At 67.8% G+C, this 57,671-nt stretch carries 53 protein-coding genes, 1 tRNA gene and 1 pseudogene (1 of these 55 running past the window's edge); 36 read left to right on the top strand and 19 right to left on the bottom strand.

Annotation, left to right across the window (positions count from 1 at the left end; all coding sequences use genetic code 11):
- Nucleotides 1-734, bottom strand: the 5' portion of a protein-coding gene (locus J3476_RS06530) for an SDR family oxidoreductase (protein WP_207065686.1). The gene continues 28 nt to the left of window position 1, outside the view; only the first 734 of its 762 coding nucleotides appear in the window; it begins with the start codon at nucleotides 732-734; the stop codon falls past the left edge of the window.
- Nucleotides 735-951: 217 nt separating this feature from the next.
- On the opposite strand from J3476_RS06530, the gene J3476_RS06525 reads away from it, so the two are divergent.
- The 4 genes and pseudogenes from J3476_RS06525 (at nucleotide 952) to J3476_RS06515 (ending at nucleotide 3,021) form a co-directional block, all read left to right on the top strand.
- Nucleotides 952-1,335, top strand: coding sequence for a phage holin family protein (locus J3476_RS06525; RefSeq protein ID WP_207065685.1), 384 nt, complete (start codon nucleotides 952-954; stop codon nucleotides 1,333-1,335).
- A 4-nt stretch (nucleotides 1,336-1,339) separates the two neighbouring features.
- Nucleotides 1,340-1,582, top strand: a pseudogene (locus tag J3476_RS27845) (DNA-formamidopyrimidine glycosylase family protein); the annotation flags it as partial.
- A 165-nt stretch (nucleotides 1,583-1,747) separates the two neighbouring features.
- Nucleotides 1,748-2,221, top strand: coding sequence for a zinc finger domain-containing protein (locus J3476_RS27840; RefSeq protein ID WP_286182677.1), 474 nt, complete (start codon nucleotides 1,748-1,750; stop codon nucleotides 2,219-2,221).
- Nucleotides 2,222-2,268: 47 nt separating this feature from the next.
- A complete protein-coding gene (locus J3476_RS06515) occupies nucleotides 2,269-3,021 on the top strand; it encodes an SDR family oxidoreductase (RefSeq protein ID WP_207065683.1) in 753 nt (250 codons plus the stop codon).
- A 219-nt stretch (nucleotides 3,022-3,240) separates the two neighbouring features.
- Here the strand turns inward: J3476_RS06515 and pgi are convergent, their stop codons facing one another.
- Nucleotides 3,241-4,890: a glucose-6-phosphate isomerase gene (pgi, locus tag J3476_RS06510; RefSeq protein WP_207065682.1), complete on the bottom strand. Its 1,650-nt coding sequence runs from the start codon at nucleotides 4,888-4,890 to the stop codon at nucleotides 3,241-3,243.
- 50 nt (nucleotides 4,891-4,940) lie between these two features.
- Here pgi and J3476_RS06505 point away from each other — a divergent pair, with 50 nt between their 5' ends.
- Both J3476_RS06505 and J3476_RS06500 read left to right on the top strand, forming a co-directional pair.
- Nucleotides 4,941-6,389, top strand: a complete 1,449-nt coding sequence (locus J3476_RS06505) for an NAD-dependent succinate-semialdehyde dehydrogenase (protein WP_207065681.1) — start codon at nucleotides 4,941-4,943, stop codon at nucleotides 6,387-6,389.
- 343 nt (nucleotides 6,390-6,732) lie between these two features.
- On the top strand, nucleotides 6,733-8,739 hold the full coding sequence (locus tag J3476_RS06500; RefSeq protein WP_207065699.1) for an acyltransferase family protein: 2,007 nt from the start codon (nucleotides 6,733-6,735) through the stop codon (nucleotides 8,737-8,739).
- 66 nt (nucleotides 8,740-8,805) lie between these two features.
- Here J3476_RS06500 and J3476_RS06495 read toward each other — a convergent pair whose 3' ends face one another.
- Nucleotides 8,806-9,147 (bottom strand): chorismate mutase, encoded by a 342-nt coding sequence (locus tag J3476_RS06495; protein WP_179967542.1) that lies wholly within the window; start codon nucleotides 9,145-9,147, stop codon nucleotides 8,806-8,808.
- A gap of 233 nt (nucleotides 9,148-9,380) precedes the next feature.
- Between J3476_RS06495 and pcrA the strand changes: the two genes are divergently transcribed.
- A complete protein-coding gene (gene pcrA / locus J3476_RS06490; RefSeq protein WP_207065680.1) occupies nucleotides 9,381-11,720 on the top strand; it encodes a DNA helicase PcrA in 2,340 nt (779 codons plus the stop codon).
- Between the two features lie 7 nt (nucleotides 11,721-11,727).
- Here pcrA and J3476_RS06485 read toward each other — a convergent pair whose 3' ends face one another.
- Nucleotides 11,728-12,435, bottom strand: coding sequence for a hypothetical protein (locus J3476_RS06485; RefSeq protein WP_207065679.1), 708 nt, complete (start codon nucleotides 12,433-12,435; stop codon nucleotides 11,728-11,730).
- Entirely contained in the window at nucleotides 12,436-13,485 is a 1,050-nt protein-coding gene (locus tag J3476_RS06480) for a M23 family metallopeptidase (protein ID WP_207065678.1), read from the bottom strand.
- 278 nt (nucleotides 13,486-13,763) lie between these two features.
- Here J3476_RS06480 and sucC point away from each other — a divergent pair, with 278 nt between their 5' ends.
- The 3 genes from sucC to J3476_RS06465 all read left to right on the top strand — a co-directional run bounded on the left by sucC (nucleotide 13,764) and on the right by J3476_RS06465 (nucleotide 17,801).
- Entirely contained in the window at nucleotides 13,764-14,927 is a 1,164-nt protein-coding gene (sucC, locus tag J3476_RS06475; protein ID WP_207065677.1) for an ADP-forming succinate--CoA ligase subunit beta, read from the top strand.
- 12 nt (nucleotides 14,928-14,939) lie between these two features.
- On the top strand, nucleotides 14,940-15,842 hold the full coding sequence (sucD, locus tag J3476_RS06470) for a succinate--CoA ligase subunit alpha (RefSeq protein ID WP_207065676.1): 903 nt from the start codon (nucleotides 14,940-14,942) through the stop codon (nucleotides 15,840-15,842).
- A gap of 429 nt (nucleotides 15,843-16,271) precedes the next feature.
- On the top strand, nucleotides 16,272-17,801 hold the full coding sequence (locus J3476_RS06465; protein WP_207065675.1) for an acetyl-CoA acetyltransferase: 1,530 nt from the start codon (nucleotides 16,272-16,274) through the stop codon (nucleotides 17,799-17,801).
- Between the two features lie 9 nt (nucleotides 17,802-17,810).
- Here J3476_RS06465 and J3476_RS06460 read toward each other — a convergent pair whose 3' ends face one another.
- Nucleotides 17,811-18,326 carry a hypothetical protein gene (locus J3476_RS06460; RefSeq protein WP_207065674.1) on the bottom strand — a complete coding sequence of 172 codons (516 nt, stop codon included), beginning with the start codon at nucleotides 18,324-18,326 and terminating at the stop codon, nucleotides 17,811-17,813.
- A gap of 59 nt (nucleotides 18,327-18,385) precedes the next feature.
- Complete coding sequence (locus tag J3476_RS06455; RefSeq protein ID WP_207065673.1) at nucleotides 18,386-19,234, bottom strand: LLM class F420-dependent oxidoreductase; 849 nt, start codon at nucleotides 19,232-19,234, stop codon at nucleotides 18,386-18,388.
- Between the two features lie 268 nt (nucleotides 19,235-19,502).
- Between J3476_RS06455 and J3476_RS06450 the strand changes: the two genes are divergently transcribed.
- From J3476_RS06450 to J3476_RS06420, 6 genes are all read left to right on the top strand, one after another.
- Entirely contained in the window at nucleotides 19,503-20,375 is an 873-nt protein-coding gene (locus J3476_RS06450) for a DUF5336 domain-containing protein (RefSeq protein ID WP_207065672.1), read from the top strand.
- A 60-nt stretch (nucleotides 20,376-20,435) separates the two neighbouring features.
- Nucleotides 20,436-22,181: a DUF6350 family protein gene (locus J3476_RS06445; protein WP_373889035.1), complete on the top strand. Its 1,746-nt coding sequence runs from the start codon at nucleotides 20,436-20,438 to the stop codon at nucleotides 22,179-22,181.
- A 21-nt stretch (nucleotides 22,182-22,202) separates the two neighbouring features.
- Entirely contained in the window at nucleotides 22,203-22,832 is a 630-nt protein-coding gene (gene purN / locus J3476_RS06435; protein WP_207065671.1) for a phosphoribosylglycinamide formyltransferase, read from the top strand.
- On the top strand, nucleotides 22,829-24,415 hold the full coding sequence (gene purH, locus J3476_RS06430) for a bifunctional phosphoribosylaminoimidazolecarboxamide formyltransferase/IMP cyclohydrolase (protein WP_207065670.1): 1,587 nt from the start codon (nucleotides 22,829-22,831) through the stop codon (nucleotides 24,413-24,415). The genes purN and purH overlap by 4 nt, the downstream gene beginning before the upstream one ends.
- A 177-nt stretch (nucleotides 24,416-24,592) precedes the next feature.
- Nucleotides 24,593-25,984, top strand: a complete 1,392-nt coding sequence (locus J3476_RS06425) for a sigma 54-interacting transcriptional regulator (protein ID WP_207065669.1) — start codon at nucleotides 24,593-24,595, stop codon at nucleotides 25,982-25,984.
- A 50-nt stretch (nucleotides 25,985-26,034) separates the two neighbouring features.
- The gene (locus J3476_RS06420) at nucleotides 26,035-28,023 is read left to right on the top strand and encodes a VWA domain-containing protein (protein ID WP_322486619.1); all 1,989 of its coding nucleotides are present in this window, start codon (nucleotides 26,035-26,037) and stop codon (nucleotides 28,021-28,023) included.
- On the opposite strand, the gene J3476_RS06415 is transcribed toward J3476_RS06420, so the two are convergent.
- From J3476_RS06415 to J3476_RS06385, 7 genes are all read right to left on the bottom strand, one after another.
- Nucleotides 28,020-28,598: a DUF1707 domain-containing protein gene (locus J3476_RS06415; protein WP_207065667.1), complete on the bottom strand. Its 579-nt coding sequence runs from the start codon at nucleotides 28,596-28,598 to the stop codon at nucleotides 28,020-28,022. The two genes, J3476_RS06420 and J3476_RS06415, sit on opposite strands and share 4 nt — an antisense overlap.
- 101 nt (nucleotides 28,599-28,699) lie before the next feature.
- Nucleotides 28,700-29,470 (bottom strand): enoyl-CoA hydratase family protein, encoded by a 771-nt coding sequence (locus J3476_RS06410; protein ID WP_207065666.1) that lies wholly within the window; start codon nucleotides 29,468-29,470, stop codon nucleotides 28,700-28,702.
- A gap of 13 nt (nucleotides 29,471-29,483) precedes the next feature.
- The gene (locus J3476_RS06405; RefSeq protein ID WP_207065665.1) at nucleotides 29,484-30,644 is read right to left on the bottom strand and encodes an acyl-CoA dehydrogenase family protein; all 1,161 of its coding nucleotides are present in this window, start codon (nucleotides 30,642-30,644) and stop codon (nucleotides 29,484-29,486) included.
- On the bottom strand, nucleotides 30,641-32,617 hold the full coding sequence (locus tag J3476_RS06400) for a biotin carboxylase N-terminal domain-containing protein (protein WP_207065664.1): 1,977 nt from the start codon (nucleotides 32,615-32,617) through the stop codon (nucleotides 30,641-30,643). The genes J3476_RS06405 and J3476_RS06400 overlap by 4 nt, the downstream gene beginning before the upstream one ends.
- A 70-nt stretch (nucleotides 32,618-32,687) precedes the next feature.
- Complete coding sequence (locus J3476_RS06395; RefSeq protein ID WP_207065663.1) at nucleotides 32,688-34,301, bottom strand: carboxyl transferase domain-containing protein; 1,614 nt, start codon at nucleotides 34,299-34,301, stop codon at nucleotides 32,688-32,690.
- Entirely contained in the window at nucleotides 34,298-35,446 is a 1,149-nt protein-coding gene (locus J3476_RS06390) for an acyl-CoA dehydrogenase family protein (RefSeq protein ID WP_207065662.1), read from the bottom strand. Before J3476_RS06390 ends, J3476_RS06395 begins: the two co-directional genes overlap by 4 nt.
- The gene (locus J3476_RS06385; protein ID WP_207065661.1) at nucleotides 35,443-37,161 is read right to left on the bottom strand and encodes an acyclic terpene utilization AtuA family protein; all 1,719 of its coding nucleotides are present in this window, start codon (nucleotides 37,159-37,161) and stop codon (nucleotides 35,443-35,445) included. Before J3476_RS06385 ends, J3476_RS06390 begins: the two co-directional genes overlap by 4 nt.
- A 383-nt stretch (nucleotides 37,162-37,544) precedes the next feature.
- On the opposite strand from J3476_RS06385, the gene J3476_RS06380 reads away from it, so the two are divergent.
- The 11 genes from J3476_RS06380 to J3476_RS06330 all read left to right on the top strand — a co-directional run bounded on the left by J3476_RS06380 (nucleotide 37,545) and on the right by J3476_RS06330 (nucleotide 45,893).
- Nucleotides 37,545-37,814 carry a hypothetical protein gene (locus J3476_RS06380; RefSeq protein WP_207065660.1) on the top strand — a complete coding sequence of 90 codons (270 nt, stop codon included), beginning with the start codon at nucleotides 37,545-37,547 and terminating at the stop codon, nucleotides 37,812-37,814.
- 53 nt (nucleotides 37,815-37,867) lie between these two features.
- Complete coding sequence (locus J3476_RS06375) at nucleotides 37,868-38,218, top strand: heme-binding protein (protein ID WP_207065659.1); 351 nt, start codon at nucleotides 37,868-37,870, stop codon at nucleotides 38,216-38,218.
- A 182-nt stretch (nucleotides 38,219-38,400) separates the two neighbouring features.
- A complete protein-coding gene (gene rpmF / locus J3476_RS06370; RefSeq protein ID WP_152518510.1) occupies nucleotides 38,401-38,574 on the top strand; it encodes a 50S ribosomal protein L32 in 174 nt (57 codons plus the stop codon).
- A 53-nt stretch (nucleotides 38,575-38,627) separates the two neighbouring features.
- Nucleotides 38,628-39,314, top strand: a complete 687-nt coding sequence (locus J3476_RS06365) for a response regulator transcription factor (RefSeq protein WP_207065658.1) — start codon at nucleotides 38,628-38,630, stop codon at nucleotides 39,312-39,314.
- A 14-nt stretch (nucleotides 39,315-39,328) separates the two neighbouring features.
- On the top strand, nucleotides 39,329-40,777 hold the full coding sequence (locus tag J3476_RS06360; protein ID WP_207065697.1) for a HAMP domain-containing sensor histidine kinase: 1,449 nt from the start codon (nucleotides 39,329-39,331) through the stop codon (nucleotides 40,775-40,777).
- 161 nt (nucleotides 40,778-40,938) lie between these two features.
- A complete protein-coding gene (locus tag J3476_RS06355) occupies nucleotides 40,939-42,309 on the top strand; it encodes a S1C family serine protease (protein ID WP_207065657.1) in 1,371 nt (456 codons plus the stop codon).
- A 77-nt stretch (nucleotides 42,310-42,386) separates the two neighbouring features.
- Nucleotides 42,387-42,884: a molybdenum cofactor biosynthesis protein B gene (locus J3476_RS06350; RefSeq protein WP_163678671.1), complete on the top strand. Its 498-nt coding sequence runs from the start codon at nucleotides 42,387-42,389 to the stop codon at nucleotides 42,882-42,884.
- A 162-nt stretch (nucleotides 42,885-43,046) separates the two neighbouring features.
- On the top strand, nucleotides 43,047-43,205 hold the full coding sequence (locus J3476_RS06345; RefSeq protein WP_207065656.1) for a hypothetical protein: 159 nt from the start codon (nucleotides 43,047-43,049) through the stop codon (nucleotides 43,203-43,205).
- Between the two features lie 390 nt (nucleotides 43,206-43,595).
- Nucleotides 43,596-44,240 carry an MspA family porin gene (locus tag J3476_RS06340; RefSeq protein WP_207065655.1) on the top strand — a complete coding sequence of 215 codons (645 nt, stop codon included), beginning with the start codon at nucleotides 43,596-43,598 and terminating at the stop codon, nucleotides 44,238-44,240.
- 280 nt (nucleotides 44,241-44,520) lie between these two features.
- A complete protein-coding gene (locus tag J3476_RS06335) occupies nucleotides 44,521-45,171 on the top strand; it encodes an MspA family porin (protein ID WP_207065654.1) in 651 nt (216 codons plus the stop codon).
- Nucleotides 45,172-45,263: 92 nt separating this feature from the next.
- Nucleotides 45,264-45,893: an MspA family porin gene (locus tag J3476_RS06330; protein ID WP_207065653.1), complete on the top strand. Its 630-nt coding sequence runs from the start codon at nucleotides 45,264-45,266 to the stop codon at nucleotides 45,891-45,893.
- A gap of 16 nt (nucleotides 45,894-45,909) precedes the next feature.
- Here the strand turns inward: J3476_RS06330 and mscL are convergent, their stop codons facing one another.
- Nucleotides 45,910-46,362 carry a large-conductance mechanosensitive channel protein MscL gene (gene mscL / locus J3476_RS06325; RefSeq protein ID WP_286182665.1) on the bottom strand — a complete coding sequence of 151 codons (453 nt, stop codon included), beginning with the start codon at nucleotides 46,360-46,362 and terminating at the stop codon, nucleotides 45,910-45,912.
- 377 nt (nucleotides 46,363-46,739) lie between these two features.
- Here mscL and J3476_RS06320 point away from each other — a divergent pair, with 377 nt between their 5' ends.
- Entirely contained in the window at nucleotides 46,740-47,093 is a 354-nt protein-coding gene (locus J3476_RS06320; protein ID WP_207065652.1) for a hypothetical protein, read from the top strand.
- A gap of 230 nt (nucleotides 47,094-47,323) precedes the next feature.
- On the opposite strand, the gene J3476_RS06315 is transcribed toward J3476_RS06320, so the two are convergent.
- The 3 genes from J3476_RS06315 to J3476_RS06305 form a co-directional block, all read right to left on the bottom strand.
- Complete coding sequence (locus J3476_RS06315) at nucleotides 47,324-47,977, bottom strand: SAF domain-containing protein (protein ID WP_207065651.1); 654 nt, start codon at nucleotides 47,975-47,977, stop codon at nucleotides 47,324-47,326.
- Nucleotides 47,978-48,044: 67 nt separating this feature from the next.
- Nucleotides 48,045-48,398: an FmdB family zinc ribbon protein gene (locus tag J3476_RS06310; RefSeq protein WP_207065650.1), complete on the bottom strand. Its 354-nt coding sequence runs from the start codon at nucleotides 48,396-48,398 to the stop codon at nucleotides 48,045-48,047.
- Between the two features lie 42 nt (nucleotides 48,399-48,440).
- Nucleotides 48,441-49,055 (bottom strand): 5-formyltetrahydrofolate cyclo-ligase, encoded by a 615-nt coding sequence (locus J3476_RS06305; RefSeq protein WP_207065649.1) that lies wholly within the window; start codon nucleotides 49,053-49,055, stop codon nucleotides 48,441-48,443.
- 65 nt (nucleotides 49,056-49,120) lie between these two features.
- On the opposite strand from J3476_RS06305, the gene J3476_RS06300 reads away from it, so the two are divergent.
- The 8 genes from J3476_RS06300 (at nucleotide 49,121) to J3476_RS06265 (ending at nucleotide 56,473) form a co-directional block, all read left to right on the top strand.
- Nucleotides 49,121-50,044, top strand: a complete 924-nt coding sequence (locus J3476_RS06300; protein WP_207065648.1) for a UTP--glucose-1-phosphate uridylyltransferase — start codon at nucleotides 49,121-49,123, stop codon at nucleotides 50,042-50,044.
- A gap of 77 nt (nucleotides 50,045-50,121) precedes the next feature.
- A complete protein-coding gene (glp, locus tag J3476_RS06295; RefSeq protein WP_207065647.1) occupies nucleotides 50,122-51,399 on the top strand; it encodes a gephyrin-like molybdotransferase Glp in 1,278 nt (425 codons plus the stop codon).
- Nucleotides 51,400-51,420: 21 nt separating this feature from the next.
- Entirely contained in the window at nucleotides 51,421-52,074 is a 654-nt protein-coding gene (locus J3476_RS06290) for a GNAT family N-acetyltransferase (RefSeq protein ID WP_152518499.1), read from the top strand.
- A 143-nt stretch (nucleotides 52,075-52,217) separates the two neighbouring features.
- Nucleotides 52,218-53,321, top strand: coding sequence for a gephyrin-like molybdotransferase receptor GlpR (glpR, locus tag J3476_RS06285; protein ID WP_207065646.1), 1,104 nt, complete (start codon nucleotides 52,218-52,220; stop codon nucleotides 53,319-53,321).
- A 52-nt stretch (nucleotides 53,322-53,373) separates the two neighbouring features.
- Nucleotides 53,374-53,446, top strand: a tRNA-Ala gene (locus J3476_RS06280).
- A 99-nt stretch (nucleotides 53,447-53,545) separates the two neighbouring features.
- Nucleotides 53,546-54,187: a uracil-DNA glycosylase family protein gene (locus J3476_RS06275; RefSeq protein ID WP_307726971.1), complete on the top strand. Its 642-nt coding sequence runs from the start codon at nucleotides 53,546-53,548 to the stop codon at nucleotides 54,185-54,187.
- Nucleotides 54,188-54,255: 68 nt separating this feature from the next.
- A complete protein-coding gene (locus J3476_RS06270; protein WP_207065645.1) occupies nucleotides 54,256-54,843 on the top strand; it encodes a hypothetical protein in 588 nt (195 codons plus the stop codon).
- A 799-nt stretch (nucleotides 54,844-55,642) separates the two neighbouring features.
- Complete coding sequence (locus tag J3476_RS06265; RefSeq protein WP_207065644.1) at nucleotides 55,643-56,473, top strand: hypothetical protein; 831 nt, start codon at nucleotides 55,643-55,645, stop codon at nucleotides 56,471-56,473.
- Nucleotides 56,474-56,804: 331 nt separating this feature from the next.
- On the opposite strand, the gene J3476_RS06260 is transcribed toward J3476_RS06265, so the two are convergent.
- Nucleotides 56,805-57,671 (bottom strand): Ig-like domain-containing protein (locus J3476_RS06260; RefSeq protein WP_207065643.1); only part of this gene is annotated, 867 nt, incomplete at its 5' end.

The following is a 57,671-nucleotide window of genomic DNA, read 5'->3' as shown; positions in this document are numbered from 1 at the left end:
ACGATCGTCTGACCGGTGACGTACCCTCCGGCCGGCGACGCCAGCCACACCAGGGTGGCCGCCAGCTCGGCCGGGTCGCCGGTGCGCCCGAGGACGGACCGTTCGATGACGCTTTCCAGGTAGCCCGGCTTGTACTGGTCGGTCATCTCGGACTGGAAGAAGCCCGGTGCAATCGCGTTGACCCGGATGCCCTTTCGCGTTCCCCACTGCTGTGCGAGGTCGCGGGTGAGTCCGGCGATCGCGGCCTTGCTGGCGCTGTAGGCCGCCTGCGGCAGACCCGCGGTCGTGATGCCGAGGACGCTCGAGATGTTGATCACCGAGCTGCCGGGCTGCATGACCCGTCCGCATGCCTGCGCCGCCCAGTACGACCCGTTGAGGTTGATGTCGACGACCGCCCTGAACTCCTCGGGCGTCTCCCGAGTCGCCGGTACCGCGGTGCCGACGCCCGCATTGTTGACCAGGACGTCGACGCGGCCGAACTCCGTCATCGCGGCGTCGACCATCGCCTGGCAGTCGGCGGGTTCGGAGACGTCGGTGGCGACAGCCAGGGCGCGGCGGCCGGCGGCGCGCACCAGCTCGCAGGTCTCCTGCAGCTTGTCCACCCGCCGGGCGGCGAGCACAAGGTCGGCGCCCGCTTCGGCGCAGGCCTGTGCGAACGAGACGCCGAGCCCGGAAGAGGCGCCGGTGACGATGACGACCTTGTCATCGAGGCGGAAGGAGTCGAGTACGGACATGACCGTCATTCGATCAAACGGTCCCGCACGCCCGGTGAGAGGGTTCGTCCCCTACCGGATGCCGTCCCGTTCCGTGAGCGGGCGAGTTGGCACCCGCACCCTCGTCCGTGAGCGCACGCCGTCCCGGTCGGTGAGGGGGCGTGTTGGCGCCCGACACTCCGGGGCGCGGGCGTGCAACAGCGCACGTTCGCGGCCGCGGGAAGGCAGTATTTCCGCCATGGGTCCGTTTCTGTTGCGCGCCGCGCTCACCGGGGTCGCGCTGTGGGTGGTGACGCTCATCGTGCCGGGCATCGCGTTCGTCGGTGGTGACTCCACGATCGCCCGGGTGGGGGTCATCTTCGTCGTCGCGGTGGTGTTCGGTCTGGTCAATGCGGTGATCAAACCCGTGGTGCAGATCGTGTCGATCCCGCTGTACATCCTCACACTGGGTCTCATCCACGTCGTGATCAATGCGTTCATGCTCTGGATCACCGCGTGGATCACCGAGCACACGACCCACTGGGGGTTGGCCATCGACCAGTTCTGGTGGACGGCGATCTGGGCCGCGATCGTGCTGTCGATCGTCTCGTGGGTGCTGTCGCTGGTCGTCAGGGCAGACTGAACTCATGCCTGAACTGCCCGAGGTCGAAGCGCTCGCCGACCACCTGCGTCGCCACGCGGTCGGGTTGACCGTCGGCCGCGTCGACGTGGGAGCGCTGTCCGTGCTCAAGACGTTCGATCCGCCGGTGTCGGCGCTGGCCGGTCAACCGGTCACGGCGGCGAACCGGTGGGGCAAGTACCTCGGTATGCAGGCCGGCGAGCTTCATCTCATCACGCACCTGTCGCGGGCCGGATGGTTGCGCTGGTCGGACAAGCTCAGCGCGGCGCCGCTCAAGCCGGGCAAGGGGCCGATTGCGTTGCGGGTGCACCTGAGCAAGCCGGGCGGGGACGACGCCGGGACTGGCGGGGTCGGCTTCGACCTGACCGAGGCCGGCACCCAGAAGCGTCTCGCGGTCTGGCTGGTCACCGATCCGATGGCCGTGCCCCAGATCGCGGCCCTCGGCCCGGATGCGCTGACGCTGGACCCGCAGGGTCTGGCCGAGGCGCTCACCGGCAACACCGGCCGGATCAAGACCGTCATCACTGATCAGAAGGTGATCGCCGGGATCGGCAACGCATACAGCGACGAAATCCTGCACGTGGCGCGGCTCTCGCCGTTCGCGACGGCCAACAAGCTCACCGACGCGCAATTGGCGGCCCTGCACGACGCGATGATCTCGGTGCTGACCGACGCGGTGACCAGGTCCGTGGGTCAGCAGGCCGCCACGCTGAAGGGGGAGAAGCGTGCGGGCCTGCGCGTGCACGCCCGAACCGGCCTGCCATGCCCGGTGTGCGGCGACACTGTGCGTGAGGTGTCGTTTGCCGACAAGTCGTTCCAGTACTGCCCGACCTGTCAGACTGGTGGCAAGATCCTCGCCGATCGGCGCATGTCCAAACTGCTGAAGTAGCGTAGAGGGCGTCGGAGCGACTTGTTCAACCAAGTTATTCTGCTGGCATGACTCGGCAGAAGATCCTGATCACCGGCGCCAGCAGCGGACTCGGCGCCGGGATGGCGCGCCAGTTCGCGGCCAAGGGGCGGGACCTGGCCCTGTGCGCCCGGCGCCTGGACAACCTCGACGAGCTCAAGGCCGAGTTGACGGCTCGCCACCCCGAGATCACGGTGGCCATCGCAGCGCTCGACGTCAACGACCACGATCAGGTTCCCAAGGTCTTCGCGGAGCTGTCCGAGGAGATCGGCGGCCTCGACTGCGTCATCGTCAACGCCGGTATCGGCAAGGGTTACCCACTCGGCGGCGGCAAGCTCTGGGCCAACAAGGCCACGATCGAGACCAATCTGGTTGCCGCGCTGGTGCAGATCGAGACGGCGCTGGAGATGTTCAAGGCGTCGGGCCACGGGCATCTGGTGCTGGTGTCCTCGGTGCTGGGCAATGTCGGCGTCCCCGGGGTCAAGGCTGCGTATTCGGCCAGCAAGGCCGGCGTGACGTCGCTGGGTCAGTCGTTGCGTGCGGAGTATCCGTCGTCTGGCCCGATCAAGGTCACGGTGTTGGAGCCGGGCTACATCGAGTCGGAGATGACTGCGAAGTCGAACTCCACCATGCTCATGGTGGACAACGAGACCGGCGTGAAGGCGATGGTGGAGGCCATCGAGAAGGAGAAGGGCCGTGCCGTCGTTCCGGCCTGGCCGTGGTGGCCGCTGGTCGAGGTGATGAAGCTGCTGCCGCCACGCCTCACGAAGCGCTTCGCCTGACCGGCTTTTCCAGCTGGAGTTGTCTTCGCGAACGCGCGTGTCCGCACGCTGCCGTGTGGTGTGTCGCGCGTGCAGCGTGCGGTCGGCGGCAACGAGCGCGCGCGAAATGCCATGGGACGCGGCGCGTCGGTGTGCAGACGCGCGCGCTCGCGGGCTTTCCGGCTGACGGGGCCGCAGCTCGCGGGAGCGCCGGCTCGCGGACCTTCTGGGTAGCGCAGATTATGCCGTTCGGCCCCGCTCGGTGCGATAGCGGCGCACCAGGGTGTCGGTGGACGAATCAGTCTGCTCGGCAGGCGATGCGTCGTCGGTCAGCACCGGCAGCAGGGCCTTGGCCTGGGTCTTACCCAGCTCCACACCCCACTGGTCGAATGAGTCGATACCCCAGATGACGCCCTCGACGAAGACCTGATGCTCGTAGAGCGCCACCAACTGGCCGACCACCGACGGAGTCAGCTTCGTCGCCAGAATCGAGGTGCTCGGCCGGTTACCGGGCATGACCTTGTGCGGGACGACCTCTGAAGCTGTTCCCTCGGCGGCGATTTCGTCGGCGGTCTTGCCGAACGCCAGCACCTGGGTCTGGGCGAAGAAGTTACTCATCAACAGGTCGTGCATGCTGCCGTCGCCGTCCGCGGTGGCCAGGTCGTCGGTCGGCTCACTGAACCCGATGAAGTCGGCCGGGATCAGCCGAGTGCCCTGATGGAGCAGCTGATAGAACGCGTGCTGGCCGTTGGTGCCCGGCTCACCCCAGAAGATCTCACCGGTGCCGCTGGTCACCGGGGAGCCGTCGGCGCGGACCGACTTACCGTTGGACTCCATGGTCAGCTGCTGCAGATAGGCGGCGAATCGGGCCAGGTCATTCGAATACGGCAGCACCGCACGGGTTTCCGCACCGAAGAAGTTGTTGTACCAGAGCCCGATGAGGCCCAGCAGCACCGGAGCGTTGGCGTCCAGCGGTGCGGTCCGGAAGTGTTCGTCGACCAGATGGAAGCCGGCCAGGAACTCCGCGAACCGCTCTTTGCCGATCGCGGCCATCACCGACAGCCCGATGGCCGAGTCCACCGAATACCGCCCGCCGACCCAATCCCAGAAACCGAACATGTTCTCGGTGTCGATGCCGAACTCGTCGACCAGCTTCGCGTTCGTCGACACCGCGACGAAGTGCTTGGCCACGGCCGCGTCACCGAGCGCGTCTATCAGCCACCGGCGTGCCGCCGTCGCGTTGGTCAACGTCTCCAGCGTCGAGAACGTCTTGGAGGCGATGACGAAAAGTGTTGTCGCCGGGTCCAGCCCGTCGAGCTTGGCGACCAGGTCGGCAGGGTCGACGTTGGAGACGAACCGGGCCGAGATGCCGGCATCGACGTAGTGACGCAATGCCTGATAGACCATGACCGGTCCGAGGTCGGAACCGCCGATGCCGATGTTCACCACGGTGGTGATGCGCTCACCGGTCGCGCCGCGCCACTCGCCGCTGCGCAGCCGGTCGGTGAACTCACCCATCCGGTCGAGCACCTCGTGCACGTCCGACACCACGTCCTGCCCGTCGACGGTCAACGCCGCGTCCCTGGGCAGTCGCAGCGCGGTGTGCAGCACCGCCCGGTCTTCGGAGGTGTTGATATGCGAGCCGGAGAATATCGCGTCGCGCTTGGATTCCAGTTCGGCTGCCCGTGCCAGATCGATCAGCAGATCGAGCGTCTCCCGGGTGACGCGGTGCTTGCTGTAGTCGATGTACATGTCGCCGACGGTCAACGCCAACTCGGAACCGCGGGCGGAATCCTCGGCGAAAAGCTCACGCAAGCTCGTGGTGGCGACGTCGGCGTGATGGCGGGACAGTGCCTGCCATGCGGTCGTGGCAGTGATGTCAGAACCCATGTTCAGAACCCTAGTGCGGCCAAGCCGACGAAGGGGTAAATGATGGAGGTATGGATACTTCCGCACTGCTGGAATCGGTACCGACCGGGCTGTGGATCGGTGGGCAGGAACGCGCGTCCTCGTCGACGTTCAACGTGCTCGACCCCTCCGACGACCAGGTGCTGACCGCCGTCGCCGACGCCGCGGCGGAGGACGCCGCTGCCGCACTGGACGCCGCCTGTGAGGTGCAGGCGGAGTGGGCCGCGACCCCGCCGCGCAAACGGGGCGAGATTCTGCGCTCGGTGTTCGAGACGATCACCGAGCGCGCCGACGACATCGCCGCCCTGATGACACTCGAAATGGGCAAGGTCGTCGCCGAGAGCAAGGGTGAGGTCACCTACGGGGCCGAGTTCTTCCGCTGGTTCGCCGAGGAGGCGGTACGCATCGACGGCCGGTTCACCCCGAGCCCTGCCGGTAACGGCCGCATCATGGTCACCAAGCAGCCGGTGGGTCCCTGTTACGCGATCACACCGTGGAACTTCCCGCTCGCCATGGGCACCCGCAAGATGGGCCCGGCGTTCGCCGCGGGCTGCACGATGATCGTCAAGCCGGCCCAGGAGACGCCGCTGACGATGTTGCTTCTGGCCAAGCTCATGGACGAGGCCGGGTTGCCCAAGGGCGTGCTGTCGGTGTTGCCGACCAGCAATCCCGGTGCGGTCACCGAAGCGCTGATCAACGACGGCCGGCTGCGCAAGCTCACCTTCACCGGATCGACCGGCGTGGGCAAGGCGCTGGTCAAGCAGTCGGCGGACAAGCTGCTGCGGACGTCGATGGAGCTCGGTGGCAACGCACCTTTCGTGGTGTTCGACGACGCCGACGTCGACGCCGCGGTGGACGGCGCGATCCTGGCCAAGATGCGCAACGGCGGTGAGGCGTGCACCGCAGCCAACCGGTTCCACGTGGCGAACGCGGTGCGCGAGGAGTTCACCGAGAAGTTCGTCAAACGGATGAGCGAGTTCACCCTCGGCAAGGGGCTCGACGAGTCGGCCACCCTCGGTCCGCTCATCAACGCCAAGCAGGTCAACACGGTGACGGAACTCGTCTCCGATGCGGTGTCGCGCGGCGCGACGGTTGCCATCGGCGGCGTCGCGCCCGGCGGACCCGGACACTTCTACCCGGCCACCGTGCTGACCGACGTGCCCGCCGACGCCCGAATCCTCAAGGAGGAGGTGTTCGGTCCGGTGGCCCCGATCGCCGGGTTCGACACCGAGGAGGAGGGCATCGCGGCGGCCAACGACACCGAATACGGATTGGCGGCCTACGTCTACACCCAATCGCTGGACCGGGCGCTGCGCGTCGCCGAAGGTGTGCAGTCCGGCATGGTGGGCGTCAACCGGGGTGTGATCTCCGACGCGGCCGCGCCGTTCGGCGGCATCAAGGAGTCCGGCTTCGGAAGAGAAGGCGGCAGTGAGGGGATCGAGGAGTACCTCGACACCAAGTACATCGCCCTCACCAAATAGTCGGGTCGCCGACGGGAGCACTTGGTCGGCTCGCCGTCGGGACCAAATAGTCGGCCAGCGGACGGGACCAAATAGTCGGCTCGCCGGCGGGACGAAATAGTCGGCTCGCCGGCGGGAGCACGTAGCCGGCCAACCGGCAGGACCGGATAGCCGCGCGCCTCCCCGGTCGGGTCCTTGCAAACACATAAACTTCCTTGCTCGACAGCAGCAAGGAGGGCCCTTCAACGTGACCGACGGCCGAGCCGTCAAACCCTACGCAAACGGCCGAGCCGTCAACACCGGCACCGACGGCCGAGCCGTCGAGACCCGCACCAGCGGCCGAGCCGTCAAAACCGGCACTGCTCTGGGTGCGGCGCCGATCCGCGTGGGGCCGCACCGCTACGTCAGCCCGGGTCGTGGCATCGCTGCGCTCGACGGTGTCCGAGCCATCGCGGTCGCGCTGGTGCTCGCCGACCACGGCGGCGTCCCGGGCATGTCCGGCGGATTCCTCGGCGTCGACGTGTTTTTCGTGCTGAGTGGTTTCTTGATCACCTCACTGCTGCTCGACGAGGTCGGTCGCACCGGCCGGATCGGTTTGAAAGGCTTCTGGATTCGCCGGGCGCGGCGGTTGCTGCCTGCGCTGATCGTCATGGTGCTGGCAGTGGTGACCGCGCGCGAACTGTTCGCCGCAGAGGCCACCGCCAACGTGCGCGACGAAGCCGTGGCCGCCCTGTTCTGGATGTCCAACTGGCTCTTCGTCGCCCAACACAGCGACTACTTCAGCCACGGGGCGCCACCGTCGCCGTTGCAGCACACGTGGTCGCTGGCCGTCGAAGAGCAGTACTACCTGCTGTGGCCGCTGATGGTGACGGCTGTGGTCGCGGGACTCGCGGCGCTGGCCTACCGTCGCGGCACGCCACTGACCCCGCGCGCGCTGCGCACGGCGGTGTTCGTCCTCGCCTGCGCCGGGGTGGTCGCGTCGGCGACGGCCAGCATGATGCTGGCCGCGGACGCGTCGCTGAATCGCGTGTACTTCGGCACCGACACCCGCGTTCAGGCGTTGCTCGTCGGCGCCGCCGCCGCGGCTCTGCTGGTGCGGGACTGGCGCGGTCTGGCCAGCGGGGCCACAGTGCTGCGCTCCCGCTGGACCCGTTGGACGGCCCGGCTGCTGCCCGCGCTCGGGTTGGTGGTGCTCGTGCTGGCCGCTCACGGTGCCACCGGCAGCGCCGAGGAGTTCCGGCACGGCCTGCTGATCACGGTGGCGTTGGCCGCTGTGCTGGTCATCGCGCCGGTGGCGCTCGATCAGGAGGGCCCCGTCGCGCGGTTGTTGTCGACCGGGCCGCTGGTGGGCCTCGGCGCAATCTCCTACGGGGTCTACCTCTGGCACTGGCCGATCTTCCTGCTGGTCAACGGCGAGCGCACCGGGGTGACGGGCTGGCAGTTGTTCGCGCTGCGCTGTGCGGCGACCCTCGCCGTCGCCGCGATCTCCTGGTGGCTGATCGAACAGCCGATCCGGGAGTGGCGGCCGGTCTCCGTGCCGATGCTGCCGCTGGCTGCCGCCTCGGCGGCGACCGCGGCGATGGTGGCGATGACGATCGTGCCGGTGCAGCTGACTCGCCAGACACCGGAGCCGGGACCACTGGTCGATTCGGCGGCGTTGGTGGCGCCCGAGGTCCCTGTCGAGGTCGCACCGCCACCGCGTCCCGGCGCGCCCGGCGACATGCGGGTGGCGGTGTTCGGGGACTCGATCGCGTGGACGCTGATGCGGTATCTGCCGGCGACGCCCGGCGTGCATTTCGCCGATTACACGACCATCGGTTGCGGCATCGCCCGCGGCGGCCCGTACGAATACGTCGGTCAAGAGCTCGACCAGAAGCCGGAGTGTGACGCCTGGCCCAGCCGGTGGAGTCAGCGGATCTCCTACGAGCGCCCCGACGTGGTGCTGTTGATCGTCGGTCGGTGGGAGATCGTCGACCGCATGAACGAGGGACGCTGGACGCACATCGGAGACGAAGCCTATGACTCGTATCTGCGGGCCGAGCTCCGGCGTGCGCTCGACATCCTCGGCTCGACCGGGGCGCGCATCGTCGTCACCACCGAGCCGTACAACCGGCGCGCCGAGAAGCCCGACGGCAGCCTCTACGCCGAAGACCACCCGGAGCGGGTCGACACCTGGAACGAGCTGTTGCGCGGTGTCGTCGACGACCGGCCCAACGTGACCGTGGCCGATCTGAACGAGAAGCTGAGCCCCAACGGCTACTACACCACCAAGGTCGACGGCATCCGGATGCGCAGCGACGGGGTGCACCCCACCCCGGAGGCGGTGGAGTGGCTCACCCCGTGGCTGGTGGAGGCGATACAGCCGAAGTGACGCTCGAGCGGCCTCGGTGCGTCTACCGGCGATGACGCGCAGGCAGCACGCCGACGGCGTGTGCGATCAGTGCCCGAGGCGGCCGCGGCCCAGGCGCAGCAGCAGCATCGCGAGGTTCTTGCCCTCCGCGCCGAGCACGCTGTAGCGCTCGATGACCTTCATCTCCCGGCTGTGCACCAGCCGCGTGCCGCCCGAGGCCATGCGTGCCTTGCCGATCAGCTGTGAGACCTGGGTCCGCCGTTGCACCGCCTCGAGGATCGCGGCGTCGAGCCGGTCGATCTCCTGGCGCAGGGCATCGATGTCCGAGGCGTCGAGCTCCTGGGAGGGGTCCGAGGAGGCTGCAGCGGTTTCCATCGTCGTCATCTCGTGATTCTCCGAATTTCCGTTGTGTGAAGGGTCTGGTCTCATCCGGTTTCGGGCCTCACACAAGAAACGAGCCCCGGATCCGGAAGCGGACCGCGGGGCTCTGGGAAGCAGCTAGACCACGGGCACCGCTGGCCGGTACCCGTAGAAAAATCGGCGCTGAGCCCCTCGGGTGAGGAGCGAGTTGCCGGGCTGCGCGTTGAGCACCCAACGAGTGTGCCACTACCTGCCGTGCCAGCGCAAAGAGTGTCGGTTCACAGCGGTAGGTTTGTCCGCATATGACTGCACCTTTTCCGATGACGTCCCCGGCGAGCGACACCGATCAGCTGCTGGACGGGTTGAACCCGCAGCAGCGCCAGGCGGTGTTGCACGAGGGGAGCCCGTTGTTGATCGTCGCCGGCGCCGGTTCGGGAAAGACGGCGGTGCTCACCCGCCGCATCGCCTACCTGCTGGCCGCTCGCGACGTAGGGGTGGGGCAGGTGCTGGCCATCACGTTCACCAACAAGGCCGCCGCGGAGATGCGCGAGCGTGTGGTGGGTCTGGTGGGTCCGCGGGCGCGCAGCATGTGGGTGTCGACGTTCCACTCGACGTGTGTGCGGATCCTGCGCAACCAGGCCTCGCTGGTGGCCGGGCTGAATTCGAACTTCTCGATCTACGACGCCGACGATTCACGCCGCCTGCTGCTGATGATCGGCAAGGACATGGGGCTGGACACCAAACGCCATTCCCCTCGGTTGCTGGCCAACGGCATCTCGAACCTGAAGAACGAGTTGATCGGGCCCGAGCAGGCCGCCGCCGAGGCCTCCGAGGCGGCCGATGATCTGGCTCGCGTCATCGCCGAGGTGTACGCCGAGTATCAGCGCCGGCTGCGGGCGGCCAACGCGCTGGATTTCGACGACCTGATCGGTGAGACGGTGGCGGTGCTGCAGGCCTTCCCGCAGATCGCCCAGTACTACCGGCGCCGATTCCGGCACGTCCTGGTCGACGAATACCAGGACACCAACCATGCCCAGTACGTGCTGGTGCGCGAACTGGTGGGAGTGGGCGCGCCCGACACCGACACGGTGCCGCCGGCCGAGCTGTGCGTGGTCGGCGACGCCGATCAGTCCATCTACGCGTTCCGCGGTGCGACGATCCGCAACATCGAAGACTTCGAACGCGACTTTCCCGACGCGACAACGATTCTGCTCGAGCAGAACTACCGGTCCACCCAGACGATCCTCAACGCGGCCAACTCCGTCATCGCGCGCAACACCGGTCGGCGCGAGAAGCGGCTGTGGACCGACTCCGGTCAGGGTGAGCTGATCGTCGGATACGTCGCGGACAATGAACACGACGAGGCCCGGTTCGTCGCGCAGGAGATCGACGCCCTGTCCGATTCCGTCGGCGACTTCTCCTACAACGACGTCGCGGTCTTCTACCGCACCAACAACTCCTCCCGGGCGATCGAGGAGGTGTTCATCCGCGCCGGCATCCCTTACAAGGTCGTCGGGGGAGTGCGCTTCTACGAGCGCCGCGAGATTCGCGACATCGTGGCCTACCTGCGAGTACTGGACAACCCCGGCGATTCGGTCAGCATGCGGCGCATCCTGAACACCCCGCGCCGTGGTATCGGCGACCGGGCCGAGGCCTGTGTGGCCGTGCACGCCGAGAACACCGGTCTGAACTTCAACGACGCACTGGTTGCGGCCGCCGAGGGCCGGGTGCCGATGCTCAACACGCGGGCAGAGAAGGCGATCGCGGGGTTCGTCGGGCTGCTCGACGAACTGCGGGGCATGCTGGACGGGGAGTTGGGCGAACTCGTCGAGGCGGTGCTGGATCGCACCGGCTATCGCGCCGAACTCGAATCGTCGAACGACCCGCAGGACCTCGCGCGGCTGGACAACCTCAACGAATTGGTCAGCGTCGCCCACGAATTCAGCATCGACCTCGCGAACGCGCGAGCACTGGCCGATGAGGACGGTGCGGAGCCGGTGGACGAGGACATCCCGGACACCGGCGTGCTCGCCGCGTTCCTCGAACGGGTCTCGCTGGTCGCCGACGCCGACGACATCCCCGAGCACGGTGCAGGCGTGGTCACGATGATGACGTTGCACACGGCCAAGGGACTGGAGTTCCCGGTGGTGTTCGTCACCGGATGGGAGGACGGCATGTTCCCGCACATGCGCGCGCTCGGTGATCCGGTGGAGTTGTCCGAGGAGCGGCGGCTGGCCTACGTCGGCATCACCCGGGCCCGCCAGCGGCTGTATCTGAGCCGGGCGAAGGTGCGCTCGTCCTGGGGGCAGCCGATGCTCAACCCCGAGTCGCGGTTCCTGCGCGAGATCCCCCAGGAGCTCATCGACTGGCGCCGCACCGAGCAGCCGGCGTCGTCGCTGTCGGCACCGGTGAGTGGCGCGGGCCGGTTCGGTACGCCGCGCCCGTCGCCGATGCGTCCGGCGGCCGCCAAACGCCCGCTGCTGGTGCTCGAACCCGGCGACCGCGTCACCCACGACAAGTACGGGCTGGGCCGGGTCGAGGAGGTCTCGGGCGTCGGTGAGTCCGCGATGTCGCTGATCGACTTCGGCAGCGCGGGCCGGGTGAAGCTGATGCACAACCACGCGCCGGTGGCCAAGCTGTAGCTCCGAGTCAGCCGGACCGGTTCCAGGCGCCGGTGGCGGGCAGCAGCGCGACCACGATCGACGCCAGGGGCAGCACCGGCATGGCGTAGACGAGCGCGGGCAGCGCCGCCCCCGCCACGAACAGGCTCGCGAAGATGAGCAGTGCGATGACCGCACCTACCACCACCAACAGCCGTCCGTTGCGCTGGCGTAACAGCAGGGCGATGACCCCGGCGATGGTGGCCGCTGCGGAAATGGTGGTGAGGAAGCCCACCGCGACGCAGAACAACGGATCGGTCGCCCACCAGCCGGTGATCAGATCGGTGGCGATGACGGCAGTTGCCCATCCCGAGACGATGCTGGCCACCGAGGTCGCGATCGCCGAAGTCGGGTCCGCCCGAGCCGCGCGGGATGGACCGACGGCAATCGGTTTGGCTCGGGGCACGATCTGGGTAGCCGGATCGTCGACGGCGGGTTGGGCACCGGTGGGGTGTCGGCGGATCAGACCGGTGGGCGGTTCCGGTCCAGTAGGCGGTCCCGCTCCGGCGGGCGGAGCCGGCCTGATCGGTGGTTGCGGCCCCGGCGCTGGGACCCATCCGGTCGGTGGGTCTGACGTCGGTGGGTCCGACTGGGTCGGTGGTCGCGAGACGGCCGGTTGCGCCCCGGTGTTCGACGGGGCGCGGCGCAGAATGCGCGTGCTGTCGTCGCTGTCCGGTGAGGTGTCTCCGTCGGCCACTCAGCCAACGTAGCTGCCGGGCGTGAGCCCGTGCTTGGCCAGCCAGCCGACCGGGTCCACCCGGTCGGTGCCGTTGAGGTGCACCTCGAAGTGGCAGTGGGGTCCGGTCGAGTTGCCGGTGTTGCCCATCTTGGCGATCTGGTCGCCGGCCATGACCCGTTCCCCGACGTTGACCAGAACGGCGCTGTTGTGGCCGTACAGGGTGACGGTTCCGTCGGCGTGGCGCAGCTTGACCATGTTGCCGTAGCCGCCCTGGTAGCCGGCCGAGATCACGACGCCGTCGGCGGCGGCGAGAATCGGCGTACCGATGGCGTTGGCGATGTCGATGCCGGCGTGCAGCACGCCCCAGCGGTAGCCGAACCCGGAGGTCCACACCCCGCGGGTCGGCATGACGAACTGCGGGCGGATCAGGCGGGCTTCGCGTTCGGCGCGTTCCTGGGCGTAGGCGGCGGCCTTGGTGATCTCTTCGGCGTGTATCGCGGAGTTGACGGCGGGAGCCACCGTGACCACCTGCATGCCGTCGACGGACCCGGTGATGGTCGCTCCGCCGGTCGACGTCTGGTCGGCGGCCAGCACGGTGCTCTCAGAGCTCTGCTGGGTGCTGTTGGACATCGTGTAGGCGCCGGCGGCGGTCGCCCCCACTGCCATGGCCGCGACCATCAGGCGGCCCTTGATCGGCACCTCGGGCTTGCGGTGCGCGGCGCGGTGCCCGCGCATGTCGATGACGTCGGTGGTGGCGGTGCCGTCGCTCAGGTCGGTGTGGCTGTCCCGGTAGGCGTGGGTGCGGCGCTCGGCGCGCGGCTCGGCCCGGAACTCCGACGGGACCGCCAGCTGCAGCGGCGCGAGATCGTCGGTGTCATGCAGGTCGTCGAGCTCGGGGGCGGCGATGACCTGCGATTCCTTGTCGAACGCGGCCTGCGAGAGCATGTCGAGCTCGGCCAGATCCCCGAACTCGTTGAACGGGATGATGTCCGTGACCTCGGACGGGCTTTCGGACGGAACAGGTGCCACAACGGCTGCAGTTGTCCGGCGCGCGCGATGCTGAGGCAACCTGAGGAGTCCTTAATTCGTCGTGAGCCGCATGGGCCGTCGTGATCGGACCGTTATCTAGACCACAGGGACGTTAACCAAATCCCAATACTTGTGGCAACCCGAGACGATAGTCCCTCGCCGAATGTGACCTGAATCACCGCAGGGGCCCCGGTGAGATCGACCACATGAGAGGTGGGCGGTGGCGACCGGCCCCGCTCGTGTGGATAAAGTTCCTCCGGAGCCCGTCGGGCACAAAACTTTCTACCGTCGACGCAGACAGGGATGTTCCGGAGTCCATGGATCTCTTCGAGTATCAGGCGAAAGAGCTGTTCGCCAAGCACAACGTTCCCACCACCCCGGGCCGGGTGACCGACTCGGCCGACGACGCCAAGGCGATCGCCACCGAGATCGGCCGGCCCGTCATGGTCAAGGCCCAGGTCAAGACCGGTGGCCGCGGCAAAGCCGGTGGCGTGAAGTACGCCGCCACCCCCGATGACGCATTCACCCACGCGTCGAACATTCTGGGCCTGGACATCAAGGGCCACGTGGTCAAGAAGTTGCTGGTCGCCGAGGCCAGCGACATCGCCGAGGAGTACTACATCTCCTTCCTGCTGGACCGCGCGAACCGCACCTACCTGGCGATGTGCTCGGTCGAGGGTGGCGTGGAGATCGAAGAGGTCGCCGCCACCAAGCCCGACCGCCTGGCCCGCATCCCCGTCGACGCGACCAAGGGTGTCGACGAGGCGTTCGCCCGGGAGATCGCCGAGAAGGGCCACCTGCCCGCCGAGGTGCTCGACGCCGCGGCCGTGACGATCGCCAAGCTGTGGGAGGTGTTCGTCTCCGAGGACGCCACCCTGGTCGAGGTCAACCCCCTGGTCCGGACGCCGGACGACCAGATCCTGGCGCTGGACGGCAAGGTCACCCTCGACGCCAACGCCGACTTCCGCCACCCCGAGCACGCCGAGTTCGAGGACCGCGACGCCACCGATCCACTCGAGCTCAAGGCCAAGGAGAACGACCTCAACTACGTCAAGCTCGACGGGGAGGTCGGCATCATCGGCAACGGCGCGGGGCTGGTGATGTCCACCCTCGACGTCGTCGCCTACGCCGGTGAGAAGCACAACGGGGTCAAGCCCGCCAACTTCCTCGACATCGGCGGCGGCGCGTCGGCCGAGGTGATGGCCAACGGGTTGGACGTGATCCTGGGCGACGAGCAGGTCAAGAGCGTCTTCGTCAACGTCTTCGGCGGCATCACCGCCTGCGACGCGGTCGCCAACGGCATCGTCAACGCGCTCAAGATCCTCGGTGACGAGGCCAACAAGCCGCTCGTGGTGCGCCTCGACGGCAACAACGTCGACGAGGGCCGCCGGATTCTGGCCGAGGCCAACCATCCTCTGGTCATCCAGGCCGACACCATGGACTCCGGCGCCGACAAGGCCGCCGAGCTGGCGAACAAGTAGGGGCGCAACAGAATGTCAATCTTCCTCAACAAGGACTCCAAGGTCATCGTCCAGGGCATCACCGGCGGCGAGGGCACCAAGCACACCAAGCTGATGCTCAAGGCCGGCACCCAGATCGTCGGCGGCGTCAACGCGCGCAAGGCCGGCACGACCGTCACGCATGAAGACAAAGACGGCAAGGAGATCGAACTGCCGGTGTTCGGCAGCGTCGCCGAGGCCATGAAGGAGACCGGCGCCGACACCTCGATCGCGTTCGTGCCGCCGAAGTTCGCCAAGGACGCCATCATCGAGGCGATCGACGCCGAGATCCCGCTGCTGGTGGTCATCACCGAGGGCATCCCGGTGCAGGACACCGCGTACGCGTGGGCCTATAACGTCGAGAAGGGGCAGAAGACCCGCATCATCGGCCCCAACTGCCCGGGCATCATCACCCCCGGTGAGTCGCTGGTCGGCATCACGCCGAACAACATTACCGGCAAGGGTCCGATCGGTCTGGTGTCGAAGTCGGGCACGCTGACCTACCAGATGATGTACGAGCTGCGCGATCTTGGGTTCTCCACCGCCATCGGCATCGGCGGCGACCCGGTCATCGGCACCACCCACATCGACGCCATCGAGGCGTTCGAGAAGGATCCCGAGACCAAGGTCATCGTCATGATCGGCGAGATCGGTGGTGACGCCGAGGAGCGTGCCGCCGACTACGTCAAGGCCAACGTCTCCAAGCCGGTGGTCGGCTACGTCGCGGGCTTCACCGCGCCGGAGGGCAAGACCATGGGCCACGCGGGGGCCATCGTGTCGGGGTCGTCGGGCACCGCTGCCGCCAAGAAGGAGGCCCTCGAGGCCGCCGGCGTGAAGGTGGGCAAGACACCGTCGGAGACGGCCAGGCTCGCCCGCGAGATCCTCGAATCGCAGTAGGCGTCCGGCGAGCGTACGGATTGTGACGAAAATCCTCGATTTCCCGTCACAAACCGTACGGTCGCGACGCTGATTTCGTCATCCGACATCGCACACGTGTCTCGGCGCGTGTGCGATGTCGCGTTTCAGGCACCGGCACCCGTTTCAGACACCGGCCCCCGTTTCAGCCACCGGCACGCGTCTCAGGTACCGGCACGCGTTTCAGGCACCGCCACGCGTTTCAGCCACCGGCACGTGTCTCAGGTACCGGCCACCCGTTTCGGGTACCGGCACGCGTCTCAGGTACCGGCACCCGTTTCAGGTACCGGCACGCGTCTCAGGCACGGGCACGCGTCTCAGGCACCGCCACACGCTGTGATCCGCCGCCCCGAGTCGCCCGACAGGAACACGTTCTATTAGCCTCTCGAAGTAACTCAAGAGGAGCTGAACATGGCAGTTGACGAGCGCACACCGGTCATCATCGGCGTGGGGCAGTTCACCGAACGCATCGACGACCCCGACTACCGGGGCATGTCCGCAGTCGAGCTGGCCACCGCCGCCGCCCGCGCGGCGCTGCAGGACACCGACGCCGACGCTGCGCAGGTGGCCGCCGCCATCGACACGGTGTTCGGGCTGCGGCAGTTCGAGATCTCCGGGCCGATGCCGGCCGTGCTGGGGAAGTCGAACAACTATCCCCGTTCGGTCATGCGACGCATCGGCGGTGACCCGGCCCGGGTGGTGCTGGAACCGGTGGGCGGGCAGAGCCCGCAGAAGCTCGTCACAGAGGCGGGCAACACCATCGTCGCCGGCGAGGCCGACGTGGTGATGATCATGGGCTCCGAGGCCGGCTCCACCGCCAAGTACTTCGCCGACCGCGACGACAAGCCCGACTTCACCGAGAACATCGACGGCCAGCTGGAGGACCGCGGCCACCAGATCTTCAGCTACATCGACGAATACACCGTCCAGCACGGCCTGACCGGCGCACCGGTGCAGTACGGGCTGCTCGACAACGCGCGGCGGGCCCGTCTCGGTCACAGCGTTGCCCGGTACCGCCGGGAAATGGCCGAACTGTTTGCGCCGATGTCGAAAGTCGCTGCGAAGAACCCCTTCTCGTCGTCGCCGGTGGAGCGGTCGGTGGAGGAGATCGAGACCGTCACCGACGAGAACCGGATGATCTGCGATCCCTATCCTCGTCTTCTGGTGGCCCGCGACACCGTCAACCAGGGTGCTGCCGCCATCGTGACCTCGGTTGCCGCTGCACGCAGACTCGGTGTGCCGGAACGTAACTGGGTTTATCTGCACGGCCACTCCGATTTGGTGGAGCAGCCCCTGCTCGACCGTGCGGACCTCGGTGCCGCCCCGGCATCGGCGATGGCGGCTCACGAGGCGCTGCGGGTGGCCGGCATCGATGTCGATCAGGTCGCCACCTTCGACCTCTACAGCTGCTTTCCGTTCCCGGTGTTCGTGATCTGCGACGCCCTGGGTCTCGCGCCCGAGGACCCCCGTGGCCTGACCCTCACCGGTGGACTGCCGTACTTCGGTGGCCCCGGCAACAGCTATTCGTTGCACGCAATCGCCGAAACCGTCGCCCGGATGCGCGACACCCCGGGTCGTTTCGGCTTCGTCGGCGCCAACGGCGGGATCGCCAGCAAGTACTCGGCCGGTGTCTACTCGACCGAACCGGCTCCGTGGCGGCAGTCCCGCAGCGCTGAGCTCAATGCGCAGGTCGCCGCGCTGCCGACGGTGCCGGTGACCAAGCGCGCCGACGGGACGGGCACGATCGAGACCTATTCGGTGCGCCACGACTGGCCCGTGCGGACCGGCATCATCGTCGGGCGGCTCGACGCGGACGGCTCCCGCTTCATGGCGACCAGCGAGGACCCCGACCTCGTCGCGGTCCTGGCCGAGGCCGACCCGCTGGGCACCGCAGTCACGGTCACGTCCACCGACAACGGCAACCGCGCTTTGCTGCGCTAGTCGGGACCGTCAGAACAACGTCGTCACAGTCGGGGTCAGGACGAAGCCGTGCTGACCCACGCGGCAGGCCGTCATGCCGGAATCGTCGACGCCGCACTCGATGTCGCGATAGACGATCTTGTGGCCCGAAGGCAGCTGCTTGACGCCCGAGGCGGCGATCGTGGCCGGGTCCAGCGGTGGATACGACGGAGCGACGGTCGCCGGTTCGTCGGTCGCCACCAGAACCTGCCAGGTCCCGGGCCCGAGGTCCGGTCGCGGCCCCTCGCACGACAAGGTCAACCGGTTCGGGTCGTCGAGTGAGTTCATGGTGTTGTGGCTGCACAGCTGTCCGTCGGGCGTGACGAAGTCGAACCCGGTGAACCGGGGGTAGCTCTGCATGTACTCCGCCGGGTCGACGGCCGGGTACCCCGACAGGTCGGGCATCTGCGGCGGCGGGTCGGCGGCCGCGTCGGCGCAGCCCACCGTCAGCGCGACCAAGGCCGCACCTGCGGCCGCGGCGCCCCGCCGGATCAACGTCGTCGTCACACCTGGATTATCGCGGCGTCGCAGGGTTGGCGTTACCCGCCGGACCGGTGCGTTGTCGCTCAGACCAGGGCGGTGAGCTTTCCGGCGAGGCGTTCGACGTAGTCCGCGACGTCGTCGGGGCTGCGGTCGGGCAGCCCGAACAGCACCTCGGTCACCCCGAGGTCGCGCCAGCGGGCCAGCTTGTCCGGGTCGGGTTTGAAGTCCAGCGCCACCACCTGCGGGGCGCCCTCGCGCCCGGCGCCGGCCCAGGTGTCCTGCAGCAGTTTCACGGGCGCGTCGATGTCGAAGTCGCGGGGCGTGGTGATCCAACCGTCGGCCGACCGGGCGATCCACTTGAAGTTCTTCTCGGTGCCCGCGGCGCCGACGAGGACAGGGACATGCGACTGCACGGGTTTCGGCCAGGCCCACGACGGGCCGAAGTCGACGAACTCGCCGTGATACTCGGCCTCCTCCTGGGTCCACAGCGCACGCATCGCCTCCAGGTACTCACGCAGCATCGTGCGCCGCCGGCCGGGCGGCACATTGTGGTCGGCCAGTTCGTCGGTGTTCCAGCCGAATCCGACGCCCAGGGAGACCCGGCCGCCGGAGAGATGATCGAGGGTGGCGATCGACTTGGCCAGCGTGATCGGGTCGTGTTCGACGGGCAGCGCCACCGCCGTGGACAGCCGAACCCGGGAGGTCACCGCACACGCGGCGCCCAGCGAAACCCAGGGGTCCAGCGTGCGCATGTACCGGTCGTCGGGCAGTGAGTCGTCACCGGTCGTGGGATGCGCAGCTTGGCGCTTGATCGGGATGTGGGTGTGTTCGGGCACATAAAACGTGGTGAAGCCGTGATCGTCGGCCAGCTTGGCCGCAGCCGCCGGCGTGATCCCGCGATCGGAGGTGAACAGCACCAATCCAAAGTCCATGCGGAGAATTAGAACGTGTTCCAATACGGGACCGCAAGGGGGGCGCTGCGCAGCGCAGACCGGATATGTGCGACGAATGCCGCTCACCGGCGGTGATTTTGTGAGTTCGCTGTGAGTCCCGGGCGCGGGCCCAGGTGCAGAAGTGGTGCTCCGGGGGTGCGCTAGCGTGGGTGACCGAATCGCCCACGCTGTCCGTCGCCCCGCCGACGGATCGTGTCGGCACCGCCCGTCACCGACGATGCGGTGCCCGTATCGCACAGGAGAGTCCATGTCGTACCCCCAAGGCGCGCCCGGAGGCCCCGGTTACCAGCCCACGCAGCCGCAGACCAACCAGTTCGCCGCGCCGACCCAGCAGTTCAGCAGGGTGCCCGACAGCGGGCCTGGCGCTGAGGGCCCCAGCAAGCTGCCTACATACCTCAGCGGGGCCGTCGCCGCGCTGGGTCTACTGGTGTACCTGGCCGGGTTCGCGCCGCAGTTCACCATCACCGCGTCGGATTTCCCCGGCCTGGGCCAGCTCAGCGGAAGCTCGCTGGGCTTGCTGTTCGCGGTCATCGCAGCGGTGCTGGCGGGACTGCTTTCGGGTTTGAGCCTGCTGCCCAAGCAGCCGAACTACACGCCGATCGCGGCTGTCGGGGCGGTGCTGGCCTTTCTGCTGGTCATCGCCGAGGTGATCAAGAAGCCCAGCGGAGCGACCGTCGACTGGGGCCTCTACCTGGTGATCGCGTTCACGCTGCTGCAGGCTGCGGTCGCCGTCGTGGTGGTGTTGTTCCAGTCCGGCATCCTCACCGCTCCCGCACCGCGGCCGCGCTACGACCAGCCGCAGCACTTCGGTCAGTACCCCGGGCACTACTACGGTCAGCCGCAGGGACAGCACCAGGGTCAGCCGCAGCAGCAGGGTCGCCCCGGCTATCCGACGCCCTACGGTGGCTACCCCAGCACCGGCCCGTCCACCGGCGGCTTTCCGGCGTCTTCAGGGTCCGCGCCGGCACCGCAGTCCGGCCCGTCCTCGCAGTCGGGCCCTCCGACTCCGCCGACCGGATACCCGACGTACGGACAGCCGCCGGCGAGCAACGCGCCGACGACCCAAGTTCCTGCGCAACACCAGTCGTCATCGCCGCAGTCGGATCAGTCGTCGTCGTAGTCTGAGCCGCGCGTGCGCGTGAGGCGTGCGCCCGAGCTTTCGCGAGGAGCGACTTCACCCGTGACCAGACGACCGCACCCGGGCGGCGCCCCCCGCCCGGCCGGCGGAACCCGGCAGGCGCGTGATCTGCTCCGGGTCGCCTTCGGGCCGTCGATCGTGGCGCTGGTCGTCATCGCCGCGGTGGTGCTGCTTCAGCTGCTGATCGCCAACAGCGACATGACCGGCGCGTTCGGCGCGATCGCCAGCATGTGGCTGGCCGTCCACCAGGTTCCCGTCTCGATCGCCGGCAGCGCGCTCGGGGTGATGCCGCTGCTGCCGGTGCTGGCGATGATCTACGGCACCGCGCGCACCACCGCCGCCGCCACCACGAGCGCATCCTGGTTCGTCACGCGCTGGGTGGTGGCTTCGGCGGTCGGCGGCCCGATTCTGATTGCGGCGCTCTGTCTGGCGGTCATCCATGACGCCGCGTCGGTGCTGACCGACCTGCAGACGCCCGACGCACTGCGCGCATTCGGTGGGGTGCTGGTCGTGCACGCGATCGGCGCCGTGGTGGGGGTCGGTTCTCGGGTCGGGCGGCGGATGCTGAGGTCGTCACCGCTGCCGAGCTGGTTGTTCGACGCGGTTCGCGCTGCCGCAGCCGGCGTGTTGGCGCTGATGGGGCTGTCCGGAGTGATCACCGCGGGGTCGCTGGTCGTGCACTGGTCGACGATGCACGAGCTGTACGCGATCACCGACTCGGTGTTCGGTCAGTTCAGCCTGACCGTGCTTTCGGTGCTGTACGTACCGAACGTCATGGTGGGCGCGGCGGCGGTGGCCGTGGGGTCCAGCGCGCATGTGGGACTGGCGACGTTCAGCTCGTTCACGGTGTTCGGCGGCGACATCCCCGCGCTTCCGATACTTGCCGCGGCGCCGACCCCACCTCTGGGCCCGGTTTGGGTTGCGCTGATGATCGTCGCCGCCGTTTCCGGAGTCGCTCTCGGCCAGCAGTGTGCCCGCCGGCCGCTTCCCCCGCTGACCGCGCTGGCGAAGGTGGCGGTGGCGGCGGCACTGGCGGCGGTGACCATGGCACTCCTGGGGTATGCCGGCGGCGGGACGTTGGGCAATTTCGGTGAGGTCGGAGTCGATCAGGCGACCTTCGGGCCGGCGGTATTTCTGTGGTTCGCCGGAATCGGCGGGTTGACCGTGGCGATGTCGGGCGGCCTGGCGCCGCGGGTGCGCCGGCCGGTTGTGAAGCCCGAACCGGAGCCGACTCCGCGGGACGAGTCCGAGACTGACGGCGACGTCATTGATGCCGAGGAGCCCTCGAGCGATGAGGTTGGGGAGGTCGAGTCCCCGCCCGCTGAACGCGCGGACGCCACCTCAGAGGAGTCACCTGCCGCTGCCGGGGAGCCGGTGTTGACGGGCAAGCCCCACCGCCCGGACCTCCAGGGGATGGATCTCGAGGACATCGACCCCGAGGAGCACTTCGTCGTAGACGAAGCAGATGGCTGGGGCGTCGTAGACGAAGCGGATGGCTGGGGCGTCGTAGACGAAGCGGATGGCCGGGGTGTCGTGGACGAACCGGATGGCCGGGGTGTCGTAGACGAAGCGGATGGCCGGGGTGTCGTGGACGAAGCGGATGGCCGGGGTGTCGTGGACGAAGCGGATGGCCGGGGTGTCGTGGACGAAGCGGATGGCCGGGGTGTCGTGGACGAAGCGGATGGCCGGGATGTCATGGAGGACCCCGAGGAGCACTTCGTGGTAGACGAAGCAGATGACCGGGGCGTCGTCGACGAACCGGGCGACCACAGACGCGGCACCGAATGATCACCTATTAGGCTCTCTGGCGTGCAGCCAGAGGTCCGTGTGCCCCCGAGCGCACCGGCGCGGCTGGTGGTGCTGGCGTCGGGCACCGGTTCGTTGCTCGAGACACTGCTGAAGTCCGCCGTCGGCGACTATCCGGCCCGGGTTGTCGCGGTCGGGACCGACCGGGCGTGCCGCGCCCTCGATGTCGCTGCGGACGCGTCGGTGCCGACGTTCACGGTGCGTCTCGGCGACCACCCGGACCGCGTTTCCTGGGATGCTGCCCTCACCGAGGCGACCGCGGCTCACGAACCAGATCTGGTGGTATCCGCCGGGTTCATGAAGATTCTTGGCGCGCAATTTCTTTCACGATTCCCCGCCCGGGTCGTCAACACCCACCCGGCGCTTCTGCCGGCTTTTCCCGGCGCCCACGCGGTTCCCGATGCCTTGGCCTACGGGGTCAAGGTGACCGGCTGCAGTGTGCACCTGGTCGATGCCGGCACCGACACCGGGCCGATCCTGGCGCAGCAGGCCGTGCCCGTGCTCGACGATGACGACGAAGCCACCCTGCACGAACGGATCAAAGTGGTGGAGCGACAACTTCTGGTGGATGTTCTCGAAGCGCTGGCCACCCGCGGCGTGACCTGGACCGGACGAAAGGCGACCATAGGATGAGCGAGGACGGTCGGCGGCGCATCCGCCGCGCACTGATCAGCGTGTACGACAAGACTGGATTGGTGCCGCTGGCGCAGGGGCTGCATGCCGCCGGTGTCGACATCGTGTCCACCGGTTCGACCGCCAAAACCATTGCCGGCGCGGGTGTTCCGGTGACGCCAGTGGAGACCGTCACCGGGTTCCCGGAGGTGCTCGACGGACGGGTCAAGACGCTGCATCCACATGTGCACGCCGGCCTGCTCGCCGATCAGCGTAAATCCGAGCACGTTTCGGCGCTCGCCGACTTGGGCGTCGCCCCGTTCGAGCTCGTGGTAGTGAATCTGTACCCGTTCACCCAGACCGTCAACTCCGGCGCCGACGTCGACGAGTGCGTCGAGCAGATCGACATCGGCGGGCCGTCGATGGTTCGGGCGGCGGCCAAGAATCATCCCAGTGTTGCCGTCGTGGTGGATCCGCTGGGCTACGACGGGGTGCTGGCTGCGGTGCGGGCCGGTGGGTTCACCCTGGCTGAACGAAAGAAGCTGGCCGCGTTGGCATTCCGGCACACCGCCGAGTACGACGTCGCGGTGGCCTCGTGGATGGAGTCGGTGCTGGCGCCGGAACAGGGTGCCGATGCAGCGGATACGGCCGGTCAGTTGCCGCCGTGGCTCGGTGCGACGTTCCGGCGCACCGCGGTGCTGCGTTACGGGGAGAACCCGCACCAGGGCGCAGCACTCTACCGCGACGACGGTGGCTGGCCGGGCCTCGCGCAGGCCGAACAGCTGCACGGCAAGGAGATGTCCTACAACAACTACACCGACGCCGACGCAGCATGGCGGGCGGCATTCGACCACGAAGACATCTGTGTCGCGATCATCAAGCACGCCAACCCGTGTGGCATCGCGATCTCCTCGGTGTCGGTGGCCGACGCCCACCGCAAGGCTCACGAATGTGACCCGCTGTCGGCCTTCGGTGGCGTGATCGCGGCCAACGCCGAAGTCACCGTCGAGATGGCCGAGACGGTCGCCGGCATCTTCACCGAGGTGATCGTCGCCCCGGCCTACGAACCGGGTGCGGTCGAGGTGCTGACGAAGAAGAAGAACATCCGCGTGCTGGTGGCCTCCGAGCCACAGGTCGGTGGGACCGAGTTCCGTCAGATCAGCGGCGGGCTGCTGATGCAGCAGCGCGACGCGGTGGATGCTGCCGGCGATGACCCGTTGAACTGGACGCTGGCCACCGGGTCGCCGGCCGATCCGACGACGCTTGCCGACCTTGTGTTCGCGTGGCGCACCTGCCGGGCGGTCAAATCGAACGCGATCGTCATCGCGCGCGACGGCGCGACGGTGGGCGTCGGCATGGGGCAGGTGAACCGCGTGGACGCGGCCCGGCTGGCGGTGGAGCGGGCAGGGGACCGCACCGGTGGTGCGGTCGCAGCCTCGGATGCGTTCTTCCCGTTCCCCGACGGTCTGGAGACGCTCACCCGCGCGGGTGTCAAGGCTGTGGTCCATCCGGGCGGATCCGTGCGCGACGACGAGGTGACCGCGGCCGCCGAAGCGGCGGGCGTCACGCTCTACCTGACCGGCGCGAGGCACTTCGCGCACTGACGGCGTGCAGGGGATCTCAGGCACTTCGCGCACTGACGGCGTGCAGTGGGTCCCCGGACGCGTCGGGCACTGACTGCGTGCGGCAGGTGTCCGTCGAGCGCGCACAAAATGCCAGCTCGTGGCGGTGTGTCGGGGACAGGCACGCGAGCTCGCGGAATGTAGTCGTAGCGTGGAGTGGTGACTTCACCTAACGATCTCCCCCGCACCGTCGGTGAGCTGCGCGCCTCGGGACACCGCGAACGCAGCGTGAAGGCCGAGCTCCGCGAGAATCTGCTGGCCAAGCTGAGCGCGGGTGTGGACGTCGCCGAGGTGTGGCCAGGGATCCTGGGCTTCGAGGACACCGTCATCCCGCAGCTCGAGCGCGCCCTGATCGCCGAACACGACATCGTGCTGCTCGGTGAGCGCGGCCAGGGCAAGACGCGCCTGTTGCGCGCCCTGAGCGGGCTGCTCGACGAATGGACCCCGGTCATCGCCGGCGCCGAACTCGGCGAGCACCCCTACAGCCCGATCACCCCCGAGTCGATCAAGCGGGCCGCCGATTCCGGCGACGACCTCCCAGTGGCCTGGAAACACCGCAGCGAGCGCTACACCGAGAAGCTGGCCACCCCGGACACCAGCGTCGCCGACCTGGTCGGCGACATCGACCCGATCAAGGTCGCCGAGGGCCGCAGCCTGGGCGACCCCGAGACCATCGCCTACGGCCTGATCCCGCGGGCGCACCGCGGCATCGTCGCCGTCAACGAGCTGCCCGACCTCGCCGAGCGCATCCAGGTCGCCATGCTCAACGTGATGGAGGAGCGCGACATCCAGGTGCGCGGCTACACGCTGCGGCTGCCGTTGGACGTCCTCGTCGTCGCCAGCGCCAACCCCGAGGACTACACCAACCGCGGGCGCATCATCACCCCGCTCAAGGACCGCTTCGGCGCCGAGATCCGCACCCACTATCCGCAGGAACTCGACGCCGAGGTCGGGGTCATCAGCCAGGAGGCCCATCTGGCGGCCGAGGTCCCGGATTACCTGCTGCAGATCCTGGCGCGGTTCGCCCGCGCGCTACGCGAGTCGACGTCGATCGACCAACGTTCCGGGGTGTCGGCGCGATTCGCCATCGCCGCGGCCGAGACGGTCGCCGCGTCGGCCCGGCACCGCGGCGCGGTGCTCGGCGAATCCGATCCGGTGGCCCGCGTCGTGGACCTCGGCACCATCATCGACGTGCTGCGCGGGAAACTGGAGTTCGAATCCGGCGAGGAGGGCCGCGAGCAGGCCGTGCTCGAGCACCTGTTGCGCCGGGCGACCGCCGAGACCGCTCAGCGGCTGCTCGGTGGGATCGATGTGGCGCCGATCGTGACGGCCGTCGAAGGCGGATCGCCGGTCACCACCGGCGAGCGGGTGTCCGCCCGTGAGGTGCTCGACGCGTTGCCCGAGGTCCCCGCCGTCGCCGAGATCCAGCGCCGCCTCGGTGCGCAGACCGAAGGCCAGCGCGCCGCGGCCATCGAACTGGCCCTCGAGGCGTTGTACCTGGCCAAGAGAATCGACAAGGTGTCAGGCGAGGGCGAAACGGTCTATGGCTAGGAGCGCGACGACCAAGCAGCGAGGTACGAGCTGCGTTGAGGAGTGCGACAGTGGGGTCTAAACAATCGAGGACATCGCGGTACTCGCGATACACCGGCGGGCCCGACCCACTGGCCCCGCCCGTCGACCTGCGCGAAGCGCTCGAGGCGATCGGGCAGGACGTCATGGAGGGCACCTCGCCTCGTCGGGCGCTGTCTGAACTGCTTCGTCGCGGTTCGAAGAGCATGCCCGGCGCCGACCGGCTGGCCGCCGAGGCGAACCGGCGCCGACGGGAGTTGTTGCAGCGCAACAACCTCGACGGAACGCTGGCCGAGATCAAGCAGCTGCTCGATGACGCGGTGCTGGCCGAGCGCAAGGAGTTGGCGCGCGCGCTCGACGACGACGCCCGGTTCGGCGAGCTGCAACTGGACGCGCTGTCGCCGTCCCCGGCCAAGGCAGTGCAGGAGCTCTCCGAATACGACTGGCGCTCGGCGGAGGCCCGCGAGAAGTACGAGCAGATCAAGGATCTGCTCGGCCGCGAAATGCTCGATCAGCGTTTCGCCGGCATGAAGCAGGCCCTCGAGAACGCCACCGACGAGGACCGCCAGCGGGTCAACGAGATGCTCGACGACCTGAACAACCTGCTGGACAAGCACGCTCAGGGCCAGGACACGCCGGAAGACTTTCAGGATTTCATGGCCAAGCACGGCGAGTTCTTCCCGGAGAACCCGCGCAACATCGACGAGCTGCTCGACTCGCTGGCCCAGCGCGCTGCCGCCGCCCAGCGGTTCCGCAACAGTCTGTCCGAACAGCAGCGTGCTGAGCTGGATCAGTTGGCGCAGCAGGCTTTCGGGTCACCGTCGTTGATGAACGCGCTCAACCGGCTCGACGCGCACCTGCAGTCCGCCCGCCCCGGCGAAGACTGGGAAGGCTCGCAGCGGTTCTCCGGCGACAACCCGATGGGCATGGGTGAGGGCGCACAGGCGATGGCCGACATCGCCGAACTCGAGCAGCTCGCAGAGCAGCTGTCGCAGAGCTACTCCGGTGCCAGTATGGACGACGTCGACCTCGACATGCTGGCCCGCCAGCTCGGCGAGGACGCCGCTGTGGACGCCCGTACCCTCTCCGAACTGGAACGGGCCCTGATGAACCAGGGGTTCCTCGACCGCGGCTCCGACGGCCAGTGGCGGCTGTCGCCCAAGGCGATGCGCCAACTCGGTCAGGCTGCGTTGCGTGATGTCGCCCAACAACTCTCGGGCCGCCACGGTGAGCGCGACACCCGTCGCGCGGGCGCCGCGGGAGAACTGACCGGGGCCACCCGGCCTTGGCAGTTCGGCGACACCGAGCCGTGGAACGTCACCCGCACCGTGACCAATGCGGTGTTGCGGCAGGCCGGGACCGGGGAGCGGCTCAACCGGTCGGTGCCGGTGCGCATCGAGGTCGACGACGTCGAGATCTCCGAGACCGAGACGCGCACCCAGGCGGCGGTGGCGCTGCTGGTGGACACGTCGTTCTCGATGGTGATGGAGAACCGCTGGCTGCCGATGAAGCGCACCGCACTGGCGCTCAACCACCTGGTCAGCACGAGGTTCCGCTCCGATGCGTTGCAGATCGTCGCGTTCGGCCGCTACGCCCGCACAGTCACGGCCGCCGAGCTGACCGGGTTGGAGGGCGTCTACGAACAGGGCACCAACCTGCATCATGCGTTGGCGCTGGCGACCCGGCACCTGCGGCGCCACCCGAACGCGCAGCCGGTGGTGCTCGTCGTCACCGACGGCGAACCGACGGCGCACCTCGAGGACTTCGGCGGTGAGGGTTCGTCGGTGTTCTTCGATTACCCGCCGCACCCGCGCACCATCGGGCACACCGTCCGCGGTTTCGACGAGGTCGCCCGGCTGGGTGCGCAGGTGACGATCTTCCGGCTCGGCAGCGACCCGGGGCTGGCGCGTTTCATCGATCAGGTCGCCCGCAGGGTCGGCGGTCGGGTCGTGGTGCCCGATCTGGACGGGTTGGGTGCCGCGGTGGTGGGCGATTACCTCAGTGCGAAACGGCGCCGTTAGGCGGGTTTGCGCTTCTTGCGTTTGACGCCGACGCTGCCCCACAGCGAGAGGCCGCGTATCTTCACGCACGGCGCGCCCGGCGAGCCCTCGCCGGTGACGTCGTGCTCGAAGCTGCCCATCACCGCCTTGCCGTGCAGGTCGAGGTTCACCTCGGGCGGCACCAGGATGGTTTGCCCGCCCATGATCGAATACGACCGGATCTCGACGTCATGACTGGTGAAGTCGGCGTAGCGCATGTCGATGACGCCGCCACCCCACAGCGCGAAGGTGGTCATCCGCTTGGGCACGTTCCATCGGCCCCGGCGCTCGAACCCGCTGAGGATCGCCAGCAGCAGCGTCGACGGGGCCGGCCGGCACGAGCCCCTGCGGCCCCGAGTCACCGCACCGGGCAGATCGTTCGACAGCCGGTCGAGCTCGTCGTACGTCGTGGCAGCGTAAGCCTTGGCGAGTCGGTCCTCGTACTCGGTCAATCCGAGCACACCGGACGCGGCGGCATCGGTCAGCAGCTGAGCGACCTCGATGCGATCCGTGTCGGCAGCACGCGTCGACCCGTTCCGCGAAGCGGGCCGGGTCATCGCAGCCTTCTGCGGATTGCGCGAGCACAGTTCGACATCAACCCCGAGCCTACGACGAACGTCGGGACATGCAAGCGGCTTCACCAAACTGTAAGGAGTCGTCACCTCCAGTCGGGTGCACGCTTCTGCAGGAAGGCCAGCATGCCCTCGCGGGCCTGCTCCGAGACGAACAGCGTCGCGGTCTGCTGCGTCAATTTCTCTGCGCGCCGATCGAAGTCGTCCAGCACGGCGGCGGTCGTCAGTGCTTTCGAGACGGCCAGCCCCTGTGGTGAACCCTGTCCGATCGCGGCCGTCAGTTCGGCCACTGTCGCCCCCACGTCGTCACTGGCGACGGTGATCAGGCCGATGTCCGCGGCGACGTCGGCGCCGAACTTCTCGCCGGTGACGAAGTAGCGACCGGCAGCTCGCGCCGTCATCTTCGGCAGCAAGGTGAGCGAGATGATCGACGGCGCGACTCCGAGCCGCGCCTCGGTCAGGGCGAAGGTGCTCGACCGGCCCGCCACCGCGATGTCGCACGCGCCGACCAGGCCCATTCCGCCGGCGCGAACGTGGCCGTCGACCTCGGCGATCACCGGCAGCGGCAACTCGAGAATCCGGCGCAACAGCCGCGTCATCTCCTGCGCCCGCGCGGCTGCCTGCTCGGCCGGATCACTGCTCGACGCCGACGCCTCGCTCAGGTCGGCGCCCGCGCAGAACGTCCCTCCGGTGTGCCCGAGCACGACCACCCGCACGCCCTGCTCCGCGGTCGCGCGGGTCAGCCCGTCATGCAGCTGCTCGACGAGCGCCGACGACAGGGCGTTGCGGTTGTGCGGCGAATCCAACGTGAGCCGTGCGACCGGCCCCTCCCGCTCGAACCGGACCAGCTGGGTCATCAGGACGCCTCCCTCAGTACGAACGGGGCAGGCCGAGCGAGGTCTGCGCCACGAAGTTCAGGATCATTTCCCGGCTGACCGGTGCGATGCGGGCCAGCCGGGAGGCGGTCAGCACCGACGCGATGCCGTACTCCTTGGTCAACCCGTTGCCGCCCAGCGACTGCACCGCCTGATCGACTGCGCGCACCGAGGCCTCACCGGCGGCGTACTTGGCCATGTTCGCGGCCTCGGCAGCCGCCACGTCGTCCCCGGCGTCGTAGAGGGAGGCCGCCTTCTGCATCATCAGCTTGGCCAGCTCGATCTCGATGTGGTTCTGCGCCAGCGGATGTGACAGGCCCTGGTGTGCGCCGATCGGGGTTTTCCACACCTGACGCTGTTTGACGTAGTCGACCGCCTTGTCGATCGCGAAGCGGCCCATCCCCACCGCGCTGGCCGCGCCCATGATGCGTTCCGGGTTCAACCCGGCGAACAACTGCGCGATCGCCGCATCCTCGGAGCCGACCAGGGCGTCGGCCGGCAGGCGCACCTCGTCGAGGAACAGCTGGAACTGGAACTCCGGGCTGACGATCTCCATCGGGATCTTGGTGTAGGTCAAACCCGGTGTATCGGTGGGGACCACGAACAGTGCGGGCTTGAGGTTGCCGGTCTTGTGATCTTCAGTCCGCCCGACCACGAGGACGGCCTGGGCCTGGTCGACACCGGAGATGTAGACCTTCTGCCCCGACAGGATCCAGTCGCTGCCGTCGCGGCGCGCGGTGGTGGTGATCTTGTGCGAGTTGGAGCCGGCGTCGGGCTCGGTGATCGCGAACGCCATCGTGATGGAACCGTCGGCGATGCCGGGAATCCAGCGCTTCTTCTGGTCCTCGGTACCGAACTTGGAGATGATGGTGCCGTTGATCGCCGGTGAGACGACCATCATCAGAAGCGCCGACCCGGCGGCGGCCATCTCCTCCATGACCAGGCTCAGCTCGTACATGCCGGCTCCGCCGCCGCCGTACTCCTCGGGAAGGTTGACGCCGATGAACCCGAGCTTGCCGGCTTCGGACCACAGTTCCTCGGTGTGCTCACCGGCGCGGGCCTTCTCCAGGTAGTAGTCCTGGCCGTAGTTGGCGGCCATCGCGGCCACCGCCTTGCGCAGGGCCTGCTGTTCTTCGGTCTCGATGAAACCGCTCACGGGATCTCCTTCTCGTTGTCCCCGGCGTCGACCCGGGCCAGTATGGAGCCGACCTCGACCTGGCGGCCGGGCTCGACGTTGAGTTCGACCAGCACACCGTCGGTGGGCGCGGTGATGGTGTGCTCCATCTTCATCGCCTCGAGCCAGATCAGCGGCTGGCCGGCGGTCACCGCGTCGCCGACCGTCGCGGCGACGCGCAGCACCGACCCCGGCATCGGCGCCACCAGCGATCCCTGGGCGAGCGCGGCGGCCGGGTCCGGGTAGCGCGGCAGGGCGGTCAGTCGCACACTGCCGGCCGGCGAGTCGACGAAGACGTCGCTTCCGTAGCGGCACACGTCGAACGGTCGCTCGACGCTGCCGTCGGCGAGCACGACGTGCCCGCGCGACGCCGAGACGACGGTGACGTCGTCGTGCCCGTGGATGCGCACCCCGTCGCGGTGGAAGCGGTATCGCACGTCGTGGGTGTGACCGCCGGCGTCGTCGTAGCTCTTCTGTTGCGGGATCGACCCGAGGTTGCGCCACCCGCTCGGGGTCCCGGCGAAAACTGTTGCCGTGTCACGGTTGTGGGCCGCATCGGCCAGTGCGGCGGCGATGGCCGACAGCCCGACCGCGCGGTCGTCGGCAACCGGTCGGGCCAGCTCGGGCAAGCCGTGCGTGTCGAAGAACGCGGTGTCGGTCGCACCGTTGACGAAGGCGGGGTGACGCAGCACGTTGACCAGCAGGTCACGGTTGGTGTCGACCCCGTGCATGCGGGTGCGCACCAGCGCGTCGGCGAGCAGGGTCGCTGCCTGTCGGCGGGTCGGCGCGTAGGAGATGATCTTGGCGATCATCGGGTCGTAGAACACCGAGATGATCGAGTTGTCCTCGATGCCCGAATCGACTCTGATGCCGCTGCGGTCGATCCCGCCGAAGCGGACCGTGGCGGACGGCACGGCGAACCGGTGCACTGCGCCCGCCTGTGGCTGCCAGTCCTTCGCCGGGTCCTCGGCGTAGAGCCGGGCCTCGATGGAATGGCCGCGCGCCGGCGGCGGCTCGGGATCCAGCGCCGCACCGTCGGCGACGGCGATCTGCAGCTCGACCAGGTCCAGTCCGGTGGTGAGTTCGGTGACGGGGTGCTCGACCTGCAGGCGGGTGTTCATCTCCAGGAAGAAGAACGAGCCCTCGTCGTCGGCCATGAACTCCACGGTGCCCGCTCCGGTGTAACCGATGGCCGAAGCGGCCAGGCGGGCCGCCTCGAAGAGCTTCCCGCGCATCCCCGGGGTGCGCTCGACCAGGGGAGACGGTGCCTCTTCGATGATCTTCTGGTGACGTCGCTGGATCGAGCATTCACGTTCACCGACCGCCCACACGCTGCCGTGGGTGTCCGCCATCACCTGCACCTCGATGTGGTGACCGGACGCCAGGTAGCGCTCGCAGAACACCGTCGGGTCGCCGAAGGCGGACTGCGCTTCGCGACGGGCGGCCTCGACCTGGCCGGCGAGATCGGCGATCTCGCGCACCACCCGCATGCCGCGACCGCCGCCGCCCGCGGACGCCTTGATCAGCACCGGCAACATGTCGGCGGTCACGGCGTGCGGGTCGAGTTCGTCGAGCACCGGAACGCCCGCGGCGGCCATGATCTTCTTGGCCTCGATCTTCGAGCCCATCGCCGCCACGGCGGGCACGGGCGGGCCGATCCAGGTGGGCCCGGCATTCTGCACCGCGGCCGCGAAATCGGCGTTCTCGGAGAGGAATCCGTAACCGGGGTGAACCGCGTCGGCCCCGGCGGCGTGCGCGGCGGCGATGAGTTGCGCGGGGTCCAGATAGCCGCGGGTGCCTTCCAGACGGACCCGGGCGTCCGCCTCAGCGACGTGGGGTGCCTCGGCGTCCGGGTCGGTGTACACCGCGACCGTCCGCAGACCGAGGCGCCGGCAGGTGGCGAACACCCGGCGGGCGATCTCGCCGCGGTTGGCCACCAGAACCGTGGTGATCATCGTTCTCCTCCGGCGAATTCGGCGCGTTTCTGCACCCTTAGTGTCGCGTTGCGCGCCCGATTCACGGTCATCACATCCGGAAGACGCCGAAGTTCGACGTCCCCTCGATCGGCGCGTTGGCGATGGCCGACAAGCACATGCCGAGCACGGTGCGCGTGTCGCGGGGGTCGATGACCCCGTCGTCGTAGAGCCGGCCCGACAGGAACATCGGCAACGACTCGGCCTCGATCTGGGCCTCCACCGCGGCTTTCAGCGCCGCGTCGGCGTCCTCGTCGACCTGCTGGCCGCGGGCCTCGGCTGCCGCGCGGCTGACGATGGACAGCACCCCGGCCAGCTGCGTGCCGCCCATCACCGCCGACTTCGCGCTGGGCCAGGCGAACAGGAACCGGGGATCGTAGGCGCGTCCGCACATGCCGTAGTGCCCGGCTCCATAGGAGGCCCCGATCAGCAGCGAGATGTGCGGCACCGTCGAGTTGGAGACGGCGTTGATCATCATCGAGCCGTGCTTGATCATTCCGCCCTCCTCATACGCCTTGCCGACCATGTAGCCGGTCGTGTTGTGCAGGAACAACAGTGGCGTGTCGGAGCGGTTGGCCAGCTGGATGAACTGGGTGGCCTTCTGGGACTCCTCACTGAACAGCACGCCGCGCGCATTGGCCAGGATGCCCAGCGGATAGCCGTGCAGCGTCGCCCACCCGGTCACCAGCGAACCGCCGTAGAGAGGCTTGAACTCGTCGAACTCCGAGCCGTCGACGATGCGTGCGATCACATCGCGCGGGTCGAACGGGATACGCAGGTCCGGCGGCACGATGCCGATCAGCTCTGCGGGATCGAACAGCGGCTCGGTGAACGGGCCTGGCGCCGGGCCCGCCTTGCGCCAGTTCAACCGGGCGACGATGCGTCGGCCGATGCGCAGCGCGTCGAGTTCGTCGACGGCGAAGTAGTCGCCCAGCCCGGAGGTCCTGGCATGCATCTCGGCGCCGCCGAGGGACTCGTCATCGGATTCCTCACCCGTGGCCATCTTGACCAGCGGCGGTCCGGCCAGGAACACCTTCGACCGTTCCTTGATCATCACCACGTGGTCCGACATGCCGGGAATGTAGGCGCCGCCGGCGGTCGAGTTGCCGAAGACGATGGCGACGGTCGGGATCCCGGCCGCCGAGAGCCGGGTGAGGTCCCGGAACATCCGACCACCCGGGATGAAGATCTCCTTCTGGGTGGGTAGGTCGGCGCCGCCGGACTCCACCAGCGAGATCACCGGCAACCGGTTCTCTAATGCGATCTGGTTGGCCCGCAGGATCTTGCGCAGTGTCCACGGATTGGAGGTGCCGCCCTTGACGGTGGGGTCGTTGGCGACCAGCAGACATTCGACGCCGCTGACCGCCCCGATGCCGACCACGACGCTGGCGCCGACGGTGAAATCGGTGCCCCACGCCGCCAACGGGCTCAGCTCCAGAAACGGCGAGTCCGGATCCACCAGCGCTTCGATGCGTTCACGGGCGGTCATCTTGCCGCGGGCGTGGTGTCGGGCGACGTACTTCTCGCCGCCGCCGTCGAGCGCCTTGGCGTGTTCGGCCTCCAACTCGGCGATCTTGGCCGTCATCGCCGCGGCGGCCTCGGTGAACGCCGTCGAGCGCGGGTCGATCGTCGACCGCAGGGCCGCTGCGCCGGTCGGTGCGGTCATGCCTGGTATCCCAGCGTCTTGGCGGCCAGGCCGGTGAGGATTTCCGTTGTGCCGCCGCCGATGCCGAGTATTCGCATGTCGCGGTACTGCCGCTCGATCTCCGACTCGGCCATGTACCCCATCCCGCCGAACAGCTGGACCGCCTGGTTGGCCACCCACTCGCCGGCCTCGACGGCGGTGTTCTTGGCGAAGCACACCTCGGTGATCAGATCCACGTCCCCGCTGAGCTGCCGCTCGACGACGTTGCGGGTGTAGACCCGGGCCACGTCGATGCGCCTCGCCATCTCGGCCAGCGTGTTCTGCACCGACTGGCGCGCGATCAGCGGCTTGCCGAACGTCTCGCGGTTGCGGCACCAGTCGACGGTCAGGTCGAGGCAGCGTTGCGCACTCGAATATGCCTGTGCGGCAAGGCCGACCCGCTCGGAGACGAAGGCGGCGGCGATCTGGAGGAAACCGGTGTTCTCGGCGCCCACGAGATTGGCGGACGGCACGCGCACATCGGTGTAGGACAGTTCGGCGGTGTCGGAGGACCGCCAGCCCATCTTGTCGAGCTTGCGGCTGACCTCGAATCCGGGGGTGCCCTTGTCGACGACGATCAGTGACACCCCGGCGGCACCCGGCCCGCCGGTGCGCGCAGCGGTGACGACGTAGTCGGAGCGCACCCCGGAGGTGATGTAGGTCTTGGCGCCGTTGAGGATGTACTCGTCACCCTCTCTGGCGGCTCGGGTGGTCAGGTGCCCGACGTCGGATCCGCCGCCCGGTTCGGTGATCGCGAGCGAGCCGATCTTCTCCCCGCGCAGGGTCGGTCGCACATAGGTGTCGATCAGGTGCTCGTCGCCGGAGGCGATCATGTGGGGCACCGCGATACCGCAGGTGAACAGCGACGCGAACACTCCACCGGGGGCGCCTGCCTGGTGCATCTCCTCGCAGATCACCACGGCGTCGGCCCCGTCCCCGCCCTCGCCGCCCACCGATTCCGGGAACCCGGCGCCGAGCAGCCCCGCCGCCGCGGCCTTACGGTGCAACTCGCGCGGCAGCTCGCCGGTGTGTTCCCACTCGGTGACGTGGGGGAGGACCTCGCGTTCAGCGAAGGCGCGCACCGTCTTCCGGAGGTCGTCGCGCTCGGGTGTGGTCCAGATGCTCACGGCAGCAACTCCTCTGGTGTGTCACATAGGTCGACAGGGATGTCGACATATCGGCTGCGCAGCCATTCCCCCAGGCCCTTGGCCTGGGGATCGAAACGGGCCTGGTACGCCACGCCCTGGCCGAGGATGTCGTCGATGACGAAGTTCACCGCGCGCAGGTTGGGCAGCAGGTAGCGGGTGATCGGCAGGTCGGTTGCCTCGGGTAGCAGCTCGCGCAGCGCATCCACCGTGAGCGTGTTCGCCAGCCACTCCCACTGCTCGTCGGTGCGGACCCATAGTCCGACGTTGGCGCTGCCCCCTTTGTCGCCGCTGCGCGCTCCGGCGATGAGGCCCAGCGGCATCCGCCGGGTCTTCCCTTCGGGCCGGGCGGGCGGTGCGGCCGGCTCCGGCACCGGTGCCAGTTCCTGGGTGTCGGTGGTAGCTGGGATGTCGACGCGGGTGCCATCGGCGTGCACGGCGACGTGGGTGAGCTTGTCGGCCGGCACGTAGGCCGCGGTGAACACCCCGTAGACCTGACCGTCGCCGGGCGGGGCGGTGCTCGTGAATCCCGGATAGCTGGCCAGGGCCAGCTCGACAGCCGCGGACGAGAAGCGGCGGCCGACCGTCGCGGCGTCGGGATCCCTGGCCACGCAGCGCAACAGCGCGCTCGCGGTCTGTTCGGTGTCCGCGTCGGGGTGGTCGGTGCGCGCCAGCGTCCATTCCAGTTCCGCCGGGCTGGCGGTCAGGCCGGCCTCGAGCTGCCGCCGCACCAGGGCGGCTTTGGCGTCGATGTCCAAACCGGTGAGCACGAACGTCACCTCGTTGCGGAAGCCGCCCAGGCTGTTGAGCGACACTTTCACCGTCGGTGGCGGCGGCTCACCGCGCACCCCGCTGAGCCGCACTCGGTCCTCGCCCTCGTCGGTCAGCGTGATGCTGTCCACCCGCAGCGTCGCGTCAGGATTGGCGTAGCGGGCCCCCGCGATCTCGTAGAGCAGCTGCGCGGTCACGGTGCCGACGGTCACGGCGCCGCCCGTGCCGGGGTGCTTGGTGATCACCGACGAGCCGTCGGCGTGGATCTCGGCGATCGGGAAGCCGGGATGGGTGAGGTCGCCGAGTTCGGTGAAGAACGCGTAGTTGCCGCCGGTGGCCTGGGTGCCGCACTCGATGACGTGTCCGGCGGCGATGGCGCCGGCGATCCGGTCATGGTCGGTGGGTTGCCAGCCGAAGTGTGCGGCGGCCGGACCGACGATGACCGAGGCGTCGGTGACCCGACCGGTCACGACGATGTCGGCGCCGCTGTCGAGACACTCCACGATGCCCCACGCGCCGAGGTAGGCGTTGGCGGTGAGCGGGGCGCCCAGACCGAGTTCGTCGGCGCGGGGCAGCAGATCGTCACCTTCGACGTGTGCGACGGTGGCAGGAACGCCCAGGGTGTCGGCCAGCGTCCGGATCGCGTCAGCTAATCCGGCTGGATTGAGGCCGCCCGCGTTGGCGACGATGCGCACCTGGCGGTCTCGCGCGAGTCCGAGGCATTCTTCGAGCTGGCGCAGGAACGTCTTGGCGTAGCCGCGTTCCGGGTTCTTCATCCGGTCGCGGCCCAGGATCAGCATCGTCAGCTCGGCCAGGTAATCACCTGTGAGGTAGTCGAGTTCGCCGCCGGTCAGCATCTCGTGCATGGCCGACAGGCGGTCGCCGTAGAAGCCCGAACAGTTTCCGATGCGGACCGCTGACGCCACGCGCACTCCCTTGTGAACCCACAGGCCGGATGCTCGCCCAACCAACCGGTAGGTTACTTCTTACCGACGGTACCGAGTCAACCCCTTGGCAAATCCTGTCCGGGCCGCTATCCGGACAGCGAAGAACAATGGCCTCTGACCTGCGCGGCAAGGCTGCATCGTCTCGGCCCGCCGAGGCGTGGACTCGGGTAGGCTTGCGCTCGCGCGCCCGGTCAGTGCACAGCGAAATTTCGCCGTGGTGGTGGAGTCGCAGTTGTGCGCGCACCGGCCGGCCGCGGCGCCGGATCGTTGCGATTTCGGGGAGCCATCTCGAGATGCGTGTGGCCTCTTGGGGGATCGACATCCGGACCAACGATGATGTCGACCGGTCAGGAGGGAGAACGATGCGGAAGGTCCTACACCGCGCAGTGCCGATTGTGGTGGCGGGGGCATGTGCCGCCGCACTGTTGTCCGCGACGGCGGCCAACGCTGCTGTCCCCGGCGGTCTCAGCGCGAGCCCGGTGATGCCGTTCCCGCAATCCGACGTGATGTGTGACCTCATGTCGTACTGCGACACCGGTCTCGATCTCGTGGTCACGGGACGAAGCGAGCGCGACGATCCCGAGTTCGGCGGCGGCTTCCTGACCCCCAACCCGGCTCTCGCCGACAACTGAATTTTCTGCAATTCTGCACACAGATGACTCGAACACCTGAAAGAGGAGTGGGTATGTCCTTCATCGTCCGTTCTGCCGGCGTCGTGGCGATCGCCGGTGCCGCGCTGCTGGGCAGCGCCGCGACCGCAGCCGCCGAGCCGCCCAACTGCACCCTGGCCGACATGTCCGGGGTCCTCTCCGGTGTGTCCGCCGGGATGTCGGCGTATCTGTTCACCCATCCGGAGGTCAACGCCGAGCTGTCCACGATGACCGATATGTCCGGTGAGGAGCGTTCGGCCTACATGCAGGACTACATGTCGGCCAACCCGCAGGTCCAGGCTGAACTGCAGGCCATTCGCCAGCCGATGACCGACTTCCGGGCCCGCTGCGGCATGCCTCCGGGCGGCCTCGGCATGGACGGCTGACCGTTCGATCATCGAGAGCGGGCCGTGTCGACGTCTGCGCCGGTGACGGCCCCTGTCCGGTCCCCGCGTCGCCGCAGTTTGGAGCCCGCCCAGCCCAACGGCTATCCTGGTGACCAATTGCCGGCGCCGGGTAGGTCCAGGCGTGCCTGCAGTGCCACCCCATATCTGAGGAGAGCTTGATCATGGCTGTGCCCAAGCGCAGGATGTCGCGCGCGAACACCCGTAGCCGGCGCGCGCAGTGGAAGGCCACGCCGACCGGACTGGTCACGGTGACCGTCGCCGGTCAGCAGCACAAGGTGCCGCGCCGTCTGCTCAAGGCCGCCCGCCTGGGACTGATTGATCTCGACCGCCGCTAGTCCCTCGGCGCGCCTCTCAGGTCACTCTCAGACGCGGGGTTGACACTGTGGCGGTGCGCATTCTTGTCGTTGATGACGATCGCGCGGTGCGCGAGTCCCTCCGAAGGTCCCTGTCGTTCAACGGTTACTCCGTGGAGTTGGCGCAGGACGGCCGCGAGGCGCTCGATCTGATCGCCAGTGATCGGCCGGACGCCCTGGTGCTCGATGTGATGATGCCGCGCCTGGACGGCCTCGAGGTGTGCCGTCAGCTCCGCAGCACGGGCGACGATCTGCCGATCCTCGTGTTGACCGCCCGTGACTCGGTGTCCGAGCGGGTCGCCGGCCTCGACGCCGGCGCCGACGACTACCTCCCCAAGCCCTTCGCGCTGGAGGAACTGCTCGCGCGGATGCGCGCCCTGCTACGCCGGACCGGCCCGGACGAGGGTGTCGAGTCGGCGGCGCTGACGTTCTCCGATCTGACGCTGGACCCGGTGACCCGCGAGGTGACGCGCGGCGACCGGCCGATCAGTCTGACCCGCACCGAGTTCGCGCTGTTGGAGATGCTGATCGCCAACCCGCGCCGGGTGCTGACGCGCAGCCGCATCCTCGAGGAGGTGTGGGGCTTCGACTTCCCGACCTCGGGCAACGCCCTGGAGGTGTACGTCGGCTACCTGCGGCGCAAGACCGAAGCCGAGGGCGAGCCGCGCCTGATACACACCGTGCGCGGGGTGGGTTACGTGCTCCGGGAGACACCCCCGTGACGAACGGCCAGCCGATGACCCCCTGGCCGGGCGCCCCGGCGCCGGTGCCCGTCACCCGCTCGGTGTCACTGCGCTGGCGCGTGATGCTGCTCGCCATGTCGATGGTGGTCATGGCGGTGGTGTTGATGGCCTTCGCCGTGTATGCGGTGGTGGCGCGCGCGCTCTACGACGACCTCGACAACCAGTTGCAGAGCCGGGTGAAGCTGCTGATCGAGAGCGGGTCGTTGGAGGTCGACCCGGGCAAGGCCATCGAAGGCACGGCCTACTCCGACGTCAACGCCATGCTGGTGATCCCCGGCCAGATGAGATACACCGCGACCCAGACGGGTCAGACGCTGCCGGTGGGCCCTCCGGAGCAAGGTGTCATCGACGGCAAGCTGCGGATGTCGCTGCGCACCGTGGACCAGCAGCGCGTGTTGGCCATCCGGTTGAGTAACGACAGGGCACTGGTCATCTCCAAGAGTCTGGAACCGACCAACCAGGTCCTGCGACGGCTGACCACGGTGCTGCTGATCGTCGGCGGGATCGGGGTGGCGGTGGCGGCCATCGCCGGCGGCATGGTCGCCAGTGCCGGGCTGCGGCCCGTCGCCCGGCTGACGCAGGCGGCCGAACGAGTGGCCAGGACCGACGACCTGCGTCCGATCCCGGTGTTCGGCAGCGACGAACTCGCCCGTCTGACCGAGGCTTTCAACATGATGTTGCGCGCGCTCGCCGAGTCACGCGAGCGGCAGGCCCGCCTGGTCACCGACGCCGGGCACGAATTGCGCACGCCGTTGACGTCGTTGCGCACCAACGTCGAGTTGCTCATGGTGTCCATGGAGCCGGGCAGGCCCCGGCTGCCCGAGGATGAGATGGCCGATCTGCGCGCCGACGTACTCGGCCAGATCGAGGAACTGTCCACTCTGGTGGGCGATCTGGTGGACCTCACCCGCGAGGACGCCGGAGGCGTGATCCACGAGATCGTCGAGATGTCTGAGGTGATCGACCGTTCGCTCGAGCGGGTTCGTCGGCGCCGCAACGACATCGAGTTCGACGTGACGACCAGCCCGTGGCGGGTCTACGGGGACGCCGCGGGGTTGGCGCGCGCGGTGCTCAACCTGCTCGACAACGCGGCGAAGTGGAGCCCACCGGGTGGGCGGGTCGCGGTCAGCCTCCGGCAGATCGATTCGCAGCACGCCGAACTGGTCGTCGCCGATCAGGGGCCGGGGATTCCGCCGATGGAGCGGGGGTTGATCTTCGAGCGGTTCTACCGGTCGGCCTCCGCGCGCGCGATGCCGGGATCCGGTCTGGGACTGGCGATCGTGCAGCAGGTGGTGCTCAAGCACGGCGGCTCGCTACGGGTCGAGGACACCGTGCCGGGCGGGCAGCCGCCGGGCACGGCGATACACGTGGTGCTGCCCGGTCGGCCGGCGGCCGCCGATACCGAACTGTCATCTGACGAAGTGACGACACGCCGCCACTGACCCTTCCGTGACGCGTGTCACCAGCGAGGATGGTGGGGCAGAAGTCTAGGGGTGCGCCGAGTGTTCTCTAAGTGGATTCTCAGCCCGGGTGGGCACTGTAGGCGTCATCCCTTCGTTGATCCAGGCGAAGACACCTACTTCAGGAAGAGCATCGCAGCGACATGACCGAATACCCGAGGTACCCGCAGAACCCGAACCAGGGACCGCGACCCGGTATGCACGGATCAGTGCCGCCCGGACAGGTCGGGCCCCAGCAGCCCTACGACTGGCGTTACGCGACCGAGCAGCAGCGCCAGGCGTTCCGCTCGCAGTACGAGTCCTACCGCAATGACGCCTACCGCAGTGACACCTACCGCAATGACCCCTACCGGGGCGTCCCGATGCCGCAGGGCCCCGGGCAGTATCCGCGTCCGGACGGGTCGACACCACCGCACACACCGCGCAAGCGCTCCCGCGGGACGGGTCTGGCCGTCGGAGCCGTCGCTCTGGCGCTGCTGTCCGGCGGGGTCGGCGGCGGTGTCGCGATGCTCGTGCACCCCGACCACAGCACCGGCATCAGTGCCACGGGCGCAGCGCCCAGCGTGCCTGCGGCCAGCGTGCCCGCCGGGTCGGTCGAACAGGTTGCGCTGAAGGTCGTGCCGAGCGTGGTCAAGCTCGAGGTGGATCGTGGTCGCGCGTCCGAGGAAGGCTCCGGAGTGATCCTGTCGACCGACGGTCTGATCCTGACCAACAACCACGTGGTGGCTGCCGCGCAGGCCGCGTCGTCCGGCGCGGAGACCAAGGTGACCTTCGCCGACGGCAGCAGTGCCCCGTTCACCGTCGTCGGAACGGATCCCGGCAGTGACATCGCGGTGGTGCGTGCCGAGAACGTGTCCGGCCTGACCCCCATCACCGTGGGCTCCTCGGCCGAGCTCAAGGTGGGCCAGGACGTCGTGGCCATCGGTTCGCCTCTCGGGTTGGAGGGCACGGTGACCACCGGCATCATCAGCGCCCTGAACCGTCCGGTGGCCGCCGGCGGTGACGCGCAGAACCAGAACACCGTGCTCGACGCCATCCAGACCGACGCCGCGATCAACCCGGGCAACTCCGGCGGCGCGCTGGTCAACATGAACGGCGAACTGGTCGGCATCAACTCGGCGATCGCCACGCTGGGTGCGGACGCCGGCGGTGCGCAGGGCGGCTCGATCGGGCTCGGCTTCGCCATCCCGGTCGACCAAGCCAAGCGGATCGCCGACGAACTGATCCAGACCGGCACGGCTTCGCGCGCCTCGCTGGGTGTGCAGGTGGGCAATGACGCCGGCATCGACGGCGCGAAGATCGTCGAGGTCACCTCCGGCGGCGCCGCCTCGGCGGCCGGTCTGCCCAACGGCGTCGTGGTCACCAAGCTCGACGACCGGGTCATCGGCAGCGCCGACGCGTTGGTCGCGGCGGTGCGGTCGAAGGCCCCCGGTGACACCGTGACGCTGACCTACGTCGACCCGTCCGGCCGCTCCCAGACCGTGCAGGTCACCCTCGGCAGGGCAGCCCAGTGACGTTGTCCGCCGATCCGGCCGACCGCCTGCTCCGTGTGGCTGCGCCGCTGTCCGGGCCGAGTTATACGGTTGTGCCCATGGAACAGGCTCATACGTTGGTCGGCCGGGCCCTGGTCATCGTCGTCGATGACCGCACCGCCCACGGTGATGAAGAGGACCACAGTGGTCCGTTGGTCACGGAGTTGCTCGGCGAGGCCGGGTTCATGGTCGATGGGGTCGTCGTGGTCTCCTCGGATGAGGTCGAGATCCGCAATGCCTTGAACACCGCGGTCATCGGCGGCGTCGACCTGGTGGTGTCGGTCGGGGGGACGGGCGTGACCCCGCGTGACGTCACCCCCGAGGCCACTCGCGACCTTCTCGACCGCGAGTTGCTGGGCATCTCCGAAGCGCTGCGCGCATCCGGGTTGTCCGCGGGCATCGTCGACGCGGGTGTGTCCCGCGGGCTGGCCGGTATCTCCGGCAGCACCCTGGTCGTGAACCTCGCGGGTTCACGTGCGGCGGTGCGCGACGGGATGGCCACCCTGGGGCCGCTGGCCGCGCAGGTCATCGCGCAGCTATCCAGTTTGGAGATCTAATCGAGTACCACTCGCTGAAGGTATGGTGGGAGGAAGCCGCGTCGGCTTCCTCCCATCCGTTTGTCTAGGGGCTGGGAAGCCGACTTCCTCACCTGCGAAGTTACGAGCAGGTGAACTCCAATCTGGATCTCGTTGTGATGTTCGTCACAGGAATGTTGAGCCGTGTCGCAACCTTCGAAGCACTCGCGAATTGCAGTTAACAACATCTTCGGGGATTCGCTGCCGGAGACGACGAGCGACGAACGTGACCCCGCGGCGCCGGACGGCGAGGACGGTCACGAGCGGTGGCTGCGGGACAACGTCCCGCCGCACCATGACTGACCTGTGAGTTCGCAAAAAACCTCGTCAGTATCTCCAGTAACACTCGAGACTTCGTTTCCGAATAGCCAGATGCGGGGTCAGGATCAGCGACGGTTTCTTCGGCCACTCCCCGTCGTCGCGTGGAGGGGGTTCGGCCAGCTGTCGGGGAGACGTCAGCAAACGACATGCAATTCGTGGAGTCGTCCGACACCACCGCCTCTACGCGTTGCCGGTCCGAAGCCTCCCCGTTATGTTCCTCGTGTCAACGATGAGTGATTCGTAAGAACGGCATGTGGGTCTTCTAATTCCGCTCACATGTTCGCCTTGCGAAGTGTGTGGTGTAGCGGTAGAGCCAGGCACGGACAATCGGTACCCCGCCCGGGGGTTCCGACCTAGACAACAAGGGAGATCATGAAGGCAATCAGTCGGGTGCTGATCGCGATGGTCGCATCCATCGCGGCTTTGTTCGTGAGCACTGGCACCTCTCACGCCGGGCTGGACAATGAGCTGAGCTTGGTCGACGGCCAGGGTCGGACGTTGACGATCCAGCAGTGGGACACGTTCCTCAATGGCGTCTTTCCCCTCGACCGCAACCGCCTGACCCGCGAGTGGTTCCACTCCGGCAAGGCGACCTACATCGTGGCTGGTGAAGGTGCGGACGACTTCGAGGGCACCATGGAGCTCGGCTACCAGGTCGGCTTCCCGTGGTCGCTGGGCGTCGGCATCAACTTCAGCTACACCACCCCCAACATCGCGTTCGACGGTTACGGCCTGGACTTCGCGGACCCGCTGCTGGGCTTCGGCGACAGCATCGTGACCCCGCCGCTGTTCCCGGGCGTCTCGATCTCGGCTGACCTGGGCAACGGCCCCGGCATCCAGGAGGTCGCGACCTTCTCCGTGGACGTCGAGGGCCCCGGTGGCTCGGTCGCCGTGTCCAACGCCCATGGCACCGTCACCGGCGCTGCCGGCGGTGTGCTGCTGCGTCCGTTCGCACGGCTGATCTCGTCGACCGGTGACAGCGTCACCACCTACGGCGAACCGTGGAACATGAACTGATCACGTAGTAACTTCGCGTTAGCCCTCGGCACCTGCCGGGGGCTAACGCCTTTTCGGGGACAAACTGTGAGGTCACTTCCAAGGTGATGAAGACATCCTGGAGTGCCCGCCGCGGCTCCCCGTTCGCCGCGACATGCGGCTGATCTCCCCGTCCGGTGGCAGTGGCGCCACCCGTCCGCCCTGATTCCCCCGCACCACTCGCTCGACCCGAACCAGCCCTCGGCATCTGCCGGGGGCTGGGCCCATTTTCCGGACAAGCTGTGTGACCACTTGGAGAGAAATGAAGACATTCTGTAGGGCATTGACCGCGCTGCTACTGGCCATCTCGGCGGTGTTCGTGAGCGCAGGCACGTCCCACGCCGGACTCGACAATCAGCTGAGTTTGGTCGACGGGCAGGGACGCACGTTGACGATCCAGCAGTGGGACACCTTCCTCAACGGTGTCTTTCCGCTCGACCGCAACCGGCTGACCCGGGAGTGGTTCCACTCCGGAAAAGCGACCTACACCGTCAGCGGTGAGGGCGCCGAGGACTTCGAGGGCACCCTGGAGCTGGGCTACCAGGTGGGCTTCCCGTGGTCGCTCGGGGTGGGGATCAACTTCAGCTACACCACCCCGAACATCGCCTATGACGGTTTCGGGTTCGGACCCCAAGATGACGACCCGTTCCTCGGCCTGGGAGACAGCATCGTGACCCCACCGCTGCTGCCGGGGGTGTCCATCGCGGCCGACCTGGGCAACGGCCCCGGCATCCAGGAGGTCGCGACGTTCTCCGTCGACGTCACCGGCCCCGGGGGATCTGTCGCGGTGTCCAACGCACACGGCACCGTCACCGGCGCTGCCGGCGGTGTGCTGCTGCGCCCCTACGCGCGGCTCATCTCAGCGGCCGGCGACAGCGTCACCACCTACGGCGAACCGTGGAACATGAACTGACACTTGGCCATGGGCCACGCCGGCCGGTCGGGATGAACAAGATCGGCAAGAGTGTCTGCCGAGCGCGGAAGATCTGAGAAGCTCTTTGTTCCATGAGAGCGATCACCCGGATCCTCACGGCGATCGCCGGCGCCTGCGCGGCGCTGTTCGCCGGTTCGGGTATCTCGCGCGCGGAGCTCGACGACGCCGTCAGCCTGGTCGACGGTCTCGGCCGGACTCTGACCGTGCAACAGCGGGACACATTCCTCGACGGGGTGTCCCCGCTGGATCGCAACCGGCTGACCCGCGAATGGTTCCACTCCGGTCGCGCCGCGTACCTGGTGATCGGCGACGGCGCCCACGAATTCACCGGCACCCTCGAGCTCGGTTACCAAGTCGGCTTCCCGTGGGCGCTGGGGACCGCGGTCGACTTCGCGTACTCCTCACCCAACATCACCTTCGGCGGCTGGGGGATCGACGAGAACCTCGCCGACCGCATCTACACGCCCCCGCTGCTCCCGGCCGTGTCGATCTCGGTGGACCTGGGCAACGGGCCCGGGATCCTCGAAGCGGCGACGATCTCGGTCGAGGTCGGCGGGCCGGGCGGAATCGTGGCGATCTCCAACGCGCACGGCGCCATCACCGGCGCGGCCGGCGGGGTGGTGCTGCGTCCCTTCGCGCGGCTCGTCTCCTCCGCCGGCGACAGTGTCACGACCTACGGCAAGGCGTGGACGATGAGATGACCGGTTGGCGGGTCGGTCACTCGGGTGTGGCGTGGCGGCCCTCCCGGGCCTCTGGCGACTCTCCGCCGCGCAGTGCCGCGGCGGCGTCACCGTCGGCGCCGTTGCGCAACAGGTCGCGGATCTCGGTCAGCAGGGTCAGTTCGGTCTCGGTCGACTCCACCTTCACGTCACGCTCCCTGAGCTTCTTGAACGGCACCACGATCACGAAATAGATGACCGCTGCCACGATGAGAAAATTGATGGCCGCCGACAGCACCGCGTTCAGGTCGACGAACTGTTCGCCGCCCAACGGGATCCGCAAGATGCCGTACTCCGCTTCCGGGCCGGCGCCGATCCGGTCGACCAGTGGCTGGATCACGTTCTCGGTGAAGGCGGTGACCAAGCCGGTGAATGCCGCGCCGATGACCACCGCGACGGCCAGATCGATCACATTTCCGCGGGAGATGAACTCCTTGAAGCCCTTCAGCATGGCGCCAGCCTTTCTCGTCCGTGTCACTTCTCGTCCGTGTGAATGCCAGGCCGGGATGCCGGGACATCTCGAACGTTAGCGCCTGCATATCCGGTTACCGACGAAGTCGGTCAAGCCGGGCGACCCTTGTCGCCGACGCTTGGTGACACAGGCGAGAACACGGCTGAACCGGCTGCGGGAGCCGTCCGTTTCGCCACTGCCGACCCGGCCGGGCGCCGTCACCGCTTAACACTGTCTTAACACCGGTTGAACTGGGGTCTTGACGATCTGGAGGAACGCAAACTAACCGCGCGGCGCTGTGAATTCACTGCTAGTCTGTTGAAGCCTGAATATGCCACGAGGACGCGCGCGTCCTCACTGATAAAAGGGGAACGCTGATGGCCGGATACGCCAGAGCCCTCACTCGCAGTTCGAAGAAGCTGGGTCTGGTGGGCTTGGGCTCCTTCGCCGCCGCCGCCGCGATCGTCGGCCTGGGCAGCGGTACGGCCAGCGCCGAGGTCGACGAGGTCGGTCCCAGCCCGGTCGTGACGAGCCGTCAGGCCTCGGAGAACTCGGTCATCCGGATCAACGACTTCGGGGTTGCCCGCGGCATCTCGGAGGCGCGGCTGGCTGACGCCGGCATTCTCAACGCGTTCGGCGAGGTTCGCGACAGCGTCAAGGCCGTGGTCGGCGGCACCGCCTCGGCATTCGAGGGCGAGTACCCGGTCGGCCCGCCCATCGGTGACTGGTGATCTGATCTGAAGCTTCCACTGCCGCCCCCGGATTACCGGGGGCGGCAGTGTTTTTGGTCGATGCAAGGTTTTTCGTCGGTGCAGGGTTTCTCGGCGGTGCACGTTCTCGTCTGGGACGTTGTCGTCAGTGCGCCATTTTCGTCAGTGCGGTGTTGTTCCCCTGTGCCATTTCTTGCTCAGTTCGCTGTTGTTGCCCAGTGCCGTGTTGTTGCCCAGTGCCGTGTTGTTGCTCAGTGCAACGTGACCCCGATGGCGTCGACCAGGGCCGCGGCGGCCACGGTCCTGGCGGCCGTTGCAGGCAACGCCACCAGCACGACCCGGTTGCCGCTGCCGCCGACCAGGCCGGTCGTCTCGGCCGACACCAGCACGACGATCGCGCCGGTGGCGATCAGTCTGGGCTCGGTGCCGGCCTCCGGTGCGGCGGCGACCACGTCGATGACGTCGCCCGGCCGGAGAAGATCCAGCACCGCGGCGTCGGCCAACGTCAGCGGCACGATCCGCGCGTCAGGCCCCGCTGCGGCGTCGGCCAGGTGTGGACCGAGCAATCGCACATCGGTGAGCACCTCGCCGCGACGCACCGGCCCGGCCAGTGTGGCCCCGGCGGTCGCGTCGAGGCCGGCGACTGATCCGTCGGGAATCTCGTCCGCGTTGCGCTTCTCGACCACGACATCGGCCGCAGTCAGCTCGGTGCCCGGAGTCAGATCCCGGCCGGCGACGACGACATCGGTCTGCCGGCCGCCCGGATCGTCACGCAATGCTGCGACCGCTGCCAGAATGACGAGACCGGCCGCGAGCATCCGCCGGGCAGCTGTGGTGCGCACCCAGTCGGGCCGCAGCACTCGACTCAGGCGGTGCAGCGGCGACGGGTCCAGTGAGTCGCCCACGAAATCACGCTAGAGCGCGATGTCTCATCGCGTCTGCCCCCGACGGAGCGGCTGTGGATAACTCGGGTCAGCTGGATGCGGCTGCAGCGGGAGCCGAGGAGCTGCTCGACGACGTGCTGGACGACGAGCTGCCCGCCGACGTGGTGGACGAACTGCTCGACGACGAGTCCGACGAACTCGACGAGGAGGTCGACGACTCGGAGGAGCTGCCGCCCGAGCTGCTGGAACTCTTCTTCTTGGAGTCTTCGCGGCTGTCGGTGCGGTAGAAGCCGCTGCCCTTGAACACGACGCCGACCTTGCCGAACAGCTTGCGCAGCCGTCCGCTGCACTGCGGGCATTCGGTCAGCGCATCATCGGTGAAGGCCTGCACCTGATCGAACTTGTTGTCGCATTCGGTACATGCATAGGAATAGGTAGGCACGAAAACCTCCGAGACAGTCAAACTTGTTAGCACTCTACCTGCTTAAGTGCTAGAACCGCCAGGCGGGCCGGGTGATTCCCCGAGTTCCACCAGCCCCCGTCGTGGTGTCAGCGCATGGGTCATCGGCACGTCGTGCGGTTCGGCGGGCAACCGCTCCAGGATCTCGTCGTCGCGGACCACCGCGACCAACGCGGCCGCCGGGTCGGCCAGTCCCAGTGTGCGGTCGTAGAAGCCGGCACCCCGCCCGAGTCGCGCGCCGCGCCGGTCCACCGCCAGCGCCGGCACCAGGATCACAGTCGCCTCCCGCACCGCGGTGCCGGCCAGCCATGGCGGGGAGGGCTCCTGCAAGCCGAAGGGCGCCTCGACCAGCTCGCCGCGTCGGTAGCGGCCCCACGTCAACGGCTGCGGCACCTTCCCGGCGTCGCGGCGGGCCACCGGCAACAACACCACGGCGCCGCGGTCGACCAGCACGTCGATCAGCGCCAGCGATCCCGGTTCGGACCCCACCGGAACATAGCCACACACCGTCTCGCCGGGCCGCACCAACTCCGCGGCGTGCCGGGCCAGATCACCCGCCTCCCGCTCGCGCTCAGCGGCGCCGAGCCGCCGTCTGGCAGCCACGATTCTGCTGCGTAGCTGTGATTTCGTCGCTTGCACTGCGTAGTCCTCGACAGGTCGGGTAAGGAGAGAACAACAGACGCAGAGAGGTTAGTGTGTGAACGATGAATCGGCCTGAAGTTCCTATTCCGCACACCGCGGTCGTGCCCGCTGCCGGGCTGGGAACCCGTTTCCTGCCCGCCACCAAGACGGTGCCCAAAGAGTTGCTGCCGGTGGTGGACACTCCTGGTATCGAATTGGTGGCCGCCGAAGCCGCCGAAGCCGGCGCTGAGCGGCTGATCGTCATCACCTCCGAGGGCAAGGACGGTGTGGTCGCGCACTTCGTCGAAGACCTCGTGCTCGAGGGGACGCTGGAATCACGCGGCAAGCATTCGATGCTCGAGAAGGTGCGCCGCGCGCCCGCGCTGATCAAGGTCGAGTCCGTCGTGCAGGCCGAGCCGCTGGGCTTGGGCCATGCGGTCAGCTGTGTCGAAGCCAGCCTCGCGCCCGACGAGGACGCGATCGCGGTGCTGTTGCCCGACGATCTCGTGCTCCCCACCGGGGTGCTCGAGACCATGTCCAAGGTGCGCGCCAAGCGCGGCGGTTCGGTGCTGTGCGCGATCGAGGTTCCGCCCGAGGACATCAGCGCCTACGGCGTCTTCGATGTCGAGACGGTGCCCGACGCGGTCAACCCCAATGTCCTCAAGGTCAAGGGCATGGTGGAAAAGCCCAAGGCCGAGGACGCGCCGTCGCCCTATGCGGCGGCCGGTCGATATGTGCTCGACCGGGCGATCTTCGACGCGTTGCGGCGGATTCCGCGCGGCGCGGGGAACGAATTGCAGCTCACCGATGCCATCGCGCTGCTGATCGAGGAGGGCCACCCGGTGCATGTGGTGGTGCACCGCGGATCTCGACACGATTTGGGAAATCCCGGTGGGTACCTGAAGGCTGCGGTTGACTTTGCGTTGGAACGAGACGACTACGGGCCGGAGTTGCGCCGGTGGTTGATCGAACGGCTGGGGCTCGCGTCCGGGTCGGCTGAGCAGTAGCGGCTGCTGCGCCGAGCGCATCCGCCCCTGGCCGGTCGTCGCCGGCCAGGGGCCTCTTCAGGTGAGAAAGGCATGTTGTGCGTTCGGTTGAGGAGCAGCAGGCTCGAGTGGCCGCGGCTGCGGTGGCACCGCGCCCGGTTCGGGTGGCGATCGCCGAAGCCCAAGGCCTGATGTGCGCCGAAGAGGTGGTCACCGAGCGTCCGCTGCCGGGTTTCGATCAGGCTGCGATCGACGGCTACGCGGTGCGCAGCGTCGATGTGCTCGGTTTCCGCGGGTCGCCGGAGGACGAGGGCGACGAGGATGAGGAGGCGTCGGCCGACGGCGAGATCAGCCTGCCGGTGATGGGTCTGATCGAAGCGGGTGAGCGGACCCCGAGCAGGCTGCAGCCCCGTCAGGCGGCGCGGATCCAGACCGGCGCGCCGATGCCGACGCTCGCCGACGCGGTACTGCCGCTGCGCTGGACCGACGGCGGTAGCTCCCGGGTCCGGGTGCTGCGCGGCGTGCGGTCGGGGGCGTATGTGCGGCGCACGGGCGACGACGTTCAACCCGGTGACGTCGCGGTCCGGGCCGGCACGATCATCGGCGCCGCCCAGGTCGGGTTGCTCGCCGCGGTCGGCAGGGAGCGCGTACTGGTGCACCCGCGGCCGCGCCTGTCGGTGATGTCGGTCGGCGGTGAGCTCGTCGACATCAGCCGTACCCCGGGCAACGGTCAGGTCTACGACGTGAACTCCTACGCGCTCGCCGCCGCCGGTCGTGATGCCGGCGCCGACGTGAACCGGGTCGGCATCGTCTCGACCGACCCCAAGCAACTGCGCGAAACCGTCGAGGGCCAGCTCAACCGCGCCGAGGTCATCGTGATCGCCGGTGCGGTCGGCGGTGCCGCGGCCGAGGGTGTGCGCGCGGTGCTCGGCGAGCTCGGTGAGATGGAGGTCGCTCGGATCGCGATGCACCCCGGCTCGGTGCAGGGATTCGGTCAACTCGGTCCCGACGGTGTGCCGGTCTTCTTGCTGCCCGCCAATCCGGTCAGCGCGCTGGTGGTGTTCGAGATGATGGTGCGGCCGTTGATCAGGTTGTCCCTGGGCAAGCGGCAACCGATGCGTCGCATCGTGCAGGCCCGGGCGCTGTCACCGATCACGTCGGTGGCCGGCCGCAAGGGTTTCCTGCGCGGGCAGCTGATGCGGGATCAGGACACCGGCGAATATCTGGTTCAGGCGCTCGGCGGCGCACCGGGTGCGTCGTCGCATCTGCTGGCGACGCTGGCTGAAGCTAACTGTCTGGTGGTGGTGCCCAGCGACGCCGACCAGATCCGTACCGGTGAGGTCGTCGACGTGGCCTTCCTGGCTCAGCGCGGCTGACGCGCGGCCGGGTGCGTGGTGATGAGCCTGTGGAGTTCGCGGTCGCAGCATCCGGGATGGCCGTTGCCCGCCGGCCCGCTGCGGGTGGCGGCCGGGGTGGTGAAGCTGCGTCCGATACGGCTTCGGGACGCCGCGCAGTGGAGCCGCGCACGGCTTGCCGATCGGGCCCACCTCGAGCCGTGGGAACCGGTCACCGAACTCGATTGGGAAGTGCGGCATTCGGTTTCCGCGTGGCCGTCGGTGTGTTCGGGACTGCGCGGTGAGGCGCGGCGGGGACGGATGTTGCCGTATGCGATCGAGTTGGACGGTCAGTTCGCCGGTCAGCTGACGATCGGCAACGTCACGCACGGCGCGCTGCGCTCGGCATGGATCGGCTACTGGGTGGCCAGCGGCGTCACCGGCGGGGGAGTCGCGACGGCGGCGTTGGCGCTGGGCCTCGACCACTGCTTCGGGCCGGTCATGTTGCATCGGGTCGAGGCCACAGTGAGACCTGAGAACGCCGCCAGCCGCGCGGTGCTGGCAAAGGCGGGGTTTCGGGAGGAAGGGCTGCTCAAGCGCTACCTCGAAGTCGACGGCGCCTGGCGCGATCATCTGCTGGTGGCGCTGACGGTCGAGGAGTTGAACGGCTCGGTGGCGGCGACGCTGGTGCGTGCCGGTCGCGCCGCATGGACCTGATCCACGTCGATTCTGTTGCTGATGTGACACATGTGACTGTTGGTGCTTGTACTCGGTGAATTACAGGTGTGTAATTGTCTCGGCGCGCCGCCCACGGATGCGCTGGTCACAGACCTAGCCTGATGGGGAAAGGAGCAGGCGCCATGCCAAGCATCCCCCAATCTCTTCTCTGGATTTCTCTCGTCGTGCTCTGGCTGTTCGTGCTGGTGCCGATGCTGATCAGCAAGCGCGACGCGGTGCGACGCACCAGCGACGTCGCGCTGGCGACCCGAGTGCTCAACAGCGGCACCGCGGTCCGGCTGCGTCGGCGCGGACCGGCGGCCGGGCACCGCAGCGATCCGGACTGGCGGCCGTCCGAGGACGACCTCGACGAGGACATCGATGCCGACGTCGATGCCGACCTCCAGGACGCTCGCGCCGACGTTCGTGCTGACGACGGCGCCCGGGCGCCGCAGCGCTCCGTGGTGAAGGTGGCCGCCGAAGCGACGCAGGACGAGCCCGACTATCTCGACGTCGACGTCGTCGAGGACTCGGAGGCCTTGCCCGCGGGTCGGGCGAGGCCCGTCGAGCAGCCCGTGATGGCGGCCGAGTCCGACCAGTTGGCGTTCGATGACTCCGACGACACCGATGACTCCCACGACACCGATGACTCCCACGACACCGATGAATCCCAGGACGCCGACGTCTCCGATGATGCTCGGGTTCAAGCGGCGCGCGCCGATTCCGGCGAGGACGACGAGTACGAGTACGTCGACGACTCCTCCGGTCTGGAAGCGCCCTCGGACGGCGATCTGCGCATCGCCGACTCGATCAGCGCGGCCCGTCGGCGCCGGCACGAATCCAGCACCGCCGAAGCCGTGACGGCCCGCAAGTACCGTTTCCGGGCGCGGACCCTGTCGGTGATGGGGGTGCTGCTGCTGGCCAGCGCAGTCGCGGCGTTCACCTGGTCGTCGACCATGTGGTGGACCTTCGGCGCGGTAGCCACCGTGACGCTGCTCTACCTGGCCTATCTGCGCCGCCAGACCCGCATCGAGGAGCAGCTGCGACGCCGTCGCGCGCAGCGCATCGCCCGGTCTCGGTTGGGAGTGGAGAACACCGCCGACCCGGAGTTCGACGTCACCCCGGCACGGCTACGCCGGCCCGGTGCCGCGGTCCTGGAGATCGACGACGAGGACCCCGAGTTCGAACACCTCGAGCACGTCGCATTCGCGCGGCACTACGACCTGCCCCGCGCAGCCGGTCAGTAGTGCGCGATTTCGGCAGCCGCGCGGGGGACTGGTAACCTCCTTAGCGATATCAGGGGCTATGGCGCAGTTGGTAGCGCGACTCGTTCGCATCGAGTAGGTCAGGGGTTCGATTCCCCTTAGCTCCACTTTGATTTCTACCTGCCGCTTGCAGAAGCCTAGGATCAAGATCGAACCCGTTGGACGGGGCGGGCGGTCAGGATGTCGGCTTACCTATACTTTCGTTGGTGAATTCGAACGCCGTAGAGCGCGACACCGCCGATTCACGGCGGATGCGCAAGCTTGCCCTCGACGATGAGATCAAACGTTGTAGGCGCTGCGACGGAATGAACATCGCCGGCGTTACCGCGTCCGCTCCCGGCTACGGCTGCTTGACCTCACCGGTGGCGCTGGTGGGGCAGAGCCTGTGCGAGAAGTGCATGAAGACCCAGATTCCGTTCACCGAGGGCAGCGGCGGCCTGATCGACGAGGGCATCAGGGGCGCGGGCCAACAGAAGAAGAATCTGTTCATCAGCAACGCGGTGCACTGCCACCCGCCGAAGAACCGCGCGTCGCAGCAGCACGAGATCGTCAACTGCTCCCCATATCTGCACCGCGAACTCGAGATCGTCCGACCGCGCCTGGTAATCACGCTGGGTCGCGACGCCGAACGCGTGCTGAGGTTCTTCTACCCGCGGGCCCGCATCTCGGGGCATCCCTTCGAGGCTCCTCGCGGACGGCTTTCCAAGGATGTGCCGTTCATTTACAACGCGAAGCACCCGTCGTGGATCCTGCGCCAGCACGACGACGAACTAGAGGACGAGTACGTGTCGAATCTGGCGGCGGCAATCCGATGGAGCTTCGGTGACGCGCGCAGAAAAGCCGAATAGACGCGGTGGAATTCCCCGCTGAGGATGTAGTTCTCGCTCACGGCTTCTCCTTCCGGCCTACATGGTGGGTGCCGAGGGTCACGGAAGAGTGGGGCGCCTTCCTCGAACAGCTGCCCGCCGGTGACCGCGGCTACCGCACGATCACAAGAGCGGATCTCCTCGACACCGCGACCACTTACGGTTTGCCACATGCACTGCTCGCTGGCTACGTCTGGGGGACCGGTGCCTCGGCGTTCCTCGTCGGGCGTCGGGCGCGGGTGTTCCGGGACAACGACTCGCAGCGTGTGGACGAGGCCCTGCGCGCGACGGCCGAATTACTGCAGCGCGGCCACACCGTTGATGCCTACACCGCGATGCTGCGGGGGCACCCGCACTACCTCAAACACCTCGGCCCGTCGTTCTTCACCAAGTTCCTCTACGCCGCAGACGCCTGTGACCATCAACCCGGACGAGCTTTGATCCTGGACCAATTCGTCGCTTTAGCACTGAAAGACCTTGATGATTGGGATATCCCGCGATACGGCCCGTGGGAACCGTCCACCTATGCAAAGTGGATCGACCACGCGCACCGCGTCGCTGCCGCCGAGGGCGTGCGCGCAGACGCCGTGGAGATGGCCTACTTCAAACATGGCCGAAAGGCCGCGGTCCGTCGCTGATGCGGTGTCGACTCCGCGCCCGCTCCGTCTTGTTGGGTTGCGTGCTGCTGCGTCGATAGTTGAAGGATCTGTGTCTGATGGTTCATCGGTTGGTCGGGCGGCTCGTGCTGGTGCGTAGTTTGTTTGCTGGCGACGTCCTGATGGTTTCGACCATCGTTGCCGTGATATCTCAACCGCCGAGGCTTGATTGTTGCCCCTCGGCGTGAGGTGATAAGCGCTGCGCTGCGGCGTACCGCTGCGGGCGCTCTGAGGCCAAACCCCGGTTGTCAGTCGTCGAAGGCAAAATGGGTGCGTCATGACAGGGTTGATTGAGTTCCGGGACGACGGAGCTGGCTACCTGGCCTGGCTCGCCGCCCACCCGGAGGGCTACGTCATCAACATCGCGCGCAGCCACAACGCGACGCATGCGCGTGTGCACCATGCCAGCTGCCGGACGATTTCTGGTCAGATCCCTGTTGGGAGCGCGTGGACCGGACCGTACGTGAAAGTGTGCGCGGAAGATCTCGCCGAACTTGAACAGTGGGCGATCGAGATACTAGGGCAGCCAATCTCCCCGTGTGGGACTTGCCGCCCGGCCAGCGGCGGCGGACAACCCACTTCAACCAAGCAGACCGAACGAGCGGCCGGCCCCCGGGCGTACCCCTCGGGTGGTGACAAACCTGCCGCCGGTGAGCCCGCGCCCATTCGCGATGATGGCGGGAGTCCGAAGACTGTGCCGTTTAGTGCGGACCCACTTACGGTTGCAGTTCCGATGCCCGAGGGGCGCTGCTTCATACACGGACCGGCCACGGACAGTCCTGTGGTCGAGGCTTGGGCCGATGACTACATCCGCTTCGAGCGCCGGCCCAGCTGGCAAGAGCACTTACGGAGCGAGATCCGGAGTCGTTGCGGACAGCTCGTTCCATCGGCTGGGCAGGTGCTGCATGCCACGTTCTTCGGCCCCAAACTTCCCAACGCGGACGTCGAGAACCTTGCGCTCTACTACATCGACTCGTTTAAGACCGCTGGCCGCAACGGTATTCGTTTCGAGTACGGCGCCGTTGCGCCGCCGACTCCCGATGGGGCGGAGCGTTCCTTCTGCTACCGGTATGAACTCGTGCCGCGGTCGGGCAGCTTCACCCACTGGCAGGAGGGGCGGACGCTCGCTTCGTTCGACTGGACCGACCTGGGTGACTTCGTAGGCGAGAAGAAGTTGGCGCAGGTCTGGCTGGCACTGGCCCAGAGCCAAGTCGAGTTGGCTGAGCCGGCGTGCGCGCCCGAGACACCGTTCGCCGTCAGAGTCCAGGTCCGGCCACCGCACGGGCGTCAGCCCGTATTGGGCAATCTGGTGAAGGGCATTTTCGACGGGGTGATTAGCGCCTTCCAGGCCCACGCCGACACAACGGTATTGCCTGAGGTCGTCGCACGGATCGCGACAGTGCTTCCGGCAGACCCCGCAGAGATCGAGAAGCACCTGCTCGATCAACGCCGCGCTGTGCTCGGCGTTCTACCCCGGCTTGTATCCCCCTACCGAGAGAGCGTCAAGTGGGACCCCGCAGACCACTGGTGCGTTGCCGGCGAGTTGCTTGCCGCGGATCAAGTCGGTCCACACTGGGCGATCAAAGGCGAACTCATCGAGGTCACCCGCTGACAAGAAGCAGAGCGGAAATGATTGGAGCGCCGTGCAATACGGCGTGTTTATCCTCTTATGACGACGAATATTTACGAGTTTGTCGTAGGAGTGATGTATTCATTCCCCTGAAGTGGCCGAACGAAGTATCCGATCAACGATGGCTTGGTTCGACAGTTGTCCCAAAGGTCCACTTTTTCCGTGAGTCGCGTTGTCGACGACGGGCTCGCCACCGTCAGCTGGATCGCTCGCTCCGAAGTGGGTGTGCAGCCGATCGGATCTTCACCGCACTGGACGTCACGGTGCGTGTCAGCGTCCAAGCATCCTGACCGCCCCCAGTCCACCTGCAGTGTCAGAAGTCCCGGTCGGAGGACCCCGACTCGTTGGCCGTGCCGCCCGAGAGCGTGTTGCCTGCGAGGTCGGAGATTGCCGACGACGGCGACCACCTCAGCGACCCGCTCGTCAAAACCAAGGTGATGTTCCGATAGTCACCGAAAGCTGGGGAGTCGTAATCGCCGAGCACGATGGTGATCGTGTTGCCGCTCATTGTCATCGTCGAAGCGGTTCCGGTGGCTCCGAACGTGATGGGGCCGTTGCCGCCGATCTGGTATATGAAGTCGGTTCGGCCCAAGTCGATCGTGCCCAGGGGCAGCAAGGCAGTGTTGTTCGAGTTGTAGATCCGGAGCGTGTCGTTGCTGCTGCCGCCGTTGTCGCCGCGCACGACCACGTTGGTCGTGGTGCCGTTCCATCCGGCAAGGATCGAATTGGGATTGATCGGCTCACTGAAGGTGTAGGTGATCGAGTCCCCCTGCTCCAGGTACCCAGAGATGTTCAGTCCACCGCCGTTTGTGGCCTGGATGTCGACCGCGGTCGGTGCGACGTTGTCGATGACGGTGATGCTGACGGTGGCTGTGTTGCTGGTGGCGGTGCCGTCGGTGGCTTTGTAGGTGAAGCTGTCGGTGCCGTTGTAGTTGGCGGTGGGGGTGTAGGTGAAGCTGCCGTTGCTGTTGAGCGCCACGGTGCCGTGGGCGGGTCCAGCCACCAGGGTTGCACTGAGGGTGTTGCCGTCGATGTCGGTGTCGTTGGTCAGGACATTCCCGTTCAGCGCGATTCCCTGGTTGGTCGAACCCGAGTCGTTGACAGCGGTTGGGGCATCGTTGACGGCGTTGACGGTGATGCTGACGGTGGCTGTGTTGCTGGTGGCGGCGCCGTCGGTGGC

It is taken from the genome of Mycobacterium sp. PO1, from assembly GCF_017312405.1.
GTDB lineage: Bacteria > Actinomycetota > Actinomycetes > Mycobacteriales > Mycobacteriaceae > Mycobacterium.
Note: the sequence above shows the minus strand (reverse complement) of the source record. Positions and strands in the feature narration are given on the sequence as shown.

Bases quoted from the DNA above. Each gene is read 5' to 3' on its own strand.
- J3476_RS06525 (WP_207065685.1), top strand. From the start codon at position 952: ATGGGTCCGTTTCTGTTGCGCGCCGCGCTCACCGGGGTCGCGCTGTGG.
- J3476_RS27840 (WP_286182677.1), top strand. From the start codon at position 1,748: ATGGCCGTGCCCCAGATCGCGGCCCTCGGCCCGGATGCGCTGACGCTG.
- J3476_RS06515 (WP_207065683.1), top strand. From the start codon at position 2,269: ATGACTCGGCAGAAGATCCTGATCACCGGCGCCAGCAGCGGACTCGGC.
- pgi (WP_207065682.1), bottom strand. From the start codon at position 4,890: ATGGGTTCTGACATCACTGCCACGACCGCATGGCAGGCACTGTCCCGC.
- J3476_RS06505 (WP_207065681.1), top strand. From the start codon at position 4,941: ATGGATACTTCCGCACTGCTGGAATCGGTACCGACCGGGCTGTGGATC.
- J3476_RS06495 (WP_179967542.1), bottom strand. From the start codon at position 9,147: ATGAGACCAGACCCTTCACACAACGGAAATTCGGAGAATCACGAGATG.
- pcrA (WP_207065680.1), top strand. From the start codon at position 9,381: ATGACTGCACCTTTTCCGATGACGTCCCCGGCGAGCGACACCGATCAG.
- sucC (WP_207065677.1), top strand. From the start codon at position 13,764: ATGGATCTCTTCGAGTATCAGGCGAAAGAGCTGTTCGCCAAGCACAAC.
- sucD (WP_207065676.1), top strand. From the start codon at position 14,940: ATGTCAATCTTCCTCAACAAGGACTCCAAGGTCATCGTCCAGGGCATC.
- J3476_RS06465 (WP_207065675.1), top strand. From the start codon at position 16,272: ATGGCAGTTGACGAGCGCACACCGGTCATCATCGGCGTGGGGCAGTTC.
- J3476_RS06455 (WP_207065673.1), bottom strand. From the start codon at position 19,234: ATGGACTTTGGATTGGTGCTGTTCACCTCCGATCGCGGGATCACGCCG.
- J3476_RS06450 (WP_207065672.1), top strand. From the start codon at position 19,503: ATGTCGTACCCCCAAGGCGCGCCCGGAGGCCCCGGTTACCAGCCCACG.
- purH (WP_207065670.1), top strand. From the start codon at position 22,829: ATGAGCGAGGACGGTCGGCGGCGCATCCGCCGCGCACTGATCAGCGTG.
- J3476_RS06415 (WP_207065667.1), bottom strand. From the start codon at position 28,598: ATGACCCGGCCCGCTTCGCGGAACGGGTCGACGCGTGCTGCCGACACG.
- J3476_RS06410 (WP_207065666.1), bottom strand. From the start codon at position 29,470: ATGACCCAGCTGGTCCGGTTCGAGCGGGAGGGGCCGGTCGCACGGCTC.
- J3476_RS06400 (WP_207065664.1), bottom strand. From the start codon at position 32,617: ATGATCACCACGGTTCTGGTGGCCAACCGCGGCGAGATCGCCCGCCGG.
- J3476_RS06395 (WP_207065663.1), bottom strand. From the start codon at position 34,301: ATGACCGCACCGACCGGCGCAGCGGCCCTGCGGTCGACGATCGACCCG.
- J3476_RS06380 (WP_207065660.1), top strand. From the start codon at position 37,545: ATGCGGAAGGTCCTACACCGCGCAGTGCCGATTGTGGTGGCGGGGGCA.
- J3476_RS06375 (WP_207065659.1), top strand. From the start codon at position 37,868: ATGTCCTTCATCGTCCGTTCTGCCGGCGTCGTGGCGATCGCCGGTGCC.
- rpmF (WP_152518510.1), top strand. From the start codon at position 38,401: ATGGCTGTGCCCAAGCGCAGGATGTCGCGCGCGAACACCCGTAGCCGG.
- J3476_RS06360 (WP_207065697.1), top strand. From the start codon at position 39,329: ATGACCCCCTGGCCGGGCGCCCCGGCGCCGGTGCCCGTCACCCGCTCG.
- J3476_RS06355 (WP_207065657.1), top strand. From the start codon at position 40,939: ATGACCGAATACCCGAGGTACCCGCAGAACCCGAACCAGGGACCGCGA.
- J3476_RS06350 (WP_163678671.1), top strand. From the start codon at position 42,387: ATGGAACAGGCTCATACGTTGGTCGGCCGGGCCCTGGTCATCGTCGTC.
- J3476_RS06340 (WP_207065655.1), top strand. From the start codon at position 43,596: ATGAAGGCAATCAGTCGGGTGCTGATCGCGATGGTCGCATCCATCGCG.
- J3476_RS06335 (WP_207065654.1), top strand. From the start codon at position 44,521: ATGAAGACATTCTGTAGGGCATTGACCGCGCTGCTACTGGCCATCTCG.
- J3476_RS06330 (WP_207065653.1), top strand. From the start codon at position 45,264: ATGAGAGCGATCACCCGGATCCTCACGGCGATCGCCGGCGCCTGCGCG.
- mscL (WP_286182665.1), bottom strand. From the start codon at position 46,362: ATGCTGAAGGGCTTCAAGGAGTTCATCTCCCGCGGAAATGTGATCGAT.
- J3476_RS06320 (WP_207065652.1), top strand. From the start codon at position 46,740: ATGGCCGGATACGCCAGAGCCCTCACTCGCAGTTCGAAGAAGCTGGGT.
- J3476_RS06300 (WP_207065648.1), top strand. From the start codon at position 49,121: ATGAATCGGCCTGAAGTTCCTATTCCGCACACCGCGGTCGTGCCCGCT.
- J3476_RS06290 (WP_152518499.1), top strand. From the start codon at position 51,421: ATGAGCCTGTGGAGTTCGCGGTCGCAGCATCCGGGATGGCCGTTGCCC.
- glpR (WP_207065646.1), top strand. From the start codon at position 52,218: ATGCCAAGCATCCCCCAATCTCTTCTCTGGATTTCTCTCGTCGTGCTC.